At 35.0% G+C, this 57,671-nt stretch carries 57 protein-coding genes, 2 tRNA genes and 1 other RNA gene (2 of these 60 cut by a window edge); 31 read left to right on the forward strand and 29 right to left on the reverse strand.

Features of this window, described 5'->3' with window-relative positions; translation table 11 throughout:
- Nucleotides 1-1,497: the end of an efflux RND transporter permease subunit gene (locus GJV85_RS02785; RefSeq protein ID WP_207562357.1), read on the forward strand. Its footprint begins 1,608 nt before the window's first position; the window shows 1,497 of its 3,105 coding nt (coding positions 1,609-3,105); the start codon falls outside the window, past its left edge; its stop codon occupies nt 1,495-1,497.
- 36 nt (nt 1,498-1,533) lie between these two features.
- Here the strand turns inward: GJV85_RS02785 and GJV85_RS02790 are convergent, their stop codons facing one another.
- Entirely contained in the window at nt 1,534-1,881 is a 348-nt protein-coding gene (locus GJV85_RS02790) for a winged helix-turn-helix transcriptional regulator (protein WP_207562358.1), read from the reverse strand.
- A gap of 100 nt (nt 1,882-1,981) precedes the next feature.
- On the opposite strand from GJV85_RS02790, the gene GJV85_RS02795 reads away from it, so the two are divergent.
- From GJV85_RS02795 to GJV85_RS02805, 3 genes are read left to right on the forward strand one after another with little or no spacing between them, the layout of a single operon-like run.
- The gene (locus GJV85_RS02795) at nt 1,982-2,644 is read left to right on the forward strand and encodes an NAD(P)H-dependent oxidoreductase (RefSeq protein WP_207562359.1); all 663 of its coding nucleotides are present in this window, start codon (nt 1,982-1,984) and stop codon (nt 2,642-2,644) included.
- A 30-nt stretch (nt 2,645-2,674) separates the two neighbouring features.
- Nucleotides 2,675-3,223 (forward strand): thioredoxin family protein, encoded by a 549-nt coding sequence (locus GJV85_RS02800; protein WP_207562360.1) that lies wholly within the window; start codon nt 2,675-2,677, stop codon nt 3,221-3,223.
- Nucleotides 3,224-3,229: 6 nt separating this feature from the next.
- On the forward strand, nt 3,230-4,150 hold the full coding sequence (locus tag GJV85_RS02805; RefSeq protein WP_207562361.1) for an LLM class flavin-dependent oxidoreductase: 921 nt from the start codon (nt 3,230-3,232) through the stop codon (nt 4,148-4,150).
- A 41-nt stretch (nt 4,151-4,191) separates the two neighbouring features.
- Here GJV85_RS02805 and GJV85_RS02810 read toward each other — a convergent pair whose 3' ends face one another.
- Complete coding sequence (locus GJV85_RS02810) at nt 4,192-4,452, reverse strand: hypothetical protein (RefSeq protein ID WP_207562362.1); 261 nt, start codon at nt 4,450-4,452, stop codon at nt 4,192-4,194.
- A 20-nt stretch (nt 4,453-4,472) separates the two neighbouring features.
- Entirely contained in the window at nt 4,473-4,841 is a 369-nt protein-coding gene (locus GJV85_RS02815; protein ID WP_207562363.1) for a hypothetical protein, read from the reverse strand.
- A gap of 249 nt (nt 4,842-5,090) precedes the next feature.
- On the opposite strand from GJV85_RS02815, the gene GJV85_RS02820 reads away from it, so the two are divergent.
- Nucleotides 5,091-5,267: a hypothetical protein gene (locus tag GJV85_RS02820; RefSeq protein WP_207562364.1), complete on the forward strand. Its 177-nt coding sequence runs from the start codon at nt 5,091-5,093 to the stop codon at nt 5,265-5,267.
- Nucleotides 5,268-5,811: 544 nt separating this feature from the next.
- Nucleotides 5,812-8,100: a bifunctional diguanylate cyclase/phosphodiesterase gene (locus tag GJV85_RS02825; RefSeq protein WP_207562365.1), complete on the forward strand. Its 2,289-nt coding sequence runs from the start codon at nt 5,812-5,814 to the stop codon at nt 8,098-8,100.
- Between the two features lie 44 nt (nt 8,101-8,144).
- On the opposite strand, the gene GJV85_RS02830 is transcribed toward GJV85_RS02825, so the two are convergent.
- The 8 genes from GJV85_RS02830 to GJV85_RS02865 all read right to left on the reverse strand — a co-directional run bounded on the left by GJV85_RS02830 (nt 8,145) and on the right by GJV85_RS02865 (nt 16,942).
- On the reverse strand, nt 8,145-9,347 hold the full coding sequence (locus GJV85_RS02830) for an IS256 family transposase (RefSeq protein WP_207561025.1): 1,203 nt from the start codon (nt 9,345-9,347) through the stop codon (nt 8,145-8,147).
- 242 nt (nt 9,348-9,589) lie between these two features.
- Nucleotides 9,590-9,808: a hypothetical protein gene (locus tag GJV85_RS02835; protein ID WP_207562366.1), complete on the reverse strand. Its 219-nt coding sequence runs from the start codon at nt 9,806-9,808 to the stop codon at nt 9,590-9,592.
- Nucleotides 9,809-9,879: 71 nt separating this feature from the next.
- Nucleotides 9,880-10,242 (reverse strand): thioredoxin, encoded by a 363-nt coding sequence (gene trxA / locus GJV85_RS02840; protein WP_207562367.1) that lies wholly within the window; start codon nt 10,240-10,242, stop codon nt 9,880-9,882.
- Between the two features lie 51 nt (nt 10,243-10,293).
- Complete coding sequence (locus tag GJV85_RS02845; RefSeq protein WP_207562368.1) at nt 10,294-11,868, reverse strand: VWA-like domain-containing protein; 1,575 nt, start codon at nt 11,866-11,868, stop codon at nt 10,294-10,296.
- Entirely contained in the window at nt 11,858-13,324 is a 1,467-nt protein-coding gene (locus tag GJV85_RS02850) for an ankyrin repeat domain-containing protein (protein WP_207562369.1), read from the reverse strand. The genes GJV85_RS02845 and GJV85_RS02850 overlap by 11 nt, the downstream gene beginning before the upstream one ends.
- A 1-nt stretch (nt 13,325) precedes the next feature.
- Nucleotides 13,326-14,558: an AAA family ATPase gene (locus tag GJV85_RS02855; RefSeq protein ID WP_207562370.1), complete on the reverse strand. Its 1,233-nt coding sequence runs from the start codon at nt 14,556-14,558 to the stop codon at nt 13,326-13,328.
- Between the two features lie 198 nt (nt 14,559-14,756).
- A complete protein-coding gene (serS, locus tag GJV85_RS02860; RefSeq protein ID WP_207562371.1) occupies nt 14,757-16,007 on the reverse strand; it encodes a serine--tRNA ligase in 1,251 nt (416 codons plus the stop codon).
- Nucleotides 16,008-16,030: 23 nt separating this feature from the next.
- Nucleotides 16,031-16,942 (reverse strand): methylenetetrahydrofolate reductase, encoded by a 912-nt coding sequence (locus tag GJV85_RS02865; protein WP_207562372.1) that lies wholly within the window; start codon nt 16,940-16,942, stop codon nt 16,031-16,033.
- A 56-nt stretch (nt 16,943-16,998) separates the two neighbouring features.
- Here GJV85_RS02865 and serB point away from each other — a divergent pair, with 56 nt between their 5' ends.
- From serB to GJV85_RS02880, 3 genes are all read left to right on the forward strand, one after another.
- Complete coding sequence (serB, locus tag GJV85_RS02870; RefSeq protein ID WP_207562373.1) at nt 16,999-17,622, forward strand: phosphoserine phosphatase SerB; 624 nt, start codon at nt 16,999-17,001, stop codon at nt 17,620-17,622.
- Between the two features lies 1 nt (nt 17,623).
- A complete protein-coding gene (locus GJV85_RS02875) occupies nt 17,624-17,944 on the forward strand; it encodes a hypothetical protein (RefSeq protein WP_207562374.1) in 321 nt (106 codons plus the stop codon).
- 106 nt (nt 17,945-18,050) lie between these two features.
- The gene (locus tag GJV85_RS02880; RefSeq protein WP_207562375.1) at nt 18,051-18,389 is read left to right on the forward strand and encodes a cytochrome C; all 339 of its coding nucleotides are present in this window, start codon (nt 18,051-18,053) and stop codon (nt 18,387-18,389) included.
- Nucleotides 18,390-18,556: 167 nt separating this feature from the next.
- Here GJV85_RS02880 and GJV85_RS02885 read toward each other — a convergent pair whose 3' ends face one another.
- The 8 genes from GJV85_RS02885 to mraY all read right to left on the reverse strand — a co-directional run bounded on the left by GJV85_RS02885 (nt 18,557) and on the right by mraY (nt 22,559).
- On the reverse strand, nt 18,557-18,865 hold the full coding sequence (locus tag GJV85_RS02885; protein ID WP_207562376.1) for a hypothetical protein: 309 nt from the start codon (nt 18,863-18,865) through the stop codon (nt 18,557-18,559).
- Between the two features lie 367 nt (nt 18,866-19,232).
- The gene (locus GJV85_RS02890; protein ID WP_207562377.1) at nt 19,233-19,568 is read right to left on the reverse strand and encodes a group III truncated hemoglobin; all 336 of its coding nucleotides are present in this window, start codon (nt 19,566-19,568) and stop codon (nt 19,233-19,235) included.
- Between the two features lie 149 nt (nt 19,569-19,717).
- The gene (locus GJV85_RS02895) at nt 19,718-20,176 is read right to left on the reverse strand and encodes a hypothetical protein (protein ID WP_207562378.1); all 459 of its coding nucleotides are present in this window, start codon (nt 20,174-20,176) and stop codon (nt 19,718-19,720) included.
- A gap of 62 nt (nt 20,177-20,238) precedes the next feature.
- Nucleotides 20,239-20,613, reverse strand: a transfer-messenger RNA (tmRNA) gene (ssrA, locus tag GJV85_RS02900).
- A gap of 84 nt (nt 20,614-20,697) precedes the next feature.
- Nucleotides 20,698-20,773, reverse strand: a tRNA-Phe gene (locus GJV85_RS02905).
- A gap of 36 nt (nt 20,774-20,809) precedes the next feature.
- Nucleotides 20,810-20,885, reverse strand: a tRNA-Phe gene (locus tag GJV85_RS02910).
- A 46-nt stretch (nt 20,886-20,931) separates the two neighbouring features.
- A complete protein-coding gene (locus GJV85_RS02915; protein WP_207562379.1) occupies nt 20,932-21,498 on the reverse strand; it encodes a formyltransferase family protein in 567 nt (188 codons plus the stop codon).
- Nucleotides 21,498-22,559, reverse strand: a complete 1,062-nt coding sequence (mraY, locus tag GJV85_RS02920) for a phospho-N-acetylmuramoyl-pentapeptide-transferase (protein ID WP_207563118.1) — start codon at nt 22,557-22,559, stop codon at nt 21,498-21,500. The genes GJV85_RS02915 and mraY overlap by 1 nt, the downstream gene beginning before the upstream one ends.
- 87 nt (nt 22,560-22,646) lie before the next feature.
- Here mraY and gpmI point away from each other — a divergent pair, with 87 nt between their 5' ends.
- From gpmI to accA, 5 genes are all read left to right on the forward strand, one after another.
- Entirely contained in the window at nt 22,647-24,122 is a 1,476-nt protein-coding gene (gpmI, locus tag GJV85_RS02925) for a 2,3-bisphosphoglycerate-independent phosphoglycerate mutase (protein ID WP_207562380.1), read from the forward strand.
- Between the two features lie 34 nt (nt 24,123-24,156).
- On the forward strand, nt 24,157-24,903 hold the full coding sequence (fabG, locus tag GJV85_RS02930) for a 3-oxoacyl-ACP reductase FabG (protein WP_207562381.1): 747 nt from the start codon (nt 24,157-24,159) through the stop codon (nt 24,901-24,903).
- A 75-nt stretch (nt 24,904-24,978) separates the two neighbouring features.
- On the forward strand, nt 24,979-25,206 hold the full coding sequence (gene acpP / locus GJV85_RS02935; protein WP_207562382.1) for an acyl carrier protein: 228 nt from the start codon (nt 24,979-24,981) through the stop codon (nt 25,204-25,206).
- 111 nt (nt 25,207-25,317) lie between these two features.
- Nucleotides 25,318-26,535 carry a beta-ketoacyl-ACP synthase II gene (locus GJV85_RS02940; protein WP_207562383.1) on the forward strand — a complete coding sequence of 406 codons (1,218 nt, stop codon included), beginning with the start codon at nt 25,318-25,320 and terminating at the stop codon, nt 26,533-26,535.
- 17 nt (nt 26,536-26,552) lie between these two features.
- Nucleotides 26,553-27,488: an acetyl-CoA carboxylase carboxyl transferase subunit alpha gene (gene accA, locus GJV85_RS02945; protein WP_207562384.1), complete on the forward strand. Its 936-nt coding sequence runs from the start codon at nt 26,553-26,555 to the stop codon at nt 27,486-27,488.
- Here accA and GJV85_RS02950 read toward each other — a convergent pair whose 3' ends face one another.
- The 5 genes from GJV85_RS02950 to GJV85_RS02970 are packed head-to-tail and all read right to left on the reverse strand — an operon-like array spanning nt 27,489 to nt 31,766.
- A complete protein-coding gene (locus tag GJV85_RS02950) occupies nt 27,489-28,304 on the reverse strand; it encodes a 3'-5' exonuclease (RefSeq protein ID WP_207562385.1) in 816 nt (271 codons plus the stop codon). It abuts the gene before it with no gap.
- Entirely contained in the window at nt 28,294-28,878 is a 585-nt protein-coding gene (locus GJV85_RS02955) for a phosphoribosylanthranilate isomerase (RefSeq protein ID WP_207562386.1), read from the reverse strand. Before GJV85_RS02955 ends, GJV85_RS02950 begins: the two co-directional genes overlap by 11 nt.
- A gap of 13 nt (nt 28,879-28,891) precedes the next feature.
- The gene (gene rpe, locus GJV85_RS02960) at nt 28,892-29,533 is read right to left on the reverse strand and encodes a ribulose-phosphate 3-epimerase (RefSeq protein ID WP_207562387.1); all 642 of its coding nucleotides are present in this window, start codon (nt 29,531-29,533) and stop codon (nt 28,892-28,894) included.
- Nucleotides 29,534-29,577: 44 nt separating this feature from the next.
- Nucleotides 29,578-30,972, reverse strand: a complete 1,395-nt coding sequence (locus GJV85_RS02965; protein ID WP_207562388.1) for a chemotaxis protein CheX — start codon at nt 30,970-30,972, stop codon at nt 29,578-29,580.
- The gene (locus GJV85_RS02970) at nt 30,969-31,766 is read right to left on the reverse strand and encodes an HDOD domain-containing protein (protein ID WP_207562389.1); all 798 of its coding nucleotides are present in this window, start codon (nt 31,764-31,766) and stop codon (nt 30,969-30,971) included. The genes GJV85_RS02965 and GJV85_RS02970 overlap by 4 nt, the downstream gene beginning before the upstream one ends.
- A 156-nt stretch (nt 31,767-31,922) precedes the next feature.
- On the opposite strand from GJV85_RS02970, the gene rpmB reads away from it, so the two are divergent.
- From rpmB to argJ, 3 genes are read left to right on the forward strand one after another with little or no spacing between them, the layout of a single operon-like run.
- The gene (rpmB, locus tag GJV85_RS02975; RefSeq protein WP_013326380.1) at nt 31,923-32,111 is read left to right on the forward strand and encodes a 50S ribosomal protein L28; all 189 of its coding nucleotides are present in this window, start codon (nt 31,923-31,925) and stop codon (nt 32,109-32,111) included.
- Nucleotides 32,112-32,126: 15 nt separating this feature from the next.
- Entirely contained in the window at nt 32,127-33,257 is a 1,131-nt protein-coding gene (locus GJV85_RS02980) for a potassium channel family protein (RefSeq protein WP_207562390.1), read from the forward strand.
- The gene (gene argJ / locus GJV85_RS02985; protein ID WP_207562391.1) at nt 33,250-34,428 is read left to right on the forward strand and encodes a bifunctional glutamate N-acetyltransferase/amino-acid acetyltransferase ArgJ; all 1,179 of its coding nucleotides are present in this window, start codon (nt 33,250-33,252) and stop codon (nt 34,426-34,428) included. Before GJV85_RS02980 ends, argJ begins: the two co-directional genes overlap by 8 nt.
- A 14-nt stretch (nt 34,429-34,442) precedes the next feature.
- Here the strand turns inward: argJ and GJV85_RS02990 are convergent, their stop codons facing one another.
- The 4 genes from GJV85_RS02990 to GJV85_RS03005 are packed head-to-tail and all read right to left on the reverse strand — an operon-like array spanning nt 34,443 to nt 39,720.
- Entirely contained in the window at nt 34,443-35,822 is a 1,380-nt protein-coding gene (locus tag GJV85_RS02990) for an NAD(P)/FAD-dependent oxidoreductase (RefSeq protein ID WP_207562392.1), read from the reverse strand.
- A 4-nt stretch (nt 35,823-35,826) separates the two neighbouring features.
- On the reverse strand, nt 35,827-36,354 hold the full coding sequence (locus GJV85_RS02995; RefSeq protein WP_207562393.1) for a gamma carbonic anhydrase family protein: 528 nt from the start codon (nt 36,352-36,354) through the stop codon (nt 35,827-35,829).
- Between the two features lie 9 nt (nt 36,355-36,363).
- Nucleotides 36,364-38,460, reverse strand: coding sequence for an RNA degradosome polyphosphate kinase (locus GJV85_RS03000; RefSeq protein WP_207562394.1), 2,097 nt, complete (start codon nt 38,458-38,460; stop codon nt 36,364-36,366).
- 51 nt (nt 38,461-38,511) lie between these two features.
- The gene (locus GJV85_RS03005; RefSeq protein WP_207562395.1) at nt 38,512-39,720 is read right to left on the reverse strand and encodes an apolipoprotein N-acyltransferase; all 1,209 of its coding nucleotides are present in this window, start codon (nt 39,718-39,720) and stop codon (nt 38,512-38,514) included.
- Between the two features lie 84 nt (nt 39,721-39,804).
- Between GJV85_RS03005 and yajC the strand changes: the two genes are divergently transcribed.
- The 12 genes from yajC to GJV85_RS03065 all read left to right on the forward strand — a co-directional run bounded on the left by yajC (nt 39,805) and on the right by GJV85_RS03065 (nt 53,969).
- Nucleotides 39,805-40,071, forward strand: coding sequence for a preprotein translocase subunit YajC (yajC, locus tag GJV85_RS03010; RefSeq protein ID WP_207562396.1), 267 nt, complete (start codon nt 39,805-39,807; stop codon nt 40,069-40,071).
- The gene (secD, locus tag GJV85_RS03015; RefSeq protein WP_207562397.1) at nt 40,061-41,626 is read left to right on the forward strand and encodes a protein translocase subunit SecD; all 1,566 of its coding nucleotides are present in this window, start codon (nt 40,061-40,063) and stop codon (nt 41,624-41,626) included. Before yajC ends, secD begins: the two co-directional genes overlap by 11 nt.
- 2 nt (nt 41,627-41,628) lie before the next feature.
- Nucleotides 41,629-42,600: a protein translocase subunit SecF gene (secF, locus tag GJV85_RS03020; protein ID WP_207562398.1), complete on the forward strand. Its 972-nt coding sequence runs from the start codon at nt 41,629-41,631 to the stop codon at nt 42,598-42,600.
- A gap of 166 nt (nt 42,601-42,766) precedes the next feature.
- Nucleotides 42,767-43,105: a DUF6394 family protein gene (locus GJV85_RS03025; RefSeq protein WP_207562399.1), complete on the forward strand. Its 339-nt coding sequence runs from the start codon at nt 42,767-42,769 to the stop codon at nt 43,103-43,105.
- A gap of 146 nt (nt 43,106-43,251) precedes the next feature.
- The gene (gene leuS / locus GJV85_RS03030; RefSeq protein WP_207562400.1) at nt 43,252-45,705 is read left to right on the forward strand and encodes a leucine--tRNA ligase; all 2,454 of its coding nucleotides are present in this window, start codon (nt 43,252-43,254) and stop codon (nt 45,703-45,705) included.
- Nucleotide 45,706: 1 nt separating this feature from the next.
- Nucleotides 45,707-46,234, forward strand: coding sequence for an LPS assembly lipoprotein LptE (gene lptE / locus GJV85_RS03035; RefSeq protein ID WP_242689821.1), 528 nt, complete (start codon nt 45,707-45,709; stop codon nt 46,232-46,234).
- 2 nt (nt 46,235-46,236) lie between these two features.
- The gene (locus GJV85_RS03040) at nt 46,237-47,787 is read left to right on the forward strand and encodes a GGDEF domain-containing protein (RefSeq protein WP_207562401.1); all 1,551 of its coding nucleotides are present in this window, start codon (nt 46,237-46,239) and stop codon (nt 47,785-47,787) included.
- On the forward strand, nt 47,787-48,935 hold the full coding sequence (locus GJV85_RS03045; protein ID WP_242689822.1) for a folylpolyglutamate synthase/dihydrofolate synthase family protein: 1,149 nt from the start codon (nt 47,787-47,789) through the stop codon (nt 48,933-48,935). The genes GJV85_RS03040 and GJV85_RS03045 overlap by 1 nt, the downstream gene beginning before the upstream one ends.
- The gene (locus GJV85_RS03050; RefSeq protein ID WP_207562402.1) at nt 48,928-49,884 is read left to right on the forward strand and encodes a M23 family metallopeptidase; all 957 of its coding nucleotides are present in this window, start codon (nt 48,928-48,930) and stop codon (nt 49,882-49,884) included. The genes GJV85_RS03045 and GJV85_RS03050 overlap by 8 nt, the downstream gene beginning before the upstream one ends.
- The gene (locus tag GJV85_RS03055; protein WP_207562403.1) at nt 49,785-50,168 is read left to right on the forward strand and encodes a bactofilin family protein; all 384 of its coding nucleotides are present in this window, start codon (nt 49,785-49,787) and stop codon (nt 50,166-50,168) included. The genes GJV85_RS03050 and GJV85_RS03055 overlap by 100 nt, the downstream gene beginning before the upstream one ends.
- Entirely contained in the window at nt 50,168-53,158 is a 2,991-nt protein-coding gene (gene mfd / locus GJV85_RS03060) for a transcription-repair coupling factor (RefSeq protein WP_207562404.1), read from the forward strand. Before GJV85_RS03055 ends, mfd begins: the two co-directional genes overlap by 1 nt.
- A 1-nt stretch (nt 53,159) precedes the next feature.
- The gene (locus tag GJV85_RS03065; protein WP_207562405.1) at nt 53,160-53,969 is read left to right on the forward strand and encodes a TIGR00282 family metallophosphoesterase; all 810 of its coding nucleotides are present in this window, start codon (nt 53,160-53,162) and stop codon (nt 53,967-53,969) included.
- On the opposite strand, the gene GJV85_RS03070 is transcribed toward GJV85_RS03065, so the two are convergent.
- Nucleotides 53,966-54,427, reverse strand: a complete 462-nt coding sequence (locus tag GJV85_RS03070; RefSeq protein ID WP_207562406.1) for a hypothetical protein — start codon at nt 54,425-54,427, stop codon at nt 53,966-53,968. The two genes, GJV85_RS03065 and GJV85_RS03070, sit on opposite strands and share 4 nt — an antisense overlap.
- Before the next feature lie 213 nt (nt 54,428-54,640).
- Between GJV85_RS03070 and GJV85_RS03075 the strand changes: the two genes are divergently transcribed.
- The gene (locus GJV85_RS03075; RefSeq protein WP_207562407.1) at nt 54,641-56,635 is read left to right on the forward strand and encodes a TolC family outer membrane protein; all 1,995 of its coding nucleotides are present in this window, start codon (nt 54,641-54,643) and stop codon (nt 56,633-56,635) included.
- Nucleotides 56,635-57,671, forward strand: partial view of an OmpA family protein gene (locus GJV85_RS03080; RefSeq protein WP_207562408.1) — the 5' portion only. 160 nt of this gene lie beyond the right edge of the window; 1,037 of the gene's 1,197 nt are visible here — the first part of the coding sequence; its start codon is at nt 56,635-56,637; its stop codon lies beyond the right edge, outside the window. Before GJV85_RS03075 ends, GJV85_RS03080 begins: the two co-directional genes overlap by 1 nt.

The following is a 57,671-nucleotide window of genomic DNA, read 5'->3' on the forward strand; positions in this document are numbered from 1 at the left end:
AGTCTTTTACTCTTTGGTGGACTTATATATATTACTTTTGATTTATTTACAGGTTTACGTACAGGACTTGTTCCAGCTGAAGATAAAGGAACAATATTTGTGTTTAGTTACAATCCTCCCGCTTCTTCTTTAAGTAGAACAGATGAACTTACAAAAGAGATTTATAATATCGTAGGAAGTGATACACAAAATGTTAAAAATGTCGTGCAGTTTGCAGGACGTGACTTTATGACTTCATCACTAAGAACGCATGCTGCGGCAACTATTGTAAAGTTAACTCATTGGGACCAACGAACGAGACCAGAACAACATGCAGTGAGAATAGCGGCAGATTTAAACAAAAAACTTTTTGCAACAAGTGATGGCTTCTCTTTTGGAGTTGTACCTCCTCCTATTCGAGGGATGGGAATCGTTGGTGGTTTTGAATTTTATGTACAAGATAGAACAGGCGGTGATATAAGCACATTGCAAAAGTATGCAAATGAAATCATCAAAAAGTCTAAAGAGCGCCAAGAGCTCAGTGGCGTTAGAACAACTCTAAACGCCAACATACCAAAGTATGAAGTGAGTGTAGATATAGAAAAAGCAAAGTCGAAGGGCGTCGCGATAAATGAGATTTATCAAACACTAAACGCTACTTTTGGTTCGTTTTACGTCAATGACTTTAATCTCTTTGGTAGAACATACACTGTGAGTATGCAAGCTAAAAATGAGTTTAGAAATGAGCCGAGTGATTTAGAAAAAATTTATGTGCGAGGAAAAGCAAATGAGATGTTTCCTCTAAGCTCTTTTGTAACGCTAACCCAAAAAGTAGGGGCAGACTTGATAGAGCGTTTTAACCTTTTTAATGCAGCGAAAATCTCAGGACAGCCTAGTCTCGGTTATAGCTCTGGGGATGCACTAAAAGCTATAGAAGAGGTTGCAAATGAAGTGCTTCCTACTGGTTATACCATTAGTTGGACGGGAAGTGCTTACCAAGAGAAGCAGATCTCAAGTGCAGGAAGCATGGCGTTTATATTTGGGATTGTCTTTTTGTACCTTATCTTAGCTGCACAGTATGAAAGATGGCTGATGCCGGTATCTGTTGTCATGGCTGTCCCCTTTGCAATATTTGGTGCTGTTGTCGCAACACACCTAAGAGGAACACAAAATGACATATATTTTCAGATAGGCTTGTTAGTTTTAGCTGGGCTTGCTGCTAAAAATGCAATTTTGATTGTGGAGTTCGCGATGCAAAGACAAGCACAAGGAGTAAAACTTATAGATGCGGCACTTGAAGCGGCGAAGATTCGTTTACGTCCTATTCTTATGACTTCATTAGCGTTTACTTTAGGGGTTGTTCCTCTGGTTATAAGTAGTGGAGCAGGGGCGGCAAGTCGTCACTCAATCGGTACGGGAGTTATGGGAGGGATGATAGCTGCAACTTTCTTGGCTATTGTCTTTATTCCACTTTTTTATATTCTTGTCTCTAAGCTCAAAGGTGAAAAGAAAGAGTAACTTTATAGAGCGGGCTGAATTTGTATTAAGTTTTATTTATTGAAACTCTGCACCTTCAAGAGTAGCGACATCACTTCCCCACTCTATCAACTGCTCAAATATTGGTATTAGCTTTAATCCTCTATCGGTAATGGTATATTCAACTTTTGGTGGTACCACAGGGTATACTTTTCGGGTTATAAGTTGGTCTTCTTCAAGAGTTCTCAGTGTTTGGGTTAACATCTTTTGCGTGATGTTTCCAAGTACTTTTTTTATCTCTCCATAGCGAAGTGTTTTATCTTGCAAATGCCATAAAACCAAACCTTTCCATTTCCCACTGATTAGCTCTAAAGTATATTCAAACGCGCAGTTATACTCTTTGCCTTTACAAGTAATTTTCGACACATAGTATCCTTTTAGTATGTATATATCTTTTTAGATAGTTATTGACATTATAGCATATATAGTATAAACTAGCATCAATAATAAAAACAAAGGCGATATAATGGAAAATAAATTTTTAGATGCAATGACATTTAGACATGCTTGTAAAGAGTTTGACTCTACGAAAAAAATTAGTGATGATGATTTTAATGCTATTTTGGAGATTGGAAGAATAAGTCCAAGTTCGTTTGGATTTGAACCTTGGAAATTTGTCATAGTTCAAAATGAAGTCTTAAGAGAGAAACTCAAAGAGTTTTCATGGGGAGCACAAGGGCAGTTGCCAACGGCGAGTCATTTTATGATTATTCTTTCAAGAAAGAAAAACAGTATGATGTATGATAGTGAATACATTGAACATATCTTAAAAGACGTAAAACAACTGCCTCAAGACGTTGTAGAAATGTATGGTCAATTTTATGAAAAGTTCATTAAAGAGGATTTTAAACTATTAGAGAGTGAGAGAACACTATTTGACTGGGCTACAAAGCAAACTTACATCCCACTTGCTAACATGATGACAGGTGCAGCTTATATGGGTATAGACTCTTGTCCTATTGAAGGATTTGATGCACAAAAAACAGAGGATTTTTTACGAGATGAACTGAAAATTGATACTGAAGAATTTGGTGCTGCAGTTATGCTTGCGTTTGGTTATAGAAAAGATGAACCAAGCAGAGAAAAAGCAAGACAAGAGATGGACTCTATCACTCAGTGGTATAATTAATAAAGAATTTATGATAAAAGGGAGACTAATATGTTACTAGATACGCCTATATGTGATTTTGGATGGAAAGCACCTGATTTCATGCTAAAAGACGCTAATGATAAAAGTTATTCTCTACATGATAATTTAGGTGAAAAAGGTTTACTAATCGCCTTTATCTGTAACCATTGTCCCTATGTTCAACAAGTTGCCAAACGATTAGCTGAGGATACGAAACAGCTTATGGATGAAGGTGTTAACGTTCTTGCAATCATGTCAAACGATTATGAGTATGTAGAAGAAGATTCTCCTCAAAACATGAAAAAGTTTGCAAAATTACATGATTTCGCTTTTCCTTATTTAGTAGATGAAAATCAGTCAGTTGGTAAAGAGTATGGTGCTGTATGTACTCCAGATTTTTTTGGTTTCAGCGCCAAAGGAGAGCTTCAGTATCGTGGAAGACTTGACGATGCAGGTATGGGTGACGCTTCATCTCGAACTCCAGAATTACTAAACGCCATGCGTCTTATTGCAAAAACGGGAAATGGCCCAAAAGAGCAATACCCTAGTATGGGCTGTTCTATCAAATGGAGAGAGTAAACTAGTATGTCCATAGATAAATTATCCCCAGAGGGCTTTTCCATTGGAGTGGAGTTACCACTTGACAATGACTGGTCTTCTAAGGGAATACTCAAAAGAGAGGAAAGTGACAGGCCTGCAGGTGTGCCAGATATGCAAGAGCATATAAGACTTATAAAACTTGTCGATGAGTTGGGTTACCGGGCTGCATGGCTTAGGGATGTGCCTCTTTATGATCCAAAGTTTGGGGATGCCGCTCAGGTTTATGAAATCTTTACTTATTTAGGTTTTTTAGCCGCTCATACAAAAAATATTTTACTTGGGAGTGCGGCTATCGTACTTCCACTAAGGGAACCTTGGCTTGTCAGGAAAGCGTATAATACTTTGCAAGTTCTAAGCGAAAATAGATTTTTACTTGGAGTAGCAAGTGGAGATAGACCTGTTGAGTACCCTCTGTTTGAAAAAGATTTTGAGAGTAGAGGTGCAGCATTTAGAAAATCACTTGAGATTATCACGGGTAAAAAAGATTTATCTATGCTTCGAGCAAATAATCTACAACTCTTACCACATGCTCCAGCTCCTAAGGTTCTTGTTGCTGGACTTGCTCAACAAAGTCCAGCATATATCGGCGAGCATTGTAACGGCTGGCTTGCTTATCCAAGAACGCCACAAGAACATGATAAACAAGTCAAACTTTGGAGAGAAGTCGCAAGCGATGACAAACCATATGTAAGTTTTATTCATCTCGATTTTAAAATTGATGAAGATGATGCGCCTATTAAGAGGCATTGGTTTGGGATTAGCACTGGAAAAAATGGTTTGATTGAAGAGTTAAACGCCATGAAAGCAGCAGGTGTTAATCATATAGGATTACAGTTTAGAAAAAACGAAGATGATTTGGAAGATAGTATAAGAAAGATTGCCCAAGAGGTACTTATTTTATTTTAAAAGAGCAAAACTTTCTGTGGTAATTATACTATTAATTGCCATTACTCTGTAATTTCAACACCTTTGCTTTTAGCAATCTCATTTAATAAAGCACCCATCTTTTTAGCTGCTGAAATCATTTCGTCATCTGAATGTTCTTCTAAAATCATTCTCGAAATATCAGGTAAAACTTTTGTGTATAGTTCTCTGGCGTCTTCGTAAGACATTTTTTGATTTTCTATATTTCCCGCTGTTGAGTGCAGTACCATCGCTAAACCAAGAAATAGTTCTTTCGCGTTAAGTTCCACGTCATTATTATTCATGTAAATCCTTTGTATTGTTTTTAAGCAACTGCTGTTTGCATTTTTTTTAAGTATGTTACCATATCTTCAAAATCATTACCCAGTTCAGTCCGGATAACGTCTATATGATTATCGATAAACACAGACGTAAACTCAACTTGAGATAAAGGTACCAGAGTATTAAACGATAATCCTAACTGATCAAAACAGTAATCAAAATCTGTTATCTCATCTTCTTGAGAAATATCAATGGCATGGGTCATTGCCTGCATATTGACTCTCATTATAAAAAGCTGTACGTCTTCTTCTGATAGTGAACTAAGCGAATCACTTAGTCCATTGATTATATAATCGTAAATTATTCTAGAGAGTACGATCTGCTTTTTTGTTTTTAAAGATAGTATTTCCATAACATCACCTTATTATTAGTATTTTGATTATAGCATACTATGATAATCCTCTTAAATAAAGTAGTGAACATTGTGGAATTATTACTAACTAGTAGTATTGTGTGTATCAAGGAATAGAAAATAAAAAGAGGTAAAGATGGAGTTTGAAACAAGTTCTATGCTTATTAAAGACTCTTATTGACTGTAGTGATAAAATTAAGATTTCTATTAAGTTGAAAGAAATTTTAGTTAAATAATTAGGAAGTTATTATGACAAGAAAAGTTTTTTTAAAGTTATTAGCATTAATCTTAGGAGATTTTACAATGCCACTCTTGGCAAAAAAGACCAAAAAAGCTCCTGCTTTTTTCATAGGACATGGAAGTCCAATGAATGCTATCGAAGAAAATACTTATACAAAATTCCTTCATTTAATGTGCTATCCATGAAAGAGTTTAATATATTATCATTAAATTACACCCCTGTGCATGAATCTGCACTTTTCTGATAACCTGGCATGCCTATCACCACTTATTTTAGGTCTCCAACCCAATATAAGTCTCAAAATTTACCCTTGGGGATATAATAAAACGTATCCCAATTATTTTACTGACTCTACAGCGTTTTACACTATTTAAATTTTATTTTGAAAGTAAATTTGTAACTATAGATTAGGCCGGGAGACATGCTAATATTTCTGAAAATTGAAGGAAAGAATATGAGTGGATTAATAATAGGTAAGGTATTAAATATAAAATTTTTATTAGTATTTTTGTCAGTGATAACTTTGCTTGATATCTATTTTATTATTGGAATCTAGGGGGTCAGGCGATAAAATATACTTTAGGGGTCTGACCCCATAGTTCATTTTTCAGAAGTATATCTAAGATTTTTTCTAAGGATATTAAAGGAACTATACTAAGTTCAAAGAAGAGTTTATTATTAATATACTAAAAATATACACATAGTAATTTTTTTTGCTACAATGTTCTCATGATAAGATTTAATAATATTTGGAAAGTATTTTGGATACTAAGCCTGGGGGCAGTATTTTTATTTATTTTACTTCTGTACTTAAACTATAAAAATATTGAAAATAAATATCATCTAGAAATAGAACACTATGCTGATATTATCTCAAAATCAGTTCAAGCTAACTTTTTACAAAAAGAAACAGTTTTAAGTGTTCTTGGTGATAAGCTTATGGCTAATGACACCTACAAGAATGAAAAACTTAGTGCAAAAATATTAAACACTCTAATACAAGAAAATCCTTCCATAGTCGATTTTAATTTAGCAGATACTAAGGGTAATATCCTTCTTAAAACCTCAAGTATTAATCTTAAAAATCGATTTAATATATTAAAAAACGAACTTACATCGGTAAACTTTCAAGAGGCACTTAAGTCTAAACAAATGATTGTTTCAAGAGGCTACTTATCTTCAGAACTAAAACAATGGGTGATTCCTTTACGAAAGGCTATAAGGGATTCTTCTGGAAAGACTTTAGCAGTTGCAACAGCCATTGTATTAAATTCTAAAAACGGTGGTTATTTTGACTACTTAAGACTCTCTAGTGCTAAAGCACTTCTTATTGTAAAAGACTACGATTCTCAACATAAAATATATGTCTCGTATCATAGTGAAACAAGCGACAACTCAAGTCAAAGTATTTATGCTAATCCTCTTCCTGCTGAGATGCTAGCTAACATCAAAAATAAGTTAATCAGAAAAAATAGTAAAAAATTTAATACTATCGAAGAAACAGAAGAAGTTATTAGCATAGAACATGCCGATGCTTTTGGTATTGATAAGATTGCAGGTATAACATACAATAAAAGATATCATCTTTGGATATCTTTGGAGATTGAGAAAGAAAACGTATGGAATGAATTTACTAATATATTTTTTATAAACTTGGCTATATTTATCATTGGTTATAGTATCCTTATTTTTTTATTTAGAAATATAAATACATCTGAAGAAAGAAAAAACAGAGAACTTACTCATCAAGCACAACATGATATATTAACAAGTTTACCAAATCGAACTTATATGTATGCAGAAATAGAAGAATGGAAAAAGAAGCATCCCCATAAGTACTATGTAATGTATCTAGACTTGGATAACTTTAAAAACATTAATGATAAATTTGGACATACTATAGGAGATGAGATTTTAGTTGAAGTTTCTCAAAGGTTAAAATCGTTTTTTACTAGTGAAGATATGCTTGTTAGACAAGGTGGAGATGAGTTTATAGTTTTTAAAGAGGGCATTGATGAAAAGGAACTTGAACAACAAGTTGCAGAATTAATTGTTTTAATATCTAAAATATACCATATAGACAATAAAGAGTTTAGAATAGGAATGAGTGTAGGAATAGCACAGTATCCTGTAGATGCTAGAAGTGTTGAGGAGCTTTTAAGTCTTTCAGATACAGCTATGTATGAAGCCAAAAAACGTAAAAATTCATACTGTCTTTTTTCAGAAAAAATGAGATACACAAATATGATAAATGCTGATATTGAAAGTGAGTTACGTGGAGCTATAGAAAATGATGAACTCTGGATGGTTTACCAGCCCCAAATTAACTCAGATGAAACACTCTATGGGGTTGAAGCTTTAATCAGATGGGAAAACAAGAAGCTCGGGTTTGTAGGACCAGATAAGTTTATAATCATTGCTGAAGAAACTGGTCTTATACGTGAACTGGGTAATTTTATTATGTTGCACTCCTTGAGAGAAATTAAAAGTATTCAAGAAGAGTTAGGTGTTTATTTTGAACTATCTATAAATATTTCTGTTATTCAACTAATGGAAGATGACTTTTTATCAAATTTATTAAAATACATAGAGCAGACTGGTTTTGAGAAGGGCTTGTTGACACTAGAAATAACAGAAAGCTTATCTATCAAAAATCTAGATTATGTACTACCTCTTTTAAGTGAAATCCGTGATAGCGGTATACAGATATCTTTAGATGATTTTGGTACAGGTTACTCTTCATTAAGCATTTTAAGAGACTTGCCTATTACTGAGTTGAAGATAGATAAGAGTTTTGTAGATAAGATACTCTATGATGAAAGTGAAAAAATATTAGTTGAAAGTATAATAAATATTGGCAAAAACTTTAACATGAAAATAGTTGCTGAAGGTGTTGAGAGTCAAGATCAAATTAAAGTTTTAAAGAATGCAAACTGTGATATATTTCAAGGCTATTATTATTCTAAACCACTCACTAAGCATAATTTAATAGAATATTTAACAAAAATAGGTGGGTAGTGTTCAATAATCTGTGTCAGTATCGAGTAATTCCTAAAATTGTATCATAAATTAAGAGCTTTATCTAATCTCCCCTCAAAGTGAATTGAGAGTTGAGAGATAGTTAAGCTCCAGTTTCTAACTGGCATAGTCCATTTTTTTGAGGCATTCTGGATGCCCATATAGAGTAATTTTAATAAGCTATTATCATTAGGGAAAGCACCTTTAGTCTTAGTCAGTGTTCTGAACTGTCGATGCACAGACTCAATGATATTGGTGGTATAGATTACTTTTCTAATATCAGCTGGATATTTAAAATATACAGACAGATTATCCCATTTATTTCTCCAAGAAGTAAAAACGATTGGATATTTTTTACCCCATTTTTCTTCAAGCTTATCGAGTTCAATTTCAGCTTCTTCTTTCGTAAAGGCTTGATAGACTTTCTTCAACTCTTTTGCGAACTGCTTTTGATTAGCGGAACCTACATATTTAAGTGAATTTCGGATTTGATGAACAATACAGAGTTGTACTTCTGTGTCAGGATAGACTGAGTTTATGGCTTCAGGAAAGCCTTTTAAACCATCAACGGAAGCGATGAGTATATCTTTAACACCACGATGAGATAAATCAGTAAGTACCTGTAGCCAGAACTTAGCACCTTCACTCTCATTGAGATAGAGACCAAGTATCTCTTTCTTCCCATCAATGCCGACACCGAGAACGGTATAAAATGCTTTTGAGATATATCTTCCATCCTCTTTTACTTTATAGTGAATCGCATCTAAAAATATAAAAGGATATACTTCTTCAAGAGGACGAACTTTCCACTCTTGAAGCATAGGTATTATTTTATCTGTTACTGTACTGATTGCACCCTTAGAAAAGCCTACACCGTAAATATCTTCGATAAGCTTTGCTATTTGAGAGTAGCTGTTACCATGAGAGTAAAGAGCAAGTATTTTATCTTCTATCTCACCTGACATAGTTCGTTGATTTTTCTTTACAATCTCAGGCTCAAAACTACCACTACGGTCTCTTGGAACATCAAGTTCAAATTCACCATGTTCACTTTTCATAGTTTTAGTGGCATAGCCATTTTTACGGTTCTTTGAGATATCTTGTGTTAAATGGGAATCTATTTCTGCGGAGAGAGCAGCTTCTGTAAGTTGCTTTATTAAAGAGCTTAATGCTCCATCTTTACCACTGATACTCTTACCAGCCTTTATATCACGAGCAAATTGCTCTGCATCTATTTCTATCTTCATCTGTGTGTCCTTGAGTAATTGTTATTTTACCCGATTGACACAGATTTTTAAACGGTCCCAATAGGTGTCAGTTAATCACTATTACTTTTTAACTTTAGGGGTCTGACCCCATTTGGTTACGTTTCTTACAAGGTGATAACAAAACATCTCTTTCTTACTATCTAAGTTACTAGAAATACACTCCAGGAAATAAAGGGATGGGTGTTTGTGTATCGGCGGTCCCCTTTTCTTCGAAATAGTATTTACACAGAAAACTTAATAACATGCATGTGCTGTTTTGAGTATTTACTTACATCAAACAATAATCTGCCTTTTTCCTCAATAAGCCAAATTACCTGTACTTTATTTGGGATTTTAACATGTTCAAAACTTTTTTCTATATCTCCATCTGTAGCACATATTATCATATCAGGTATATCACGACTTGATTGTTCTAATAAGGCCATAAAGCCTGGTTTCATTATGGTTCCACCACTACCTTGTCTCTTTATGAACTTGTCTCGATATCCAAACTTTTCTAAATTTATTTCTCTCACTCTTCATTGTTATCTAAATCTTCGCGAACCTTATCCATATCAAGGCACCTGACATGCGTAATAAGTTCATAAATCGCGGCCTCTGTCAAAGTTCCTTCATGATTAATAACAATAATACCATCTCTCATAATCATTACAGTAGGAACTGAGATAACCCCATAATGTTGGGCGATAACAGACTGATCCTCTGTGTCAATTTTAGCAAAAACTACGTCCGAGTGATGCTCCGATGACTCTTCAAATATCGGGGCAAACTTTTGACAAGGTCCACACCACTCTGCCCAAAAGTCAATTATCACGATTTCGTTATTATCCAGAACTTCATTAAAATTTTTAGTTGTTAAATCTATATAAGCCATAGTCTATCCTTTATTCTTAATTAGCGTATGATTTGACGCATTGTTTTTGTCTTACACAGAAAACATAATAACATGCATCTGCTGTTTTGAGTATTTACTTACATCAAACAATAATCTGCCTTTTTCCTCAATAAGCCAAATTACCTGTACTTTATTTGGGATTTTAACATGTTCAAAACTTTTTTCTATATCTCCATCTGTAGCACATATTATCATATCAGGTATATCACGACTTGATTGTTCTAATAAGGCCTTAAAACCTGGTTCCATTATGGTTCCACCACTACCTTGTCTCTTTATGAACTTGTCTCGAAATCCAAACTTTTCTATGTTTTTTACCTCGGTGTCAACTTGCACCAGGGTAACACTCTTAATAGAATATCTTCTCTGGATGGCTTGGACTTCAGACATCAAAGAAGCAAGAAGTTTGTCATCAACAGAACCTGACACATCAAGTACAACGGCTAGTTTAGGTTGCTTTGTGTAGCTATATCCATATAAGTCTAAATCATCTTGGAAAATGGGATGTTGTCTCGACTTATTTGGTTCTCTGTAGCGTGTAGAATTATTTAAGGAGTTTCGCATCTTTTTGTTAAGTATCTTTTTCCAATCTTTGTGTGAGTTCTTTTTTTTAATGTTACTTAACGCCCCAGTTGCAACACCAGGTGTAAAACCTCTTGCAAAGTCTGTTGAATCATGTATCATCTCATTTAATGTGCTATCCATAAAAGAGTTTAATACATTATCATTAAGTTCAACAGCTTCTTGAAGCTGTTGACCATACTCATGGTTATCCATCTTACACTCACCATTTTTCAAGGCTTCTAAGGTTTTATGAGATAAAGATTTTGACTCTGTACTTATCTCATCTTTTTTTTGGGATGATTCACTCTTTTCATCTGTGTCTTGTGCATCATCTTCTTGGCCATTGCTTAAGGGGTTACTGTTGTCATCTTTGTCTGAGGAAGTATCTGATGGTATATCTATCTCATCATGAGAGCTATTATCTAAGTCATTGTTAGATGATTCATTATTGTCTTGCGCTTCTTTAGAAGAACCTTCTTTTATAGCTTCTTGTATCAGCTCTACATAATATTCAAACTCTCTACCAACCTCATAAGTTTCGATTTGGTACTTTTGAAAAAGAGACTGATAAAAAAGTGTTGCAATAGGCGAATCTTTATAGCTACCAGTACGAGGTAGGTCTTTAATATAAGGAACCTCTCTACATCCATTAATTACTATATCTTTTGCTGTTTCAATCGCTTCTTTATTTATGCTGTTGTCGTAGTTTCCTCGAGCAAAGTGATGGTTAATTATATGTCCCGCACTATGTTTAAGTATGGCAATGATTTGGTCTTTATGAATGACTCCAAGTATCACTGGATTTACGACAATAACAAAATTTTTCCCATTAAAATAAACAGATGAAACAAATGATTCATCAAAGTGAAATTCATATTCACACCTGCTTAGAAAATTTGCATACCAAAGCAACTCATTTGTATTAGAAGCTATCATAGAAATAATCATCTCTTTAAATAGTGTTTTCCAACTACTATCAGGATTAGCAATGATAGACTCAATGGTTTTCATAGAGTAGAGGTAGTCTTGATTACTGTTCAAGTGATGCAGCCTCAGACATTTTTATAACATAAGGCAGTGTTGAAAACTCTGCAATTTTTTCTAGGACATCTTCTTTTTTTTTGCCTTCTCGCCTTGGGTAAACTTCTGTTACTAAATAAATAGTGTAATTAAAGATATTTCGAATTTTTTTTTCCCACATATCAGAAAAGGAGGGGTATTTTACCCTGTACTCTAGTGATAAGTTTCTTATACTGGTTATATCAAGACCTAATTCTATGAGGTAGCTTATGCTTTCATAGGCATGGTGAGCATTCATTGCCTTATTTAGGTGCTCATTATACGACCCGTTAAACTCTATACCTGAGGCATGAAGATATTTTAGTATTTCTACATGATTTTCATTTATGATTTCGACAATAACATCAGTGCCCAATAGGTCTAGATTTGCACCATTATTAACGGCCTGTCGTAAGTCTTTAAGATTTCCTTTAGTGGCAGAAACTTTCATCTTAGCAAAGTGTTGTGCTTGTTTAGAAACACCTTTGTCAATAAAATACTTTTGCAAGGAGTCATTTTCATAGCTATAGGCTATTTCATAGGCATATTCTAAATCATCCATATGGCTGAGAACACTCAAAATTTTAGTATAGTTAAAACATACTGCGTTTGCAATGATTATCTTATTAAATATGATATTTGAGTTTAAAATATATTCGATTATCTCGTCGTTAACGTTTACATCTTTATTGTCTTGTGTTTTTGAGTAGTATTGACTAAGTACAGAATTAAGCGATTCATTTTTGTTTACCCCTATTAAAACCGAAAACTTCATCATGTTCAAATTATTAGTGTCTAATCCCATTCTAAACAAACGTGATTTGTCTGATTCATTCCAAGATTTAAACCCTTCTATAAAGTTAGGTCTTTCTAGATAATACTCAATGATAAATTGTAATAGATCATGCCTTTTATTCTTTGTCTCTCCATGCCAGTTTATTGGAGAGGAACCCATCCATTTGGTTAAAATTTTGTTTGTATCGGCATGTATATTAAAACCATTTTCAATTAACAATTGTAATATTTCTACACTAGCAATCGTTAAAATAGAATATAAAAACAATGAAGCTGGTTTTACACCTTGCTCAATTGCTTGCTTTGCGAGGTCTAAATCACCTATGTTAATGGCGGCGAGAAGCATTCCCCTAAGAAGTTTCTCATCCTTACACGCTTCCACGTTTGGAATTAAAAGATGCAAATATTTTTTGTCTTTTTCTATTGATTTTTGAAGCACATACTCTTTTACTGTAGCGCCAGACTCTAAGAGTAGATTAATAATTTGGTCATTGCCTGTTTGTACAGCTGTATCTAAGGCATTCTTCGGAAGGTGTATATTTAAGTTTACATCAGCACCAAGAGCTAGCCACCGTTTGACCTCGTCTATATTGGCATTTTCACACGCTTGCATGAGATTTTCATGAAGGTAAGATGGTGTCATATTATTGTCCTCGAAGGAGTTCTGCTACATAGGGATTGGTTTTATATATATGTTTCACCAAACCATTAGATACTCTCTCATTAACCCCTAAGTTATATTTTTCATCTACCTTATCTATATAAGTTTGAGCCTCATCGATACCAACTTTTATTGACATAATGTGTTCCTCAGAACTTATATTAAGCATAATTGCAAATATATCATCGCTTACACTCTTAGCTTCTAGGGCGAAGAAGCAAGAGCTAAGAATATTCATCTGAGTTACGGGTTGAGCACGATTCAATTGGGATTGTATTGACTCTATAAGTTCATCATAATGAGAAGTATCATTCTTTTCATTTACTAAATATGCATTGAAGTCTTTTTCTTTATGTAAGTGTAAAAATTCTGTAAGTTGCTCTTGAATTTTGCTAAATACCAAAACTTTAGAGCTCTTAAGATAGTTAACAAGTTTAGGTGTAACATCTTTACTAGATACGGTAGATAAAAGGCTTAGTAAGTTATTATCACTTGTACTGTTTTTCTCATAAGAGTATAGTAGTCTAGAAATCATATCCCATCTTCTTGGATCCATTCCTGGATCACTCATATCATCCTCATTGCTTTGAAGTAAAAAGTCAGAACGATTATTATCAAGGTAGCTAATGATTAAGGGGTGAACCCTTTGTCTATTGTTTTTCTTATCATACAAAAGAGCATAACTCTTTTTCCATGCCTCAAGCGTAGCTTTAACCTTTACGATGGCCATTCGACTTAGCATAGCCTTGTCAAGTGACTCAACAAGGTAATTACCGTCATCTACGGGATTACCAGCACAGACAATAAACAAAGACTCTGGTAATTTAATGCTATCAGATCCAAACTCTCTTTTAAGTATTAGGTTCATTAAACTTTGAAGATTTTGTGGCTCCGCACGGTTGAGCTCATCTATAAAAAGAAGTGTTTCTTTATTGTTTTTATCATTGTGAAGTATTGTTGATACCCAGTTAGGTATAGACTTCTTAAATACAGTAAATTTTTGATCATTAAAGCCTGCTACAATATCTGTTGAAACTGTCCTACCGTAAAACTCTATATGATCTAAAGAAGCCACTCCCATAATGATACAATCCATCTCTTTTGACGCAGCATACTGCTCTATAATCGATGTCTTACCTATCCCAGACTCACCCTCTAAATAGGGGACAATTTGGGATTCTTTGTATATATCTAAATGTGAAAAACTAATGTTCATCTATGTTCCTCTATCTTTTATGCTATTTTATTAAAGTGCACCTTTAAAAGCCCTATACTAGCTCAGCGATAAATATTAGTGGAAATTAAATGAAGAATGAAGTAAATAAAAATCTATGTATTTTGAAGATTTAAAGTAGTAATATAAGTGGCAGTAAATAGGCAGTTTAATCTGCCTGTTTACTAGAAAAAGAGAAGATTACATCCCTAAATAAGGTTTTAAAACTTCAGGAATATCTATACTTCCATCTTCGTTTTGATTGTTTTCCATGATAGCTACAAGCGTACGACCGACAGCAAGAGAACTACCGTTTAGCGTATTTACAAAGCTGTTTTTCTTTCCATCTTTGTATCTTATTTTTGCGCGACGAGCTTGGAAATCTCTTGTGTTAGAGATTGAGGAGATTTCTCTGTATGTTGCTTGTCCTGGTAGCCAAACTTCGATGTCTGTAGTATATGCAGCACCAAATCCTAGATCACCAGTACAAAGGTTTACAAGGCGATGAGGTAACTCTAACGCAGTTAAGATGTCTGACGCACATGTTACCATCTCCTCAAATATTTTCTCACTCTCTTCTGGTTTAACTATAGCCACAAGCTCAACTTTGTGAAACTGGTGTTGTCTTATCATGCCACGGGTGTCACGTCCTGCCGCGCCTGCTTCTTTTCTAAAACATGACGTATAAGCAGTCATTTTTTTAGGAAGTTCATCTTCTGCTAAAATCTCATCTTGGTAAAGATTTGTTACTGGAACTTCAGCAGTTGGGATGAGAAAAAGCTCTTGCCCGTCCATCTTATATAAGTCGTCTTCAAACTTTGGAAGTTGACCAGTACCTTCTAGTGCAGTGCGATTAACAAGTGCTGGAACACTTACTTCATCAAAACCACGACTACGATTAAAGTCAAGCATGAAGTTTATGAGCGCACGTTCAAGTCTCGCCCCCATACCAAATGAAACGCTAAAACGCGAAGTAGCTAACTTAACGCCACGTTCAAAATCTATCCATCCATTTTGCTCTGCTAACTCCCAGTGCTCTTTTGGAGGGAAGCTAAACTCTTTTGGCGTTAAAACTTTCTTTAACTCTATATTATCCTCTTCATCTTTGCCATCTGGAACAGAATCATCTGGCATATTTGGTACTGCCATAGCAAGACTCTCTAGTGCTTCAGTAGCAGTTCGTTGCACTTCTATAGCTTCTGCAACTTTTACTTTGTTCTCATCTACTCGAGCCTTAAGTTCTGCTATGTCTTTACCCTCGCGTTTATAAACGCCAAACTCTTTACTCATAGCATTTTGTGCAGCTTGAAGAGTCTCGTAAGCTACTTTAGCTACTTTTAGCTCTTCATTTTTTGCTTTAAGCTCTTCAAGAAGCTCTGTGCTCACACCTTTTCTTATAAGTTTCGCACTAACGCTTTGAAAATCTTTTTGGAGTAGTTTTAAATCAATCATTTTTTCCCTTACTTATTATCTAGTTATTTTAGTATATCTTTTGCTACTTGAAACTGGTTCGCTGTCATGAGGTGTATCTTTGGATGAAGAACTTTTAACTCATCAAAAAGAGTTTTACTAAGATCAAATCCAACTTTGTACTCTTCCTCAGGTCCCTTAGTATTTGCTACGCGAAGTTTTTCTAGCCATATATCTGGAACATTTATACCCGGCACATGAGCGGATAGAAACTGAGCAGTACGGAGTTTTGTGATAGGAAAGACACCGAAGATCAGCTCTCCTTTTTTCTTGTCAGGACAACACTCTCTGTTTGCGTTTTCTTTAAGCTCTAAAAGAAGTTTTGCACTCTCTATGTCGTAAACAGGTTGCGTTATGATTCCCTGTGCACCATGTTTTATCTTTTTTTGTATCTTCTTCTGTAATGTTTTTGGGTTTTTTGCATAAGCATTTACAACCGCAAACGGAATTATTTTTTGTGGCTCAGGCGATAACGGCTTACCTGCATGGTCCATTCCTGCGTTAAACGCAGAGATGATGTCAAGGAGTAAAGAACTGTCACCCTCAAAAACGCCTTTTGTATGAGGTTGGTCACTCATAGTGGCAGGATCGCCAGTAAGCGCTAGTATGGCTCTGATATCTACTTCATTAGCGCCAAGCAAGTCTGATTGCAGAGCGATTTTATTTCTATCTCTCATCGCCATTGTTGCAATAACTGGTTTGTCAAATCTTTCTTGAAGCATCTTAGCGGCAAAAAGAGCGTTGTACTTTAGTTTTGCTAGTGGATTGTCCGTTGTTGAAAAAGCGTCTACGTATTTGTCAAGTTCTAAAGCCGCTATTTTTTCTATGGTTGGTTTAAAAACAGGTGAGTGACCGGGAGTCGTCTCTAGAGTGATATACGTACCACTATTTAGTTTTTCTATAAGAGTGTCAAACAAATATAAAGTCCTCTTTGGATATAATTGCGACATTATAACAAAGAGAGAAAAAATATATGTTGAAATTAGCAGTTTTTGATTTTGATTCTACGTTGATGGATGGCGAGACTATCGACTTTTTCGCTGAGGAACTTGGAATAGGTGAAGAAGTAGCTCGTATTACTGAAGAAGCGATGAGTGGAAGACTAGACTTTTTTGAGTCGCTTCAGCAAAGAGTAGGGCTTTTAAAAGGTCTAGACTTTTCAGTTGTGCAGAAGATAAGTCAAAACCTCCCTTATATGCCAGGCGCCATAGAGACTATTGCCGCACTTAAAGCTAAGGGCGTAAAAGTAGTATGTTTTAGCGGTGGTTTTAGAACTGCGACTGGATATGCAAAAGATATACTCGGATACGATGCGGATTTTTCAAATGTTTTACATGAAAAAGATGGAAAACTTACTGGTCTTGTTGGTGGAGATATGATGTTCTCTCACTCTAAGGGCGACATGTTACAGCGTTTACAGAAGATCCTTGGCGTTAGTGAAGAAGAGACGTTAGTATGTGGTGATGGCGCAAATGATTTAAGTATGTTTGCGCATGCCGGAACAAGAGTGGCGTTTTGCGCTAGAGAGATTTTAGAAAAAGAGGCAAACATAGTTATAAAAACTAAAGATTTGACTCAAATACTGGAGAAAATATAATATGTTAGATAGTACAGTTTGGAGACAACACCACAAAGACAATAGTTTTAGAAGATATATATCTGAATTTTGTATTATTGATGAGATTGATTTACTAGTTGAAGATAAAGAGTTATATAGCGTTTTAAAAGCTAAGCTTACAAAAAAAGAACTCAAACTTTTCGCTATGGACTGTGCAAACGTTGGTGATGACACTTTGAAAAAAGAGTTTTCTTACGATGATGCAGCCTTAGAAAAAGCGAAGTTTAAACTTTATAAAAAACTAAAACAAGACAAAACAAGACTAGACTTTAAAGAATCGTCTAGAACAAGAGAGGGGTAATTTAGAAACTTTAAACTAAAGTTTCTAAATCATGCATTACGATTAATCAATTATTTATATAATAGATTGTAGGATATCAATAGTATATTATTAAAAGGAAATCTAAATGAAAAAAACAACTTCGTTATTACTAGCTGCAATGGTAGCAGGATCAGTTTTCACTACAAGTGCAATGGCTGACGCTAAAAAAGGTCAAAAATACTACCTTAAAAAGTTAAAAGTTTGTAAAAAAGATGGTCTTAAAAACGGTGCTGTTTTCGCAACTAAGCATGATCGTAAGTCTTGGGAAGATTTAAAAGCTTCTGGAAAACTTATGGATGAGTGGAAGACAATCTGTCCAAGCGGTGCTAAAAAGTTCAAAAAAATGAAAGAAAAAGATATTACAAATGTATATGACTTCGTTTGGAAATATGCTTCTGATGGTGAAGTTCCATCTTGTGGTTAATCTAAAACAACTTTTTTAAGAGCTTTATGCTCTTAAAAGATCTACTCTACTTACTTCCTTAGATATCTAAAAATCAAAACAAAATCTTTTAAATTAAAAAGCAATTTAGTGTTAGTATAACTTTTACACCATAAAGCTTTAGTTACCTAAAACTTTATAGTAAATATTTATTGTGCCCCGTAAAAAGTAGAATCAATCTCTTCTGTAAACTGAGCAATTGAAAATGTGATTAAATTTGCTAAATCTTGAGGTTCTTTTTCAAGATTTGGTCCTTTTAGTGGCATGTATTGTACTTGTGGTCGTTGTCCATTTGCTTCATATGTAAACTGAATATATGGGTCATCAGATACATTACGATTTTCTACTGTCATTAAAACTTCAGGAATATAATAATCAATTTGTACATCAGGATTTACGCCAACATTATCTATAATTCCAACAACCGCCTCTAGTGTTTCTTTATGTGCATCTAACATAGTATTTCTCCGATATGAGTGTTTATTTATAAATAAACATAGAGGAGTGAAACTCCCCATATCTGCAGAGTCTATCTTTTCTAAACTATTGGATAGAAGGTGCAACTAACTTTCCTATAACTTTTGATTTATTTGTTGAGTTCTTTTTCCATAGTTCTCCAAAATCACCTTGAGCATAGTCTTAAAAGTTTTATGCTCTAAATAGTACTAAATTAAGCTTTTATCTAAAAGATTAAGCTCAATCTCCGCTTGCTATTTAATTGTAACTCAATATGTTAAAGTAATAATATAAAATTTGATATCAATGTAAATAATTAAGAAGAAAAAAATGTTTGAAGAAAGATAGTTAAGAGATATGATGACTTTTTTAAATTCCTAAGTCATCCATAAAACGATTTGCAAAGATAACACCCTCTTCTTTAAAGCGGGTAGAAATTTCTGGAGTGTAGATTTCATCAGCAGTAGCAGAAAAGAGTTCTATCCAACGCATAAAACTCTCTCTTGTTAAATGGGCTATGCCAAAGTGAGCACCAGATGGATTACCCCAATAAGGGCCTTCATCTAACAAAGAAGCCATCCAAAAATCTACTAGCAATCCTATATGGTATTCCCAGTCTTCATTTGTAATATCTGGACCAAGTTCATGAATAAAAAAAGGGCCTATCATATCATCTGCAATAGTTTTTTTATAAAACAGAGTCATTAGAACTCTTAAGTTTTCTCGGTTAATACTCTTTTGAAGTTCTATATTTTATCCTTTAGTCACAAATCATCTATAAATACATTAGTATAAAAAAGGTAGAGATAATTTTTTGAAATTATAGCAAAAATTAAATAGGGATTGGAGTGAGTCTATTTCTTGGTTGTAAATTCAAGCTGACCGCTACTGTATGTCATTCCAAAACTATCTGCTAGATTATATACCTGTTTTAAAGCACTTTTAAAATCTTCTGTAGTAAGGGTTGAAAGAGGATGAATAAAAGCAGCATAAAGGACATTTTCAGAAACTGCATAACGAGCATCTAGAGCTAAGTGAAAGTTTGAATTCATCAGAGAGTCTTTAATCTTTGGAGCTAAAGGAGAGTAGGCTGTAATAGGAGAAATGATTCTCATTCTATTGTGCTCCTCATCTGAGAGAAGTACCATCTTTGTGCCTCGGTATTTGAAAAATAGATAACCTATATCTTCTTCTAATATTTCTGTATCAGCTGAGCTCTTTGCGATGTGGTGAAGAATCTCTTGAGTCATCGGAGATTCGATTTTTATAATAGGGTGTTCTTGAGTTAAACTTTTTAATGTATGCTTTTTCATTGTTTTTTTATGATTATACCCTATAAATAGGAAAGAGGATGATTATTATCGAAGTTTATTTGTGGTGGAGACGTGCGGGATCGAACCGCAGTCCTAAAACTAATTTTCTATGACGTCTACATGCTTAGAGAAGTTGTTAAAGTTTAATTCTGCTTCACACACCTTGCAAAGCTACACAGAACGAGTCTCGGAATTCGTATAAAGCTGAGACAGACTTTATATATATCTACATAAGGGTTATACTTCGAGTCCTATTTATCTAGAGTCCATAGGTGAAGCAGCCCGTCCTCTAAGAGGGGGTAAAACTTAAGCTACTGCTAAAGCTGGGCGGTAATTTGTATTGTTTGCGTTTAAGCAATTTTGAGCCGTGTAACGGAAGTGCTCAGTCCGACATGCAATCATAGACTACTAGCTCCAGTCGAAGCCATGTCGTCCCCAAAATATCTCAATACAAAGATATATAAAAGTATATCAAATATTTAGTTATTAAAAAAATTAAAAGGAATTTGATATTTAAAAGGTGGTGGCCAATCTCGGAATCGAACCAAGGACACACTGATTTTCAGTCAGTTGCTCTACCGACTGAGCTAATTGGCCACGGTAAATGTTTTGTAATAAAAAGTCTTTAAAAGGTGGTGGCCAATCTCGGAATCGAACCAAGGACACACTGATTTTCAGTCAGTTGCTCTACCGACTGAGCTAATTGGCCATCTTTTAAAGAGCGACATTATATCCCGTTGGTACTGAAAGTAAGCTTATGAGGAAGTGAGTAGCTTAAGCCCTTTTACAACGACTTTTTTTTCAAGTTCTTTTATTTTTATTTCAAGGCCTTCTGCTGTTTCACCTTCTTGTATGATTAACTCTTCTTGAAGGATTATTTTTCCCTCATCATACTCTTCATTTACTTCATGAAGTGTCACGCCACTTTTTGGCTCTGCGTTTTTTATCACCGCTTGATGAACTAGACTGCCATACATACCTTTACCACCGTACTGAGGAAGAAGGGAAGGGTGCGAGTTAAGAACTGTGAAGTTCTGAGTTATGGAGGGATTTATCTTTTTCATGTAGCCCGCTAAGAACACATATTTACAATTGTACTTTTTTAAAAGCTGGGATATCTCTTTATCAACATCCTCAACATTTTTGCTGTTTATGACAAAAGCGTCTACATTTCGCTCTCTTGCTTTATTTAGTACATTCGCATTTGTATTATTCGTGATTATTAGAGGGATGTTTAAATCTAGTTGTTTAGCTTGAACTGCATCATAGATAGAATCAAATGAACTTCCATTATAGGAAGCTAAAATAGCAATATTTTCCATTATCTGATTTTTAAACTTATTAGAGCTAAGAGATTTGAGAGTACTGCGATAATCCAAAATCTTACTATTATTTTATTTTCAGCCCAGTTTTTCATCTCAAAATGGTGATGGATAGGGGCCATTAAAAAAACTCTTTTTTTACGTAGCTTGTAGCTTCCCACTTGTAAAATTACAGAGAGTGTTTCAATCACAAAAATTGAACCAATAAGAAGTAAAAGAATTTCACTCTTTGTAATGATGGAAAGGTAACCTAAAAAAGCACCAATTGTTAAGGATCCACTATCTCCCATAAAAACTTCAGCAGGGTGACAGTTGTACCATAAAAAGCCACTAAGAGCTCCCATTAAGGCACTTGCGATGATAGCAACTTCACCTACATTAAAGTTTGGCATAAGTAGGTAAGCACTTATTTTTGCATGACCAGTTATATATATAATGATGCTAAATGTTGTCAAAGCGACTATTGAGGGAACAGTGGCAAGTCCATCTAGTCCATCTGTTAAGTTTACAGCGTTTGATGTTGAAACAATGACTAAAACCCATAAAATTAATGCGAACATTCCCATCTCTAAAACAGGTGATTTAAGAAATGGCACATAAAGTTCAGTGTTAAAGTTTGCATAAAAGAGGATAAATGAAGCAACGATTAGTGATGAAATTATTTGTAGTAGTAGTTTTGTTCTAGCTTTAAGACCTGCTAGGTTTTCACTCTTTTTGATTTTTGCATAATCATCTTGGAAGCCTATAAGAGAAAATAGCACTATGGTCATTAAGCCAGCAATTGCATAGGGATTATCTAGCTTTACCGTGAATAAAGATGCGATAAGCGTAGAGCCTATAAAGACTATGCCTCCCATAGTAGGTGTTGAGACTTTTTCTTTGTGTCTATCTGGTGCCCACTCGTTTATGGGTTGAACTCGAGACGTTCTTTGTGCCCATTTTATAAAAAGTGGCATAAGAAAGAGTGTTAAAAAAAGAGCTATGAAAAATGAAAATCCAGCTCGGATAGTGATGTAACCTAAAATATTTATGTCTAAAAAATCATGTAACCAGTAAAGCAATAGTTGTCCTGTTAGGAAGGGATTATAGTAAATTAAAAGTGACATTATAGTATAATCCTCAAATAAATTTATATGATAGGAATAAAATTGAGTAAAAAAGCAATACTGATTATTACAGATGGCATAGGCTATTGTGAAAAAATAGAGCATAATGCATTTTATAATGCTCAAAAACCAACATATGATAAGTTATTTAAAGAGACTCCGCATTCATTAGTAGATACTTTTGGCCTTAGTGTAGGACTTCCTGAAGGTCAGATGGGAAACTCAGAAGTAGGTCATATGAGCATAGGTAGTGGTAGAGTTTTGTACCAAGACCTTGTAAAAATTTCTCTTGCATTGAGTGAAAACAGACTGGAAAAAAATGAGGTGCTTCAATCACTTTTTAAATCATCAGATAGACTTCATCTTATTGGTTTGATGAGTGATGGAGGTGTTCATTCTCATATAGATCACTTTATGGGCATAGCGGACATAGCTGCTAAAAATGGAAAGAAAGTTTTTCTTCATCTTATCACAGATGGGAGAGACGTCTCTCCAACTTCTGCTCAGAAATACATTAAAAAAGTACAAGAACATCTGTCTGAAAATGTCACTATCGCTACGGTTTCTGGCCGTTTTTACTCTATGGATAGGGATAATAGATGGGAAAGAATAGAACGCGGTTACGATGCAATAGTAAACGCGACACCAAAGAGTGATTTTGATGCTCCGGGATATATTGGACACTCGTACGCTTTAGGTGAAACAGATGAGTTTGTAGAACCTGCCGCATTTGATGGCTATGATGGAATGAAAGATGGGGACAGCGTTCTTGCTATCAACTTTAGAAGTGATAGAATGAGAGAAATGGTTACAGCATTGGGAGATAGAAATTTCAAAAACTTTGAAAAAGCGGATTTAAAAATAAACCTAGCGACTATTACAGAGTATGATAAAAGTTTCACATATCCAGTAATGTTTAAAAAAGACGTTCCAAAAAATACGCTTGCGGAAGTTATATCAAACGCAGGACTTCGTCAACTCCATACCGCAGAAACAGAAAAGTATGCTCATGTGACATTTTTTTTAAATGGGGGAATAGACGAACCTTATAAGAATGAGACAAGAGTTTTAATACCCTCCCCAGATGTTAAAACATACGACATGCAACCAGAGATGAACGCAGCAAGCGTTGGCAAAGCTGTTTTAAACGCCATTGATGAACAATATGATTTTATAGTGGTAAATTTTGCTAATGGCGATATGGTCGGACATACTGGAAATTTTGAAGCAGCTAAGCTGGCTGTGAGTGCGGTGGATGAGCAGTTAGGGTTGATACTTGAGTCTGCTAAAGTAAATGATTATTCAGTTGTACTTACGTCAGATCATGGAAACTGTGAAGAGATGAAAGATGAAGATGGAAATACGCTCACTAACCACACGGTAGGAAAAGTTTGGTGCTTTGTGCAAGCAGATGGTGTATCAAAAGTAGAATCAGGTAGCTTGAATAATATCGCGCCAACAGTCTTAAAGTTGATGGAGATAGAGATTCCACAAGAGATGGATCATAGTCTTATATAAACTAATTAAAATTTAAAATGGAGATAAATTAAATATGAAATTTAGCGGTAAAAATGTATTGGTAACTGGATCAAGTCGTGGGATAGGCGCAGAAATAGCGAAAACTTTAGCAGGATTTGGTTTAAAAGTGTGGATAAACTATAGAAGTGGTGCAAAAGAAGCTGATGCAATTAAAGAAGAGATTGAAGCTGCTGGTGGCAATGCGGCAATAATTGGTTTTGATGTAAGTGATGAAGCTGCATTTATCGACGCTATTAAAACTATAGTAGATAGTGATGGAGAGTTCTCATACCTTGTAAATAACGCTGGAATTACAAATGATAAACTAGCTCTTCGTATGAAAACTGATGATTTTATGTCCGTTATAAATGCAAACTTAACTTCTTGTTTTATAGGTTGCCGTGAGTCAATGAAAACAATGAGAAAGAAAAAGTTTGGCGCTGTAGTAAATATCGCTTCTATAGTTGGAGAAACTGGAAACGCAGGTCAGACTAATTACTCAGCAAGTAAAGGTGGAGTAATTGCGATGACAAAAAGTTTTGCAATTGAGGCGGCGACAAGTGGAATCCGTTACAATACTGTTACTCCTGGTTTTATAGCAACTGAAATGACAGATGTTTTAAGTGATGAAGTCAAAGAAAGCTTTACTTCAAAAATTCCAATGAGTCGCTTTGGAAACCCTAGCGAAGTTGCTGAAGCGACAGCATTTTTACTTTCAGATCACTCTAGTTATATCACTGGTGAGACACTAAAAGTAAACGGCGGACTGAATATGGCATAGATTTCTTAGTTTTTAAATTAATTAAGATACTTATGCTATAATTACACGATTTTAACTTAAATGACAGGAGCTATAATGGCACTTTTAGAAGATATTAAAGAAGTAGTAGTAGAACAATTAAGCGTTAGCGCTGATGAAGTAAAAGAAGATGCGAAATTCGTAGAAGATTTAGGTGCAGATAGCTTAGATGTTGTAGAATTAGTTATGGCTCTTGAAGAGAAATTTGATATAGAAATTCCTGATGATGAAGCTGAGAAGATCCAAACTGTTAAAGATGTAGTGGATTACATAGAAAGTAAATAATTTACTTTTTTGCTAAAGAGTTTTACTCTTTAGTTGAAATATTTTTAGTAGTTAATCATCTCTGATGGATTAATTTTTAAAAGTATTTTATTTTTTTATGGAGAATATTAAATGAGAAGAGTAGTAATAACTGGACTAGGAATGATAAATTCTGTTGGGCATGATAAAGAGAGTTCTTTCAAGGCTATTTGCGATGGTGAATGTGGAATTGATAGAATTACTATTTTTGATCCAGAAGGTTATGGCGCTCAAATTGCAGGTGAAGTGAAAGATTTTGATCCAGCAACGGTAATGGCTCCTAAAGAGGTTAAAAAAGCTGATAGATTTATTCACCTTGGTTTAAAAGCTGCTCAAGAAGCTATGCTGGATGCAGCACTACCAGAAGATACAGATATGAGTAGATTTGGTGTTAGTGCTGGTTCTGGAATAGGTGGTCTTCCATCTATTGAGAAAAACTCTGTTATTTTAGAGACTCGTGGTCCAAGAAGAATTTCCCCATTTTTTATTCCAGGTACTCTTGTGAATATGCTTGGTGGTTTTGTTTCAATTGAACATGGAACTCAAGGTCCAAACCTCTCAAGTGTAACTGCTTGTGCAGCAGGAACACATGCAATAAGTGAAGCAGCTAAAACAATCATCTGTAATGGTGCTGAGAAGATGCTTGTTGTATCTGCAGAATCTGCTATAACAGGTGTAGGTATCGGTGGATTTGCTGCTATGAAGGCACTCTCTACTAGAAATGACTCTCCAAAAACAGCATCACGTCCTTTTGATGCAGACCGTGATGGTTTTGTAATGGGCGAAGGTGCAGCGGCTTTAGTACTTGAAGAGTATGAGTCAGCAGTGGCACGTGGAGCAAATATATATGGTGAACTTATTGGTTTTGGTGAAAGTGGTGATGCAAATCATATTACTACTCCATCACTTGATGGTCCTGCACGTGCGATGAGAGCTGCATATAAAATGGCTGGTGAGCCTAAAATTGACTATGTAAACGCTCATGGTACTTCTACTCCTATCAACGATAAAAATGAGACAGCTGCTGTTAAAGACCTCTTAGGTGGAAAAGAGAATTGTCCTCCAATGAGTTCAATTAAAGGTCAAATAGGTCACTGTCTTGGTGCTGCTGGTGGCATAGAAGCTGTAACATGTTTAATGGCTATGAGAGATGGGATTATTCCTCCAACTATCAACAATATAACACCTGATGAAAATTGTGACTTAGACTATGTTACATCAGGTGCAAGAAAAGCAGAACTAAATGTTACTATGAGTAATTCATTTGGTTTTGGTGGAACAAATGGCGTTCTTATTTTTAAAAAAATCTAATTGAATAAGGATTTAATTTGGCTACATACTTAGACTTTGAACATAAAATTAAATTTATTCAAGAAGATATCATTTCTGCACAGGTACGTCATAACTATGCAGAAGTAGAAGAGTTAACAAAAACTCTTGATAAAGAAGTTGAAAAAATATACAAAAATCTTTCTGACTTTCAAAAGCTTCAACTTGCACGTCATTTAGATCGTCCTTATGCTCTTGATTATATTAATATTATAATGAGAGATAAGTATGAAATTCATGGAGATAGACACTTCCGTGATGATGCTGCAATAATCTGTTACATGGGTTATATAGGCGATGAGAAAGTAATGGTTATAGGTGAGCAAAAAGGTCGTGGAACCAAAAATAAACTCAAACGCAACTTTGGTATGCCTCATCCTGAGGGTTATAGAAAAGCTCTTCGTGCGGCTAAACTAGCTGAAAAATTTGGTATACCAATATTAATGTTAGTTGACACACCGGGTGCATATCCAGGACTTGGAGCTGAAGAGAGAAATCAGAGTGAAGCGATTGCTAGAAACCTTTTAGAACTAGCAGAGATTAAAACGCCAACAGTATCTATTGTTATAGGTGAGGGTGGATCTGGTGGAGCACTTGCTATTGGTGTTGCCGATAGATTTGCTATGATGCGTTATTCTGTATTTAGCGTTATATCACCAGAGGGATGTTCGGCGATTCTCTGGAATGATCCAAAAAAAGCTGAAGCTGCTACAAACGCTATGAAAATAACAAGTGCAGACCTCAAAGAGCTTGATCTGATAGATGATATTATTAATGAGCCATTAATTGGTGCACATCGTGAAAAAGATGCAGCCGCACAAGCAATATCTGAGTACTTCTTAGAGCAACTTAAAGAGTTACGTTCTATGAGTGAAGATGAGCGAATGGAAGCTAGATATCTTAAGCTAACTAAACCAGGGGCTTTTGCAGAATAACTATAACTCTTGAGTCTCTATTTCTTCCTCTTTGAGAAGAAATGGATCAAACTTAGGCCTTTTAAGTCTAGGTGCTTCTTTTGAAAACTTTATCAAGTCCTCTACATTATTTAAACTTTCAGTACAATTTTCTAAAGATAATAAAAATAGGCCATATGTTGTCATAACATCACTCATAGCTCTGTGGTGTGTAGCATTTGTATTTAAATCAAATGTATCATTGAGATAAGAGAGTCCATATCTATAGGATACTATTGTTCTCTCAGCAAGCGCTAGAGAACATAGTGCTCTATTAAAGATGTCTTCAAGTCCAATCTTACGAAGAGTTTTCGATACAAATGTAAAATCAAATTTCACATCATGAGCAATAAAAATTGCGTCACCCAAAAAAAGTTTGAATTCAAGCATAACGGTTTTTAAATCAGGCGCGTCAACTGTGTCTCCTGCGGAAATACCAGTTATTTCCGTAATGTGAGGATTAATCTCTTTAGTATAGACTAAAGATTCAAACCTATCGACGATGACTCCATTTTTTACTTTAACTGCGGCAATCTCAATGATTTGATGTTTTTCAATTTTAGAGCCATTTGTCTCAATATCTACTATGCAAAACTCAGCATCTTCTATTGAGATATATTTAGTGTCAAAGTAAAAGTAACCCTGTTTTTTGATGATATTTAAACCTTTTGCACGGCTAAGTTCCATGAAAAAATCTATACTATCATCTATTTGTGATTTTAAAACTTCTAAGGGAAGACCACGAGAAGCTAAACGCGAAACACTTTTTTTATCTAGGGGGAACTCTTTATTGTGCATTGAGGATAAATTCTTTTACTTTTTCTTCATCTTTGATACCGTGACTAAGCTCAACGCCACTACTTACGTCAAGAGCGTAAAATCCATACTCTTTAAGTGCTGAGATATTCTGAGGATTTAATCCTCCAGCTAAGATTATTTTAGAGCAATCAATGCCATCAAACCATTCAATGTTAATTCGTTTACCAGCTCCACCATATACTTCACAGTATGCATCAACTAGTCTATACTCATCAGCAAACTTGAAAATATCATCTTTTTTTTGTGCTCTTATAACTTTAAGATGTGGTATTTTAAGAGAACTGCATAATTCATCTGAAGCTTCAAAGTGAAGTTGTGCAAGTGTTGCACCAATTGATTGAGATATGGAGTTAATAGTGTCAGCTTCTTCTTCAACAAAAAGAGCAACCTTCTCCACAAATGGGGGAAGTTTCTCAATTATAGATTTTGCATTATTTGGAGTTATATAACGCGGAGACTTTTCATAAAAAACAAAGCCAAGAGCATCTGCTCCTGCATCTATTGCAATCATTGCATCCTTAAATGATGTTATCCCGCATATCTTAGTTCTCATGAATTTTTCTTCACTAAATTTGAAGGCTATTTATCGCTGTTTTACGGTTTTCGTGTTTAAATACATAGCTTCCAGCAACGACAACATCAACACCGACATCTTTGAGGGATTGGATATTTTTATCACTTACTCCACCATCAACTTCTATGAGACAATTTGGGTTAATTCTATTTCTCATTTCATTAAGACGAGCAGCTTTAGTCAGTACAGAATCAATAAAACTCTGTCCACCAAAACCTGGATTTACACTCATTAGAAGTACCATATCTAAGTCTTTAAGTAAAAATTCAACAGATTCAGGTGGAGTGTGAGGATTAAGTACTATAGCTGGCTTGATACCAAGTGAACGAATCTTTTGAATAAGTCTATGAGGGTGCTTCTCCTCTTCTATATGAAAAGAGATATATTCAGGCTTTAGTGGTGCAAAAAGTTCAACAAAAAAAGTATTGTTTTGAACCATTAAATGTATATCTAATGGCTTTGTTGCACATTTAGCAATGGCAGAAACTACGACTGGGCCAATAGTCAAGTTTGGTACAAAGTGCCCATCCATAACATCTACATGAACAAAATCACATCCAGCATCACATATCTCTTCTACATCTCTTTGTAAATTACCAAAATCTGCCGAGAGTACACTTGGAGCTACTTTCATTATTTCCCTTTGTTTTTAAACTAATTATATAATTTAGATGCTTTTTATCTAGTTAAAAAAAACAAAAATTTATCATTGTCAAAAGAGAGGTCTACTTGAACACCCTTTTTACCTTGGACAATTTCAAGAAGACTTCCAACATTTGGGTAGGTTCTTGGAAGTGTAATATCTACACTTATATTATTATCCATGAGAAGTGTTTTTAGTTTACCTCCTACTATATTTACAAGTTCTGCCAAGGTGTCTAAAATCATCTCTGTATCATCAGTAGCTTCTCCTATGAGAAGTTCACAAGCTTTCTTCGCTATTTCATGAGGGAATACTAAAATAATCATACCGTCCATATCTCCATAAAAACCGATAGAACTAGCAATTTTCCCCTCTTTATTACCAACTTGGATCTGATCAACTTGAGCAGCTTCTTTTACTGCTTTTGAGTTTGTCATCATCTCGATCGTAGCAACAGTAGCATCAATAAAGCTAGGGAGTTTTGTAACAATAGTTTTATTGATGGCACGTTTATTTTTGATATTAGCAGCACTACTAGCTCCTAGTTCTTCAAGAAGTTTTTTATCCTGCAGTATGTCATCCATCTGATTAAAAAACATTATTCCAGAGTCTTCAAGAGTGTCTTTAAAGTTCTTTGGTGTTTTATCAAAGGTCATTCCTACAAAACATATCGTTGCATTGTATTCAGCGGCAGAACTTGATAGTTTAGAGAAAAAATTTAATGCATGAATATTCATACTTATAACTTTATATGTGTCAAAAATAAAGAGTCTAAAGCCTACATTTAAAGAGTTGTTATGATAAACAATATTAAAAGTGCTGCCTATCTCTGCATCTAAAAATGATGAAAGGGTATAGATAATTGCATTTCCAGTTACTCTAGTTGCAACCTTTTGGCCCATTTGACCTAAATATGTATCTGTAATAATAATATCATAGGCTTTATCTGTTCTAGATTTTTCTTCAAACTCCTCTTCAGTTTGTGCGATAATTGGGTTATGTCCATTATCGTGAAGTTCTATTGCCATAGCAGCACGTTGAGATTTATCATCACTAAAGAGAAGTACACTTTTAGAGTCTTTTTTGAAACTTGAAGAGAAAAGCATTGCTACCTCTTGTGTTTTAAAAAGAGAAAACATCAAGTCATCTTTATAAAAACGTGATATTGCATCAAATTTTTTAGTGTCATAATCACAAAAACCTACTGTTGCTTGATTCTCTAAACGTACTTTTTTAAACATTTTAACAAAAGCATCTAAGCCATTTCGGTTAAAAAATATCACCTTTTTAAGTGAGACAAGAATCATTTCTGCATTAGCATTAAGTGTAGATTGGATGTCCTCCATGCTCAAAATTGATGTGCCTGCTGCACCATCAAGAAATCCTTGGGGATGAAAAACACCTATATTGTTTTTAATGACTGCTTTCATGAAATCTCCATTAGTTTTGAAAAATCTTCATATATATCCTCTACATACTCTATTTGAAAGTCTATAAAGTTATTAAGGTCTGCTTCGATATATGTTGGCTGAGATAGGGTGTAAAAAAGTAAAAGGTGCATCCACTTTCCAAGATTGTTAATCTTCTCATCAGTAGATGGTTTAACTCCCGAAGCAGATTGAATAATCTCAGCTATCTCTTTATTCATTTCCCATTTTTGAGCTATTCTTTGACATATATCAAAAAGGTCAGTATGACAAAGTCGTTTTAAAATAGTGTTTAAATCTATTGGATTTACACTCCTAAGAAGATTTACATCATCTATTTTCTCACAAAACAAAGCTTCTGCTACAATGATACTTGCAGGGAGTAAAGATATAGAGCTTTGAATATCTTTATCTACTATCTCTAGATGAGAGAGTATTTTTTGCCAGTTTACAGAGAGGTCTGCTTGCAAATTGGTAAAAGATGTTTTATTAAGCTTAAAAAATATCCATTTTGATGGCGAAAGCAGTGTCATCATATAGTTGTAGACGGCTTGTTGTGTTTTAGAAACACCAAGAATTCCAAATATTTGAGGGATTTCACTTACTTCATTTCTAAAGCCAAATATTGGTTTGTTAACCATGTCTTTGAGGTAAGCACTCAGTGCTCTATCCTCTTTAGCTGCTAAGGCTGCTTTTGTTATATCACCTAGGTTTAGATGAGCAAGCGTAAGTTTTAAAGCTTCGGGTGCAGGAGGTATTCTGTTTATGTAACTATCTATTTTATCTATTGTAATCAATTTATGCTCTTTTTTAAATGTAATATATTCTAACTTTATATATATAAGAGTAATATAAAAGAGTTTATCTACTAAGAGATATAATTGGCTTAAGTTGAAGTTTTGCTTTAGTTTGATACAATTCGCAACTTTAAAATATCAGTCAAGGATACAAACATGGCAAGAAGATGTGCTATTAGTGGCAAAGGCCCTATGAGTGGGAACAATGTTTCTCATGCAAAAAACAGAACAAAGCGTCGTTTTTTATTAAACCTAAGAACAGTGCGTATCACTTTAGAAGATGGTACAACGAAAAAAATTAAGATCTCTGCAAGAGAATTACGCACACTTAAGAAAAACTCTTAAGCAAGGCATAAACATATGAATCTTTTGCAAAGGATTCGTAAGTTCTTAAATTGGGAGATAGCTCCCAAACCTGATCCAAAACTTCTTCCTGAAGTTTACTCACACCTAAAACACTTTCGCTTACCTCTTATTTTAACTGTAATTGTAATGCTCATTGGAACTATTGGCTACGTTCTTATTGATGATTTTCCAATATTTGACGCGATTTATCAAACAGCTATAACATTTACAACAGTTGGTTTTGGCGAGATTAGACCTATCTCTGATGTAGGTAGAATATTCACAATAAATTTGATTATTGCAGGGTTTGCAGTCTTTTCAAGTGCAATAGGTATTTTAGTTTCTGAGTTAAATAAAGGGCATATTATTGCCATATTAAAGGAGAGAAAAATGTTATATAAGATTGTACGACTTAAGCAACATTTCGTAGTTTGTTATCATAATGACTATACTATCGAAGTTACAAAGCAGCTCCGAAAAAATCATATTCCTTTTGTTGTTATTGATCCAAGACCTGACATACATAAGTGGGCGGAAGAAAATAAATATCCACACTATCTTCAAGCTGAGCCTCATGCAGAGCTCTCTATGCTTAAAGCTCACCTTTCATCAGCGAAAGGCCTGATTTCTCTCTCTAGTTCAATAGCAGATAATATTGCCCTTATAGCTTCTGTGAGACTTTTTGAAAAAGAGCATGATCTACCTCGTCCATATTATATTATCTCTTCAGCAGAGACTATTAGTGATGTAGAGAAACTTAAAAAACTAGGTGCTAATACAGTTGTTTCACCAACAGAGTTAACCGCACAAAGAGTAAGTGCTATGGCTGCTCGTCCAGATATGGAAAACTTACTTGAACAGTTTCTATACAAAAGTGATAACCCGATAGATATGCAAGAGATAGTTGTTCCAAAGTATAGCTGGTCAGTGTTAAAAAAACTAAAAGAGACTCACCTTCGTCAAATGACAAATACATCTGTTATAGGTATAACAAAAAAAGATGGAAAATTTACAAGTATGCCAAAGGGTGATGAACTAGTAACTAGTGAGTGTAAACTCTTAGTAATTGGGACACAAGAGGGTATTAGAGCAGCTAAAGGGCTTATTAGAAAAAGAGAAAAACCAAAGGAATTGAAGTTTGTATAAGTTAACACAGATAGATGGCGGTGTTTGTGCAAGTAGTGGGTTCTATGCAGATGGTATTAGTGCAGGATTAAAATCAAATAATGCAAAAGATATGGCATTTATATACTCTAATGAGTTATGTGACATCGCTTCTGTTTTTACAACAAATAAAATGGTAGCAGCACCAATAAAACATTTTTTGGCTAAAGGTGAATTTAAAACAAACTTTATCCTTATAAACTCTAAAAATGCCAACGCCATGACTGGAGATGCTGGAGTAGAAGATATAGATGAGATACTCTCTCATTTGCCAAGTGAAGTGAAAAATCCTCTTATGAGTTCAACTGGCGTTATCGGTGCTAGACTCCCTAAGGAGAAGATAATAGCTGGAACAAAGCTCTTTAATCTAACTTCTAGAGATGCAGATGCAGCGGCAAGAGCAATTATGACAACAGACAGCTTTTCAAAACAGATAGCGTTTAACGTAGAACTTGAAGATGGAAGTAGTTTTAAGATAGGTGCAATGGCTAAGGGTGCTGGGATGATTAACCCTGCAATGGCTACTATGCTCTGCTTTATAACTACAGATGCAAAAGTAAATAAGTCTGAGATGCAAACTATTTTAGATGAAGTGACAGTGACAACCTTTAATGCAGCAAGTGTTGATGGTGATACTTCTACAAACGACACCGTGATGCTTCTCTCAAACGCGACTTCAAATAGCTATGATAAAGATGCATTTAAAGAAGCTCTTCATAAAATTATGCTTTTTTTAGCACAAGAGATGGTAAGAGATGGAGAGGGTGCTACTAAGCTCGTGACATATAAAGTTACAGGTGCTAAAGATGATGAAGAAGCGCAGAGAGTTGCTAAAGCACTTTCGGATTCTCTACTTGTTAAAACCGCCTTGTATGGTGAAGATCCAAACTGGGGAAGAATCGCTTCAACGGTTGGCGCTGCTGGAGTTGAAGCTAATGAAGAGAGTCTTACTATAAGCTTCAATGAACTCTGTGTTTATGAAAAGGGCGTCATACACTTTGATGCTGCGATGGAAGAGAAAGCTTCTGCAGTTATGAAGCTCGATAGATTTAGTATATCTTGTGACCTAGGAATAGCTAGCGGGAGTTTTACTGCTTATGGCTGTGATCTTGGTTATGAGTATGTTAAGATTAACGCAGACTATAGAACATAACTCTATAGCTAGCGCTAAACTTCTCCTCGGAGTGTTTTGCTCCAGTACTCTGGTTTGGTGACATAGAGGTCGCTTAACCAGTCTTTCTTTTTAGAATTTTTGAATCCTTGATCTTTTTTAACAACGCCATTATAATCAAAGGCGGCTAAGACAAGTTCCCCATAAGCAGTTTTAATAGGGCAGACTGAGTAGCCATCAAAACTACTAGCTAGCTCTTTTTTAGTGATAAGTGCGATAAGGTTATTTTTTACTACTTTAGCTTGACGCTCTATAGTTGGGACTGTTTTACCTAGTGGCGTTCCACAGATATCTCCTAGTCCAAATACATTTTTGTATTTTGTGTGCCCTAGAGAGTTCATATCTACATCTAACCACCCTTTAAAGTGGCCACTATCTTTTGCTAGTTTAGATTTTGCTACGCTTGAAGTCGCAACCATAGGCGGAACGATATGTATGAAGTCATAATTGATTTTTACAATTTCACTTTTTTTCTCTATACTCTCCCATTCTTGGAACTCCTCATCCCAGCCTTTTTTTAGCTCATACTCATGCTTATATATCGCAATTTTTGTCTTTATATCTATCTCTATAAGTTCATGATGAAACCTGTTTGTGATAGAGTCATATCTTTTTTGAGACTCATGAAGTTTCTCATCTATGGCTTTTAGACCAAAGAGTCTTGCTCCGCTTGGTGTGTATATAAATTCTGCATTTATATTTTCTTTTTTGAGATAATCAGCACTTAAATACATTATCATCTGTGCCACTCCTCCACACTTAACCGAAGTATGAGGCATAGTGTAGAGTAGTTTTAATTTTTTCTTTTTTGCTGCTTCTTTTATATCTTGAAACCACTGCCAAGTAAGTAAACCACCAGTCGCTTCTCCCGTATCGGTGTTGTTTAGATAAACGCTAGATATACCACGTGTACCGATATCCTCTTTTTTTAAGCCCTTTATATCTTCATATCGATACTCTAAGCCAGTGGCAACTATGAGATAGTCGTAAGAGACTTTTTTACCAGTGGATGTTAGTAGAGAGTTTTCATCTGGAAGAAAACTCTCAACCTTCTCTTTGATCCACTCTACGCCATCAGGTATATACTCTTTAGTCTCTTTTAAAATATCTTGCGTTTGGTAAAGGCCAGCTGCTACATATACTTGACCTGGTTGGTATATGTGTATTTCATTAGGAGCTATGATGGTGATGTTATGATTTTTAATAGACTTAGTTAAATGAGAGAGTATAGTTATGCCAGCAGTTCCTCCACCAACTATTACTATCTTCGCATTTGAATCTATTTGGGCTATTTTATTAGATGAACTATCTGCTAAAAGCTTAGCACTCAAAGTTGAGAGTGCGATAGTTTTTATCGCTTCTCTTCGTGGGAGCATTTTTTTAGTCTTGGTAATCATTTTTAAAGTTCACATAGCGCAAAGCACCTGCATAAAGTTCTGCTACTTCGGTGTCAGTCAACTCTCTTACAACTTTTGCAGGACTTCCCATTATAAGTGAACGTGGAGGGAAAACTTTCCCTTTTGTAACAAGTGAACCTGCTCCAACTATGCTCTCTTTACCTATAACAGCATTATCCAAGATAGTAGCACTCATACCTATAAGGCAAGCGTCTTCTATGGTACAGCCATGTAACATAACGCGATGACCAATAGTAACATCACTACCAATTATAGTAGGGCTTCCATCGCTTCTATCCGCTTTTTTATGGTGTGTGATGTGTACCATACTCAAATCTTGAATACTGGTTCTGTCACCAATAGTAATGTAGTGTACGTCACCACGAATTACAGTTCCAAACCATATAGATGAATCTTCACCAATCTTTACATCGCCAATAACGTCGGCAGAAGATGCGATCCAAGTGTTTTTTCCTATGATTGGGAGCGTTCCTTTAAATTTATGTAACATTAAATATCCTTAATTTAGGGGGTATATAGAGTCAATAATCTCTGCAGTATGAGATGCGGACTCTTTTTTACTTGATTTTGCAACGCGGTTTACATAATCCTCTAAATGCTTATGATTGTTTATAGTTTTTGTATCATCATCTTTGACCTTGAAATATGAACCATCGCTTTTAAGTTCGTGAGAGAGTACGTTGTCATTACACTGTAACTTGAGTATCTGGATAATTTTTTCTTTTGAAACTTTATCTTTTATGGCAGTAAGAAGCTCTATTCGACGAACAAGGTTTCTTGGCATCCAATCAGCACTAGAGATATAAACTTGGGAAGCGTCATTTTTAAAATAGAATGAACGAGGGTGTTCTAGGTATTTTCCAAGTATGGAAATAACGCGAATGTTATCACTTACGTCTTCTAAGCCTGGTTTTAAACAGCAAATACCACGCACAATAAGACTAATCTTAACACCCGCTTGACTAGCCTTATAAAGAGCCCTGATGATATCATCATCAACAAGTGAGTTTACCTTTGCAATAATCTCTCCATTTTCTCCCTGTCGTGTTTCATTATGAATTAGGGAGAGTATCTTAGGTTTAATCTGTGATGGAGCCATATAGAGTTCGTTTAGTTTACCTTTTTTACTAAAGCCTGTAAGAAAGTGAAAAAATCTAGTAAGGTCGTTTGTTATCTCATCCTTACTTGTCATATAACTCATATCAGTATATATTTTTGCCGTAGCGGGGTTATAGTTTCCAGTTGCTAAATGCGCATACTGTTTTAGCTTTCCATTTTTTCGTCGCGTTATAAGTGTAGCTTTTGCATGTACTTTGAAGCCTCTAATCCCATAGATAACGTGTGCTCCAGATTTTTCTAGCGCTTTTGCCCAGATAAGGTTGTTTTCTTCATCAAACCTAGCTTTTAGCTCAACCATTACGGTTACTTGTTTGCCTGACTCACTCGCATTTATAAGCGCTTGAACAATTGGAGAGTTAGTACCTGAGCGGTAGAGCGTCATTTTTATTGAAACTACATCAGGATCTTTACTAGCACTCTGTATAAACTTTACAACGGGCTCAAAACTCTCGTATGGATGATACATAAGAATATCTTGTTTTTCTAATGTTGTAAATATATCTTCAGTGTTATCCAATGGTGGAAGATTTTTGGGTTTAAATGGTGGTGCTAAGAGATGAGCAAAATCTTTATTGCCCACTATCTGCCATAGACTAGCAAGATTTAAGAGCGTATTGAATTTATAGATATCGTCTTTATAAACATTGGTGTGACGATTAAAAAAGTTGATGATTTCATCATCGGCGTTTGTACCAACTTCAAGTCTAACCATTTCGCCTTTACGACGAAGCTTAAGGCCCTCTTCAAGAATCTCCATAAAGTCGTCAGCCTCTTCTTCTTCTATGGCGATATCCGCATTTCTCGTTACTCTAAACACCGCATACTTTAGAAGTGTATAACCCGGAAAGAGCTCTTCAACGTGACGAGCTACTAAACTCTCTACGGGTATGTAAACGCCACTGCTAAGCTCTACAAATCTACTTAAAACGCGAGGAACGCGAATAAGACCAAAGCGCTCTATGTTTTCATTGTCGGAGTCTCGTAGTTTTACGATAAGGCCAAAACTAAGGTTGTTTAGATGAGGAAATGGATGTGTAGCATCAATAGCTATGGGAATAATGACGGGGTATACATTTTCACTAAAGTATCTATTGAGATAGTTTTTATCAGCCTGATTTACTTCATCGTAAGTCTTAACAAAGATACCCTCTGTAGTTAATTTTTTGAGTATCTCACTTCTACAAAATTCTACAACTTGTTGCTCTTGGTGAAGATAGGTGCGAATCTCCCGTAATTGCTCTAGTGGCGTGAGTTTATCAGCTCCTGAGACTATAATTCCCGCAGCAAAAAGTTTTTTAAGACCTGCAACACGAATCATATAAAATTCATCAAGGTTAGTACCATAAATCGCTAAAAATTTTAGACGTTCAAGTAGTGGAAGGGACTCATCTTGAGCCTGTTTTAGAACTCTTGTATTAAACTGTAACCATGAAAGTTCACGGTTTAGATAAAGGTTTGGATTTTTTAAATTTAACATAACGGATATAACCTAGTTTATAGTTTTTATTATTATATCAAATTGTTCTTATTATTTGATTATACCACTTCCTTTGTAGTTTGCTGAGTGATAAATTGTAACACCATTCTTTCGAGCATAGTATCTCATAAGTAGCCTCTGCAAGGTAGGTTCAATAGATGGAGTAAACCAAGCATTATTACTTGTTGCTATAATAAAGTCTACCTCGCCCTCATAGATTTCAGAACAAGTCGCCTCGTAACAGATTGCGTTTCTAAACTTGACGCCTTTAATAAGAAAGTCCGTAGGCTCGCTTGCCGTTACAAAATCACTTGTTCCACTAAAAAATTTCTCATTTATAAAATCTTGCGCGAATTTTGGAAGGGGGATATACTCTCCAAAAGGGACTAGGACAAGTTTTTTAGCTATTGCGTACTCTCCATCTTCAAACTTATACGTAACATTGTAATGTGCCGAATTTTCAGTGATTAAGGTACCTGCTACTATAACGATATTTTTTGAAGCATTTTTGAGAATATCTAAAACTTGTGGATTATGATTCATATAAATCGGAAAGACGGACTCAGGTAAAACTACTACATGATACTTCTCATCTATTGCTTTTTGAATCTCTGTAAATATCATCTGTATAGTTGGATTAAGGCTCTCTCTTTTCCACTTTTTCTCTTGTTTAACATCCGTCTGAATGAGTTTTATCTTTAGGGGCGCGTCTTTTTGAGATGGATAACCATAGTTAAATGCAAAGATTATAATAAGCAGAGGCAAAAATCTGTATTTTTTATTTTGTATAAGCACTGGAATCGATAAAGCAGCGAGGATAAGTGCAAGTTGGTACTTGTAAACGCCAAGATAACTCTCTACAAAAAGAAGTTCAACCTGTAACCAGTTCCAATCAAAAGGCTCTACAAAACTGAGCCCAAAGAGTATAAATGCTCTTATGTAGGGCTTGTCTGTAAAATAAAGAGGCATAAAAAAGAGCAGGTAAATAATTCCAAAAGAGAGAGTGATAACTGGGGTGAGATACCCAACCCCTTGGTACTCAAAACTATAACCAATCCAGTAAAACCAAAAAAGACCTATGAAAAAGCCAGCAACTAAAACACTGCGTTTAGGTATATATAAAAAAAGTCCTAATGCTAAAAGAGCTGTAATGGTGTTCACCAACTTGTTTGTTAAGTCATACTCTTCAAAATAGATAAAAGAGCTAAATAAAAGAGCCGTTAAAATTCCAAAAGAAATAGTTTTTATTGATTTATTCATGGTGAAATTGTACACAATTTAGTAGAGTATTAGTATATCTTTTGTATAATCGCTCCAATTTTATAAAACAAGGAAGTCGTAGACATGGAAATGATCTCTCAACTATTACCGTTCGTATTTTTAATTGCAATTATGTATTTTGTGATTATCCGCCCACAACAAAAAGAGGCAAAAGCTAAAAAAGAGATGATTGAATCTCTTAAAAAAGGTGACAAAGTAATTACAAATGGTGGTTTTATTGTAGTTATTAGCAAAGTTGAAGAGGAATTTTTAAGTGTTAAACTAAATGATGATGTAATAAGTAAAATCACAAAAGATTCAATTGCAAAGAAGTATGAGGATGAAGCTTAATTATCGCATAGTCATTTTCGCTTTAGCGATAATTTTTGGTCTTTTTTTCTCGGCTCCTTCTCTTCTTCAAACTGAGGCAGGTAAAAAAGTTACTCTAGGTCTTGATCTTCAAGGTGGGCTTCATATGCTCCTTGGCGTTAAAACTGAGGAGGCTACAAAATCTCGCATAAAGTCGATAGCGGCTAGCATTAAACATTTTTCAGAACGCAATGACATCTTAATAGACTCTCTTACTTTCACAGAAGACTCTGTTAAATTTGAAGTTTTAGATAGTGATGACAACAACGCTATTAATGAATTTTTAAAAGATATAGAGGGTTCAAGCATATCTCAAGAGGGCCAAATTGTCTCTCTTTCTCTCACAGATAAAGAGATAATAAGAACTAAAGCAGCAGCAGTAGATCAAGCTATAGAGACTATCCGTAATAGACTTGATCAGTTTGGATTGTCAGAGCCTGTTGTTGCACGCCAAGGTGAAGAGAAGATCCTTGTTCAGTTAGCAGGTATCAAAACGCAAGAGGAAGAGCAACGTGCACGTGAACTTATCTCACGTGCTGCAAAGCTTGAACTTATGGCTGTAGATGAAGATAGAAATGCTCGTGTTTATAACATGAGTAGTTCTGATGCAGCAGCTTATGGTGATGTGATTTTACCAGATGTTAAAAATGAGCAAGAGAAATATCTTGTTCGTGAGATTCCAATCCTTGATGGCGGTATGCTTACTGATGCTTCTATGGGCTTTGATGAAAATAATCGTCCACTAATTAACTTTAAGTTAAATGCAGAGGGTGCAGAGATATTCGGTGACTTTACAGGTAAAAGTGTAGGAAAGCGTTTAGCTGTTGTTCTAGATGGTAAAGTTTACTCTGCTCCAAATATTAATGAGCGTATTGGTGGTGGTGCAGGGCAGATCTCTGGTAACTATACAGTGATGGAAGCAAAAGATTTAGCCATTGCTCTGCGTTCTGGTGCACTTTTAGCTCCGATTTATTTAATGGAGAAACGCTCAGTTGGGCCAAGCTTGGGAGCTGATAGTATTAAAGCATCACTGGTTGCACTTATAGGTGGTTTTGTTTTAGTTATCTGTTTTATGGTTTTTTATTACCGCTTAGCAGGTGTTATTGCAAATATTGCTCTTGTTGCTAACCTCTTTATTCTTTTAGCGGTTATGAGTCTTTTTGGTGCAACGCTAACTCTCCCTGGTATGGCAGGTATCGTTCTTACCGTTGGTATGGCGGTTGATGCAAATGTTATCATTTCAGAGCGTATTCGCGAGCTTATATATGAGGGCAAATCTATGCATAAAGCCATAGAAGAGGGATATGCAAACGCGATGCGCGCAATCTTAGACGCAAACATTACGACGCTTATCGCTTCTGTAGTTCTTTATGCTTATGGAACAGGTGCCATTAAAGGCTTTGCCATTACTATGAGCATAGGTATTTTAGCTTCAATGCTAACGGCAATTTTAGGTACTCATGGAATTTATGAGATGCTTGAGAGTAAAATTCAAAAATCTAAAAATAACCGTTTGTGGTTTGGAATTAAAGGGTAATTATGGAATTTTTTAAATATACAAGAACCTTTAATTTTATGGGGAAATCTAAAGCAGCTATGGTTTTCTCAATTCTTATAGTTTTAGCTTCTTATGCACTTCTACTAACAAAGGGTCTTAACTATGGTGTTGATTTCGCTGGAGGAACAGTTGTTCAGGTGAAATATGACACTACTGCTCCAATTGATGAAATGCGTGATAGTTTAAAAACAAATGAAATTTTTAGTGGTGCGAGTATTAGTGAGTTTGGCTCTCCTGATGAAGTTGTTATCCGTATGAAAACAAGTACAGGAAATGTGACAACAGATATAGGTGACTTAACAAGAGAAGCACTTAAGGGAACAGGAAACTATGAGATACGTCGCGTTGACATAGTTGGTCCAACAGTTGGAGCTGAACTTAAAGAAAAAGGAATTATGTCTCTTGTCTTAGCTGTCATAGGTATTTTGATCTATGTGGCGTTTAGATTTGAGTGGCGTTTTGCTGTTGCTTCTATCGTCGCGCTTGTACATGACGTCTCCATAGCTCTTGGAGCGATAACTCTTGTTGGTCTTGATGTGAACCTTGACGTGCTTGCAGCGCTTCTTACAATACTCGGATATTCACTCAACGATACTATTATCGTATTTGACCGTATTCGTGAGGGTATTACGAAAAATAGAGGCATTGATCTTGGAGAGACTATTAACGAGTCTGTTACAAGAACACTAGCTCGTACAACACTCACTTCACTTACTACTTTCTTTGTTGTGTTTACTCTGTTTATGTTTGGTGGAGAGATTATTCATGCTTTCGCGTTTACTCTTTTAGTTGGCGTTGTAGTTGGTACGTACTCATCAGTTTTCGTAGCCTCTCCAATCCTTCTTTGGTTTGGATTTGATGTGAAAAACTATCATGTAAAACTTGCTGCAAAAGCTCAGAAAAATATAGAAAAACAGAGAATTCGTGAGCAGTTTGAATCAGGGGTTATGTAAAATTTATAAAAGTTACATATTTAAATAGTATTAAGAGGCACTTGTACCGTGAGCTTTCCGCTAAGGAAAACCAAGTGTTAATGTAGACAAGGGAATTACTTCCCTTGTCTACATTATTAAATGAAGGGTTTCCTTCATTTTATAATGTAAAATTAAGGGAGTTAGTATGGATTGGGGTAAAGTAATATACGTGTTTTTCTCATTAATGAGTTTAACATCAATAGCAGGTTTTTTATATGAGAATACAGCTGTTTCACTTTTTATCGCTGCGAGTGTAAACTTGATTTCTACACTTTTAAAAATAGGGGTTAGAAATTTGCTCTCAGCAGAGCTTTTGGCTTCATCATTAGTAGCAGATTTACACCTTATTCCAGCATTTATATTTTTAGTTATTGTTGGGGATGATTCTTGGGCTATAGCACTTGCTATTGGTGCATTAATCGCAAATGTTTTTTCTATGGGTCTTGTTTACATCGAGAGTGGAAAAACAAAAGAAGAGTATTAACACAAGATAGAGAAAGAGTTTATTCTTTCTCTACGGTGACTAAAATTTGATTCCTTTTGGAATCAGAATCTGATGTATAAAGCATTGATATAGGTTCTCCTATATGACTCTTTTATATTAAAGAATTTTGTAGCAGGAAAGTTAATTTGGAATATAGTTCATCAGTTATAGAAAAAAAATGGCAAGAGTATTGGAAGCAAAATGAAAGTTTTGAGCCAAGTGAAGACTTCTCTAAAGAGAAAAAGTACATACTCTCAATGTTCCCATTTCCAAGTGGGCGTTTACATATGGGGCATGTTAGAAACTACTCGATTTCAGATGCATTCGCTCGCTTTCATAGACAGCAAGGTAAAAACGTACTTCATCCTATAGGTTTTGACAGCTTTGGAATGCCTGCTGAGAACGCCGCTATTAAAAATGGGAGTCATCCAAAAGGTTGGACATACGATAACATCGACTATATGAAAAATGAGTTTTACTCTTTAGGCTTCTCTTTTTCTCGTAAACGTGAGATGGCAACATCTGATGAACTATATACGAAGTTTGAACAGGCCTTTATGATAGACATGTATAACAAAGGTCTACTTTATCGTGAAAAAGGAATGCTTAACTGGTGTCCACATGATGAGACAGTTCTTGCAAATGAGCAAGTAGTTGATGGATGTTGTTGGCGTTGTGATACTCCTATCGTTAAAAAAGATATGAATCAGTACTATTTTAAAATTACTGATTACTCTGATGAGTTACTTGATGATCTAAAAAAACTTGAAGAGGGATGGCCTAAACAAGTTCTTACTATGCAAGAGAACTGGATAGGAAAATCAAATGGATTGGTATTTGATCTTTTCTTTGACGATGATTCACTGTCTATCTTGAACAATGAGTTTAAATCTTTTGATGTTTTTACAACTCGTCCTGATACTATCTATGGCGTCTCATACACAGCGCTTGCGCCTGAACATAAAATTGTTGATTACATGATTGAAAATAAGCTTTTAGACGAAGCTACGATTGAGCAAATTAAAAAGATGAAAAACACTTCATCCATAGATAGACAAAAAGAGAAAGCTGGACTTCCTCTTGGTTTAAATGTGCTCCATCCTCTAAGTGGAAAAATTGTTCCCGTTTGGATAGCTAACTTTGTTCTTATGGACTATGGATCTGGTGCTGTTATGGCTGTTCCTGCTCATGATGATAGAGATTATGATTTTGCTAAAAAGTATGACCTTCCTATAAATGCCGTTATTAAACCAAAAGATGCTGAAGTTGACGTAAGTAGTGCTGCTTATACAGAAGTTGGAGAGCTATTTAACTCTGGTGAATTTGATGGAATGAACTCAAAAAAATCTCAATATAACATAATTAAAATGTTTGAAGAGAAAAATATAGGCAAAAAAACTACTAACTATAAACTTAAAGATTGGGGAGTCTCTCGTCAGCGTTACTGGGGAGCTCCTATTCCTTTCGTTCATTGTGACTCTTGTGGAATTGTAATGGAGAAAAAAGAGAATCTTCCAATCGCTCTTCCTGATGACGTTGAAATTAACGGAGAGGGAAGTCCTTTAGAAAACCATCCTACTTGGAAACATTGCGCTTGCCCTTCATGTGGTAAAGATGCAGTGCGTGAGACAGATACTATGGATACTTTTGTGCAATCGTCTTGGTATTTTTTACGTTTTTGCGCATCTCCAGCAACTTTGGAAAAAGCGGCGTTTACTCCAGAGGAAATAAAGTACTGGATGGGTGTTGACCACTACATCGGTGGGATTGAACATGCCATACTTCATCTTTTATATGCGAGATTTTTTACAAAAGTTTTTCGTGATTTAGGTTATGTTGATTTTGATGAGCCTTTTGAGAAGCTCCTAACGCAGGGTATGGTACTTAAAGATGGTGCTAAAATGTCAAAATCTAAGGGCAATACGGTTGACCCTGACGCCATTATAGAAAAGTATGGTGCAGATACGGCGAGACTTTTTATCCTCTTTGCCGCTCCTCCAACACAAGAGCTAGAGTGGAATGATAGTGCTGTTGAAGGCGCTCATAAGTTTATTAAAAGGTTTTTTGATAGAAGCTCAAATATAGTAGCTTGTAAATCAAAACCGGTAATAAATCATGCAAGTTTAAGTAAAGAAGAAAAACTTGCTCGTAAGAAAGTTTATGAAGCACTTGTGCGCGCAAATGATGTTTACAATGAGCGTTATACATTTAACACTCTTATAGCTGGTGTTATGGAAGCTATTAACGCACTTAATACTCAGAGTAATAGCGACGTATGGAGTGAAGGTTACTGGATACTTAGTTCAATAATGGAGCCGGTAATCCCACATACTTGTTGGGAGATAAGTCAAAAGTACTTCGGACTTAAAAATCTTGAAGCACAGGAGATAGTTGAAGAAGTATTTGTTGAAGATAGCATACTATTGGGTGTTTCCATAAATGGAAAGAACCGTGGAGAGATTGAAGTTGCTAAAGACGCAAGTAAAGATGAGATACTGGCTCTTGCAAAAGAAAAAGTTGCTAAATGGCTCGAGGATAAAGAGCTTGTTAAAGAGATAGTTGTTCCAAATAAGCTTGTAAACCTTGTAGTAAAGGGATAGTGTGAAATTGCTGTATTTCGTTTTAAGACTCTCTTTAGGAGTTATTTTACTTTTACAGCTTAGTTCATGTGGTTATAAACCAAGTGCAAAATATGCACGAGAGATAATTGGTACTAAAATTAGTACAAGTGTAGTTATCTCTTCACAAGATCCAGAAAATACAGTACTTATTAAAGATGCTGTAGATAGTGCGATTATCGGAATTTTTCATGCTTCTTTAAGTAGTAGAGACCGCTCTGACACTCATCTAAATTTTAGTATCTCTAAACCTACCTATACACCACTACAGTATAATGATAATGGTTTTGTTATCTCATATCGTGCTACAATAATGCTCAAGATACAAAGACAAACAAAAGATATGATTAAAAATTATAGTGAGCTAGGGACATATGACTTCGCAGTTGTTCCTAATGCAGTACTAACAGATCAAGAGAGATTTGACGCCATTAGATATAGTGCCACAAAAGCTATTTCAGCTTTTATAGCAAGAGTCTCTGCTGAAGGTTCACAACAAATAGGAAGATAAATATGACTATACAAGCGATTATAAATAATGCTGTAAAAAGATTAAGGCTAGAGGGAAAGCTCCTGACACCTGATGCCTATGCTGAAGCTTTTTGTAAAGAAGCTAAAAAAGCGAAGATGAATATAGAAGATTGTAATCATATAGATAAATTTACTTCAACTTTAAATGCAGAGTTTCAAAAAGACATAAAAAATTATCGAATATCTACTATGAATGAGTTTGTTCGCTTTATTGTCGCTAAGCTTAACCGAACAAATCCTACACAATGCTCAAACACGCTAGAATCCCAAATTTTATTAACAAAAAGAATACTGCAAGTTGTAGAAGTTCTTCATAACAAAGAAGCAAGTGAACTCGCTAAGAGTACTATAGAGATTATAGAATCGGGCGCTCAACCTGACCAACTTGATAGTTTTAGACAGCGTTGGGTTAACTTCTTAACACTCTATGATGATACTTTTTTACAGTCGCTAAAAGCTCTTGGAAAAATAGATACCAATAATCTGCAAAAGAGTATAGAAGGCTTAAATATTGTTGCCGAGACTACATCTGTAACATCCACTACAGATCTAGAAAAGATATCTCGAATGCTTATCTCCTCTTTTGTTCCGTCTATAGCATCAAGTGTTAATGAGAGCATTGCAAATATTAGTGATAAAATTAGAAATAATCCATCTCTACTTGAGAGCGACAGCATAGAAAAAGAGATAAGGTCTGCTATATCGCTTAGAATTGCACTAGATAAAGAGAGTGTTAAAGAGATGATAGAGTCTATTGACGGCGTATTAGATAAACTCTCTCTGCGTTTGATAGATATGATAGAAAAGTCAGATAGCTCAAATATTGAAATTCAAGGCATAAAAAAAGAGCTTGAATCATACTCAGTAGAGTCTACTTCAAATTTTAACATAGCACATAAAAAACTCTACACAATCGCTCTTGCATTAGAAGAAAATACCCAGCTTTTAACACAAGATTTAAAAGATCATAGTGGTGAGGTTTCAGCCCTCTCAGCTAAGGTTAGAAAATTGGAAAAAGAGCTTGAGAGTGTTAAAAAAGAGTCAAAAGAGGACTTTTTAACAAAACTTTATAACAAGCGTGCTCTTGATGAGTTTATGGAGATGAAAGAGGCAGAGTTTAAACGCTATGACCATAACTACTCTATTGTAATGTTTGATATAGATCATTTTAAAGCGGTAAATGATACTCATGGCCATGATGCAGGCGATGCCGTACTTTCCGCTTTTGCAAAAATTCTCAAAAAAGATTGTAGAGAAGTGGACATAGTAGGGCGTTTTGGTGGAGAAGAGTTTATGGCAATACTAAGTGAAACGGATGCAGAGGGTGGTTTTATTTTCGCTGAAAAAGTAAGAAATCATGTTCAAAAGGCCCGTTTTATGTATAAGGGCAAACGTATTGAAGTGACTGTAAGTGGGGGGATTAGTGATAGAAAGAAACATATATCTTTGAGTGCTACTGTTAAATCTGCTGATGAGTATCTTTATTCTGCTAAAGAGAATGGTAGAAATAGGATGGAGTACAAGAAAAAATAGTGTTAGAAGATTATTTAAATGCTAAACCACTTTATTATGATGAGATAGACTACACTCGTATGCCAAGAGTTTATGAGTCCATAAAAAACAAACTCCATATCCCTAAAATAATCCACCTTATTGGAACAAATGGAAAAGGCACAACTGGACGATTTTTAGCCTCTGCTCTTTACACGCTTGGATTTAAAGTTGGTCACTACACATCTCCTCATATATTAGAGTTTAATGAGCGCATCTGGCTAAATGGTAAAGTAGTCAGTAATGAGAGTTTAGAAGAAACACATATAAAACTACTCAATATTTTGTCAAAAGAGAGTGCAGATTCACTTAGTTATTTTGAGTATACAACACTCTTAGCTATATTGATATATGCAGATGTGGATTATATAATCCTTGAGGCTGGTTTAGGTGGAGAACATGACGCAACTTCAGTATTTCCTAATATTTTAACTCTTGTTACTCCAATAGATAGAGATCATGAGGCATTTTTAGGTGAGACTATTCAAGAGATAGCAACTACAAAATTAAATGCTATACAAAAAAGGGTTATTTTAGGAAATCAAACTCATAATGAAGTGTATGAGATTGTTGACAAAATTTCAAAGTCCAAGGGAATAACAGCAGAAAAGTTCTCGATTCTTTTAGAAGCAATAGATTATGAAAAGATAGAAAATATTGCTAAAGAAAATGATTTGCCTCAGTACCTAAGAGAGAACCTAATGCTTAGTATCTCCGCACTAAAGGCTTTAGGCATAGAGTATAAAACAGATAGTTTTACAAATAGTAGACTCTTTGGACGTTTAACGAAGCTGAGTGAAAATGTCATTATTGATGTTGGACATAATTCCCTCGCAGCAAACTCTATAGTAAAGAGTTTAAGCCCTCATAAGTACACCCTCATTTATAATAGCTATAAAGATAAAAACTATAAAGAGATACTTAGAACTTTAAAACCTATAATAAAAGATGTAGAAATTATAGAGATAGAAGATGACTCAAGAGTTGAAGAACTTCTAATTATGAAAGAAACAGTAGAGGAACTTGGGTTTAAGTATAAGCTATTTAAAGAGATAGTTCCTGAGAATAACTATCTTGTTTTTGGTTCTTTTAGTGTAGCAGAAGCATTTTTAAAGGTATACAATGGATAATCATTTTACAGTTACCATCCATGATGATAATGGAGTCAAACAGTTTAATATTCACCATATTGTTAAAAAAGCCTTACTCTATCTATTTGGATTTGTGCTTATCGCTGTTTTTATAGGTGTGGGAACAATACTTTATTTAAATGCGAGTATAAAAGAGATACAAAAAAAACGCAACGGTGTTGAGTTAGCATATAAAGAGATTAAAGAGAGTAACTTAAAGCTTCAAGAGCACATGGAGAGGACTAACTCTTCGCTTATTGAAAAAAAAGAAGAGCTTGACGAACTCTCTGATTCACTCTCAGAGATTGAGATGCTTATAGGTTTAAAACCCTCAGAAGAGACCTCCATACATGAAAGAGTAAGTGATATGAAGCTTGACTCTGAACATCGCGTTACATTACTTCAGCTTATTCCAAATGGCTCACCTGTAGAGTATAGAGGTATCACAAGTAAATATGGTTATAGAACTCATCCAACGCTAAATAAACGCGAGTTCCATCGTGGAACTGATATGAAAGCCGCTATGAATACTCCAGTTTATGCTCCTGCCGATGCTATAGTAGAGTATGCTGGAATGCATAAAAAAAGTGGATTTGGAAGATTGGTTATTTTAGAACATGCTTTAGGATTTAAAACATACTTCGGACATTTAAAGAAAGTTGTGATAAAATCAGGCGAATTTGTAAAAAAAGGCACCTTAATAGCTTATACAGGAAGTTCAGGTATGAGTAATGGACCGCATCTGCATTACGAAATTCGATTTATACATAAAGTATTAAACCCATTTTACTTTATAAAGTGGACACAACAAAATTATGACGAAATATTTCAAAAGGAGAAAAAAGTACCATGGCAATCTTTAATAACAGCGACAACACATCTGAGGGTGCTCCAGCCAACTCAAACACAACCATTATCACAGCTGGCTCAAAAATCAAAGGTGAATTAGATCTCTCTTGTAATCTCTATATAGATGGAGAACTCGATGGTATGATTAAATCTACTAAAGAGATAAATGTTGGCAAAAATGGTCGTCTTAAGGGTAATATTAAAACAGAGAAGCTTATTGTTCAAGGTTTTGTTGAAGGAACAGTGGAAGCAACTCGAGTAGAGATAAAAGCGGCAGGACATGTGAGTGGAGAGATAACTTCTACTGAATTGATTATAGAATCAAAAGGTGTTTTTGAAGGAAACTCAATAGTTAAAAGTACACAACCTGCAATAACAGTTTAATGCCACAAACAGCACTATTTAATCATTTCCAATCAAAAAGTTCAGATAAGTTAGATCTACTTATCTGCCAAGATGCCAAAGAGTCATATGAGTTAGAAGCAGTTGCTAAGTACTTTAAAAAAGACGTCATACTTTTTCCAGACTTTCGTCCAACCTTTGGGGATGACCTGCGCTCTTATAAAGAGGAGATGCATGATCTTCTTTTTGCCTTAAGAGTTTACCACCAAGCCAAAAACAAACCACTTGTTATCGCACCCCTTAAAACACTTCTTTTTCCACTTCCTAAAAAAGAACTCCTAGATTCCACTAGGTTAGAGTTCGCCCAAGTAGTAGATTTAAAGTCATTTAAAGAGAAGATGCTTTTTTGGGGATACACATTTGTGGATATGGTTCAGGTTGAGGGAGAGATCTCTCATCGTGGAGATATTTTAGATATATTTATTCCCTCAGCTAATAATCCAACCCGTATCTCTTTTTTTGACAATGAGATAGAGCAGATAAAAGAGTTTGAGCTTGAATCTCAAAGAACTCTTGGAGATGAGTTAGACTTTGTAGAGGTTAGAAGCGCTTTTTACTCATTTGATGAGATGGCGTTTAATACTTTAGATGAGAAGGTTCAATCAAGTCAGTTTGATGCTCTTGTTAAAGATGTCGCCTCTCTTGGATTTTGGTATCTTGATGAAAATGCACAGAGTTTTTTAGAAAATAAAAATGCAAAGTTTTCTAAAAACTTAACCGAACTACTTAAAGATGCTTATGGTATAAATAATCCAGTTATTCCAAGAGATAAGTTCGATCTTGAAGTGTTGGAACAAAATGAGGATGTAAAAGAGCTAGTTGTAGCAAACGTAGAACAACTGCTTAAAGTGCATAAAGATAAAAAAATTACCATCATTGCCGCAAATGCTGCAACAATAAAACAAGCTGGAATCTATGATACGTCAAATATCACTAAGGTTACAGCACCCTATATCTTAAACATAATAACTCCAGATGAGTTGGTGATTTCTCTTAACAAACCAGATAAGAAACGCCGCCGTAGAAAAAGCTCTATACTGCTTGATGATTTAAAAGCAGGGGATTATGTTGTTCATGAAGATTATGGTGTTGGTATATTTGAAAGTATTGAGCAGACAGAGATACTCGGCGGGGTTAAAGACTTTATAGTTATCAAGTATGTAGGTGATGATAAGATACTCTTGCCGGTTGAAAATTTAGATTACATAGACAGATATATAGCCGGTGGAGGTTCGACTCCCGTTCTTGATAGACTAGGCAAAGGCAACTTTGGAAAGTTAAAAGCTAAAGTAAGAAAACGCCTTCTTGAAATAGCTGGTCAGATTGTCAATACTGCAGCAGCTCGCGCGCTTATAAAAGCTCCTAAAATTACTTTAGCAAAACAAGAGCTAAAAGATTTCCAAGCTATGAGTGGGTTTATCTATACTGATGATCAGACGCAGTCAGTAGATGAGATATTGTCTCAAATGTCTACCGGGAATATTATGGATAGACTGCTAAGTGGTGACGTTGGCTTTGGTAAGACAGAAGTTGCACTCAATACCATATATGCAGCATATAAATCGGGTTATCAGTCTGCGTTTATAGTGCCCACTACGCTTCTATCGGCTCAGCATTGGCGTTCATTGGATGATCGCTTTAAAGAGTTGAACATCAGATATGCAAAGTTAGATAGATTTGTCAGTACAAAAGATAAGAGCGCGATTATAAAAGGTCTTGCATCTGGTGAGATAGATACAGTAGTAGGAACGCATGCTCTATTTGGACTTGAGTTTAAAAAACTTGGTGTGGTCATCATAGATGAAGAACATAAGTTTGGTGTAAAACAAAAAGAGAAGATAAAAGAGCTCTATCATAATGTTCACTTGCTCTCAATGTCTGCAACACCAATCCCGCGTTCACTCAACCAAGCACTGAGTTCTATTAAAACAATGTCACAACTTCTTACTGCCCCAAGTGAACGTCAAGGCGTGAGAACCTTTGTAAAAGAGTATGATGAGAAACATATAAAAGAGGTGATTCTACGTGAGCTTCGTCGTGGCGGACAGGTTTTTTACGTACATAACTCTATTGACCATATGCCTATTAAGTATGGAGAGTTGAAAGCTCTGCTTCCTGAATTACGAATCGTAATGCTCCACTCAAAAATATCAGCTGTAGAGACGGAAAAAGAGTTACTGAAATTTGAAGCAGGTAAGTATGATCTTATGATAGCGACTTCCATTATAGAGTCGGGTATTCATATGCCTAAGGTAAATACTATTTTAGTAGATGGTGCAGATAGATTTGGTATAGCGGATTTACATCAACTTCGTGGTCGTGTTGGTCGTGGTCATGTAGAAGGCTTTGCTTACTTTATAGTTCAAAATAAAGAAGTTCTGACTGATGAAGCAAAAAAACGTCTTCTCGCATTAGAGTCTAACTCATTTTTAGGTTCAGGCTCAGTACTCGCTCATCATGATTTAGAGATTCGTGGTGGAGGTAATTTAGTAGGTGACGCACAGAGTGGTCACATCAAAAATATCGGCTACTCTCTTTATCTTCGAATGCTTGAAGACGCTATAAAAGAGTTAAGCAACACTAAAGAGAGTGAAAGAGTAAAAGTAGATATAAAACTTACCATATCCGCTTTTATCTCCGATGAGGTGGTTAAAGAAGATAGACTGCGTTTAGATATATATAGACGACTCTCTCAGTGCGAAAGTGCAGTTGAGATATATGAGATAGAAGAAGAGATAATAGATAGGTTTGGTGAATTAGATATGCCTACGAAACAGTTTTTTGAACTGATGGTTATAAAGCTTTTAAGTCTTGAGAAAAAAATTAAGTCTATCACAAACTATGGACAAAGTGTAACTTTTACATATTTTAATGAATCAAAAGAGACAATTAAGTCGGATTCCAGAGATGATGACGACATCATCAAATGTACTCTCTTTTATCTTAGAAATAATAAGCCAAAGGTATTATAAAGTGAAAATAGCATTTATAGGTGATGTGGTTGGAAAACCTGGTCGCGATATGCTCAAAGAGCATCTAAAAAAGATAAGAGAAGAGCACTCTTTAGATTTTGTTATTATCAATTATGAAAATGCATCACATGGTTTTGGTCTGACTTCCAAAAATGCAAATGAACTTTTCTCTTATGGCATTGATGTAATGAGTGGGGGGAATCACTCTTGGGATAAAAAAGATATAATCCCTCTTTTTGAAACTCATGAGATTCTCCGGCCTCATAACTATCCTGATGAGGTTCCTGGAACTGGTTGCAAAGTCTATGATGTGGCAGGGGAGAAGTTAGCAGTTTTAAATCTTATGGGACACTTCTCAATGCCATATAGTGATAATGCATTTAGATGTGCTCAAAAGAGTGTTAATGAGTTACATGAAGATGGAGTCAAAAATATTTTTATAGATTTTCACGCTGAGGCTACAAGTGAAAAGCGTGCAATGATGATGCTTTTACAAGGTCAAGTAAGTGGGATTATAGGAACACACACTCATGTTGGAACAGATGACTTCCAAATAGCAGATGGAACGGCTTACTTAACTGATATTGGTTTGAGTGGTTGTAGAGATAATGTCATAGGTATGGATGCAAAAGTTCCTCTCAAACAGTTCTTAACTGGGATGAAAGGACATTTTGACATACCTAAAAAGTGTAAAAAAATTTTACAAGTAGCTGTTATGGAATTAAATAGTGGAAAGTGTAGTTCTGCATATAAATTAAAATATTTTTGCGATGGAAGAGTACTCAAGACAGATGCTTGGAGTGAAGATTAGGCAGTTATTTTATAATAATTGTCATTCTCTATATAGGTATTTACCATAGAGTTTCTAACTATACTCTCTTGTCCTTTTTTAGCTTCTTGAGGAAGTTTTGAGTCAAGTTTTGGCGTTTGATTTAGAGTAATTTTCGGTTTTTGCAAAAGTGAAAACATTTTAGAGTTTTCTGCATATGCAACTTGTGCTCCACTCATAGAGTTAAGCTTAGAAAATTGAGCTTTTGAGCTGTCTATGTTGAGACTTTGTTGCTCAAACTGCTGACGGTTATGAAGTGATTTATAGTTAGATATATAGTTAACTGGAAGTTTCTTGCTAGGAAGTACAAGGTCTGGAGTCGTGTTTTTTAAAAGTTTTGATTCAAAAGATGAAGAGAGTTTTAATGGCTCACTTTTCTCTTTTTGAGCTTTTGTTGATGAACTTGTATCGATATATGTACTATATGATGACACAAACATAATTAACCTTTTTTAAAACTATCTTTATACATTATAAAATAAATTGACTTAAAAAATATTAAATATAATGATTTAAATGTCGATAGTAGCTATGAAGAGGGTATAAAGAAAGATTGAAATTTTGGTATGGCTTATGCTTTATACTCACTAAATACTTACTTTTATGCGATATAATAAAATAATTAAATATAATAGAGTAAACAAGGTATGTCAATGATAAAAAAAATAGTAATTACAAATTTATTTATGTTACTCATAGCTACATCATTATTTGGGTTAACACTTAAAGAGAGCATTATTGAAGCGATAGATACAAATCCAGTTGTGCAAGAGAGACTTAAAAACTATAGAGCTACACAACAAGATTTAAATATAGCAGAGTCAGAGTACTATCCACAACTTGATTTGAGTGCTAGTTATAACTACAATAGAGCTGGTGAAATTAACAATGCAGTTGTAAAACAAGACTATACAAACTATGAAACAACTCTGAAGTTTACACAAAATCTCTTTGATGGTTTTTCTACAGTTCACAAGATTGATTATCAAGAAGCAAGAATTTTAGCTGCTGCTTACAACTATGTAGAAAAGTCCAATGATATAGCGTTTAAAATGACAAATGCTTATATTAGTGTAATGAGAGCACATGACCTTCTCCAAACAGCTCGTGAAAACGTTCAAATAAATAGAGATATATATACAAAAGTAAAAGATCTATTTGATTTTGGTTTAACAACAGACTCTGAAGTTAAAAAGATAGAGTCATCCCTCTCACTTGCTCGATCAAACCTTACTGTGAAAAAAAATAATGCACTTGACACTGAGTATAATTTTAGAAGAGTTTTAGGAAGAATGCCTCAAGTTCAAACGATGAGTAAACCAGAGCTAGACGTTCAACTACCAGAGAGTATTCATAAAGCAGCTCAATATGCGGTAAATAATAACCCATCTCTTCTTGTGAGCCGTTATAACATAGAGAGTGCTCACTCACTTAGAAAACAACATCAAAAAGAGTACTATCCACGTATTGACTTTGAGGTATCTCAAACATATAACGACATAGAAGAGGCGAACGCTTTTAATAATGCTGATGATAGATTTAAAGCTAGAGTGGTATTAAACTACAATATTTTCCGTGGTGGAGCAGATGATGCGATTACACAAAAAGATTTAAGCACTATCAATCAAGAAGTCGAAATAAAAAGAGATTTAAAACGCCAAGTAATAGAAGGACTAGATCTATCTTGGAATGCTTACGAGATGATAGGTCTACAACTTGTAGATTTAAGAGAGTATCGTGAGTTTTCTGAAAAAACTTTAGAGCTCTATAAAGAGGAGTATGATTTAGGTAGAAGATCTCTACTAGACCTTCTCTCAGCTCAAAATGATGTAATAAATTCACGTACACAGATTATTCAAGCTGAGTATGATCAGCTCTTTGCAAAATATAGAATTTTGGATGCTATGGGAGTTCTTCCTCTAGCGGTTATAGGCGATACAAAAGAGTTTACATCACGAGTAAACCTTTACAGTGATGGGAACTATACGGAAGTTTTAGATTCAGTTCCTGTAAGCTTAGATGTAGATAATGATAAAATAGTAGATAATCAAGATATATGTGATAACTCTTTACAAGAGAGTAGTGTAATGCCTTATGGATGTGTCCAACCTAACCCAGATAGTGATGGAGATGGTATATTTGATAGTCAAGATGAGTGTCCACTGACTCCTCGAGATATTGCTACTGCACCAAATGGTTGTGCACTTGACACAGATATGGATGGTGTTAGTGACTATCTTGATGAGTGTAAGAAAACACCTATAGGTTATGACGTAGATTTAAAAGGATGTGCTATAGCTATAACAATCACAGTGAATTTTCCAAGAGCAAGTGCTGAAATACCGGCAGATTTAGAAAAAAAGATTAGTGATTTCGCCCTTTTTATGCAAAATAATACGAAGTTCCATGCAAAAATTACAGGCTATACGAGTAGAACAAGTGTAAGTGAAGAGGCATATAACCTAAAACTTTCACTAGATAGAGCAGATAGTTTTAAACAAGAACTTATCAATCATGGTATAAGTGCTCATCGTTTGAGTACAGATGGAAAAGGCTACGAAAAGCCTATCGCTGATAATAATACAGACGAGGGTAGAATACTCAACCGAAGGGTTGAAATTGAGCTTACAACAATGGAAGAGTTTTAATGATGATTAATTCAAGAGTTTTATTTTTTAAGGTAATGTATCTCTTAATTCTATTTATGCCAACACTACTTTTTAGTAGTATCTATAGTGATGGGTATAGTTTAGAGAGTAATGAAACTGTGCAAAATGAGAAAGTGACTGACTTTAACTCTGGTAGTTTTGATGAAATTATTCGTTTTAATATGATAGAAATGAGAGAAGATGAAGATTTAATAGAAGAAGAGACAAAAGAAATTCTTAATAAAATTCATCAGCTTGAAGATAATAATGCAAGCATAAGAGTAACTATTTTAGGTCATACTGACCGAGCGACAGATGATGCAAATGAAATAGTTGTAGAGTCTGATACTTTTGTGAATTATATTTTGAACTTTTTTAGATGCTTTATAAGTAGTGATGATACTCAAAAGATAGCACAGGAGTATGCAGAGGATTTCCAAAATAGACTTGTTAAATCGGGTGTTGATAAAAACATAACATATGTAGAAAGTCGAGGTGGTATTGATGAGTCTTATACTCCATTAGATACAGACTCTAGAGAAGCTTCTAATGGGGTGAGGGTAGCTATATATGTTATATCTAAAAAAGATATTGACAGTGATGGAGATGGTGTCTTTGATAAGAGTGATAAGTGTGTAGATTCTCCTAGAGGTTTTGGTGTTGATAGTTTTGGATGTACATTAGATAGTGATTGGGATGGTGTCCTTGATGATAAGGATGAGTGTCCAAAGACTCCTACTATCACATCTGTAGATTTAAAGGGTTGTCCTCTTGATGAAGATAATGATGGAGTAGCTGATTATAAAGATCAGTGTCTAGATACATTAGTAGGTTTAGCAGTAAATCCTTATGGTTGCCCAATAAATCATACATTAAAACTGAACTTTAAGACTTCTTCAGCTAAAATCTTAAGTGATTCATATTCACAAATAAAAGTTTTTTCAGAGTTTATGAAAAATAATCCTGCTTTTAAAGCTGAAATAATCGGACACACAGACAGTGTAGGTAAGGCAGAAGAAAACATGAAACTATCAGA

Origin of the sequence: Sulfurimonas aquatica, assembly GCF_017357825.1 — a bacterium.
Lineage (GTDB): Bacteria > Campylobacterota > Campylobacteria > Campylobacterales > Sulfurimonadaceae > Sulfurimonas > Sulfurimonas aquatica.

Coding starts and splice junctions, on each gene's coding strand:
- GJV85_RS02795 (WP_207562359.1), top strand. CDS start 1,982: ATGGAAAATAAATTTTTAGATGCAATGACATTTAGACATGCTTGTAAA.
- GJV85_RS02800 (WP_207562360.1), top strand. CDS start 2,675: ATGTTACTAGATACGCCTATATGTGATTTTGGATGGAAAGCACCTGAT.
- GJV85_RS02805 (WP_207562361.1), top strand. CDS start 3,230: ATGTCCATAGATAAATTATCCCCAGAGGGCTTTTCCATTGGAGTGGAG.
- GJV85_RS02810 (WP_207562362.1), bottom strand. CDS start 4,452: ATGAATAATAATGACGTGGAACTTAACGCGAAAGAACTATTTCTTGGT.
- GJV85_RS02815 (WP_207562363.1), bottom strand. CDS start 4,841: ATGGAAATACTATCTTTAAAAACAAAAAAGCAGATCGTACTCTCTAGA.
- GJV85_RS02820 (WP_207562364.1), top strand. CDS start 5,091: ATGACAAGAAAAGTTTTTTTAAAGTTATTAGCATTAATCTTAGGAGAT.
- GJV85_RS02825 (WP_207562365.1), top strand. CDS start 5,812: ATGATAAGATTTAATAATATTTGGAAAGTATTTTGGATACTAAGCCTG.
- GJV85_RS02830 (WP_207561025.1), bottom strand. CDS start 9,347: ATGAAGATAGAAATAGATGCAGAGCAATTTGCTCGTGATATAAAGGCT.
- GJV85_RS02835 (WP_207562366.1), bottom strand. CDS start 9,808: ATGAAACCAGGCTTTATGGCCTTATTAGAACAATCAAGTCGTGATATA.
- trxA (WP_207562367.1), bottom strand. CDS start 10,242: ATGGCTTATATAGATTTAACAACTAAAAATTTTAATGAAGTTCTGGAT.
- GJV85_RS02850 (WP_207562369.1), bottom strand. CDS start 13,324: ATGACACCATCTTACCTTCATGAAAATCTCATGCAAGCGTGTGAAAAT.
- GJV85_RS02855 (WP_207562370.1), bottom strand. CDS start 14,558: ATGAACATTAGTTTTTCACATTTAGATATATACAAAGAATCCCAAATT.
- serS (WP_207562371.1), bottom strand. CDS start 16,007: ATGATTGATTTAAAACTACTCCAAAAAGATTTTCAAAGCGTTAGTGCG.
- serB (WP_207562373.1), top strand. CDS start 16,999: ATGTTGAAATTAGCAGTTTTTGATTTTGATTCTACGTTGATGGATGGC.
- GJV85_RS02875 (WP_207562374.1), top strand. CDS start 17,624: ATGTTAGATAGTACAGTTTGGAGACAACACCACAAAGACAATAGTTTT.
- GJV85_RS02880 (WP_207562375.1), top strand. CDS start 18,051: ATGAAAAAAACAACTTCGTTATTACTAGCTGCAATGGTAGCAGGATCA.
- GJV85_RS02885 (WP_207562376.1), bottom strand. CDS start 18,865: ATGTTAGATGCACATAAAGAAACACTAGAGGCGGTTGTTGGAATTATA.
- GJV85_RS02890 (WP_207562377.1), bottom strand. CDS start 19,568: ATGACTCTGTTTTATAAAAAAACTATTGCAGATGATATGATAGGCCCT.
- GJV85_RS02895 (WP_207562378.1), bottom strand. CDS start 20,176: ATGAAAAAGCATACATTAAAAAGTTTAACTCAAGAACACCCTATTATA.
- GJV85_RS02915 (WP_207562379.1), bottom strand. CDS start 21,498: ATGGAAAATATTGCTATTTTAGCTTCCTATAATGGAAGTTCATTTGAT.
- fabG (WP_207562381.1), top strand. CDS start 24,157: ATGAAATTTAGCGGTAAAAATGTATTGGTAACTGGATCAAGTCGTGGG.
- acpP (WP_207562382.1), top strand. CDS start 24,979: ATGGCACTTTTAGAAGATATTAAAGAAGTAGTAGTAGAACAATTAAGC.
- GJV85_RS02940 (WP_207562383.1), top strand. CDS start 25,318: ATGAGAAGAGTAGTAATAACTGGACTAGGAATGATAAATTCTGTTGGG.
- GJV85_RS02950 (WP_207562385.1), bottom strand. CDS start 28,304: ATGCACAATAAAGAGTTCCCCCTAGATAAAAAAAGTGTTTCGCGTTTA.
- GJV85_RS02955 (WP_207562386.1), bottom strand. CDS start 28,878: ATGAGAACTAAGATATGCGGGATAACATCATTTAAGGATGCAATGATT.
- rpe (WP_207562387.1), bottom strand. CDS start 29,533: ATGAAAGTAGCTCCAAGTGTACTCTCGGCAGATTTTGGTAATTTACAA.
- GJV85_RS02965 (WP_207562388.1), bottom strand. CDS start 30,972: ATGAAAGCAGTCATTAAAAACAATATAGGTGTTTTTCATCCCCAAGGA.
- rpmB (WP_013326380.1), top strand. CDS start 31,923: ATGGCAAGAAGATGTGCTATTAGTGGCAAAGGCCCTATGAGTGGGAAC.
- GJV85_RS02980 (WP_207562390.1), top strand. CDS start 32,127: ATGAATCTTTTGCAAAGGATTCGTAAGTTCTTAAATTGGGAGATAGCT.
- GJV85_RS02990 (WP_207562392.1), bottom strand. CDS start 35,822: ATGCTCCCACGAAGAGAAGCGATAAAAACTATCGCACTCTCAACTTTG.
- GJV85_RS02995 (WP_207562393.1), bottom strand. CDS start 36,354: ATGTTACATAAATTTAAAGGAACGCTCCCAATCATAGGAAAAAACACT.
- GJV85_RS03000 (WP_207562394.1), bottom strand. CDS start 38,460: ATGTTAAATTTAAAAAATCCAAACCTTTATCTAAACCGTGAACTTTCA.
- GJV85_RS03005 (WP_207562395.1), bottom strand. CDS start 39,720: ATGAATAAATCAATAAAAACTATTTCTTTTGGAATTTTAACGGCTCTT.
- yajC (WP_207562396.1), top strand. CDS start 39,805: ATGGAAATGATCTCTCAACTATTACCGTTCGTATTTTTAATTGCAATT.
- secD (WP_207562397.1), top strand. CDS start 40,061: ATGAAGCTTAATTATCGCATAGTCATTTTCGCTTTAGCGATAATTTTT.
- secF (WP_207562398.1), top strand. CDS start 41,629: ATGGAATTTTTTAAATATACAAGAACCTTTAATTTTATGGGGAAATCT.
- GJV85_RS03025 (WP_207562399.1), top strand. CDS start 42,767: ATGGATTGGGGTAAAGTAATATACGTGTTTTTCTCATTAATGAGTTTA.
- GJV85_RS03040 (WP_207562401.1), top strand. CDS start 46,237: ATGACTATACAAGCGATTATAAATAATGCTGTAAAAAGATTAAGGCTA.
- GJV85_RS03050 (WP_207562402.1), top strand. CDS start 48,928: ATGGATAATCATTTTACAGTTACCATCCATGATGATAATGGAGTCAAA.
- GJV85_RS03055 (WP_207562403.1), top strand. CDS start 49,785: ATGGCAATCTTTAATAACAGCGACAACACATCTGAGGGTGCTCCAGCC.
- mfd (WP_207562404.1), top strand. CDS start 50,168: ATGCCACAAACAGCACTATTTAATCATTTCCAATCAAAAAGTTCAGAT.
- GJV85_RS03070 (WP_207562406.1), bottom strand. CDS start 54,427: ATGTTTGTGTCATCATATAGTACATATATCGATACAAGTTCATCAACA.
- GJV85_RS03075 (WP_207562407.1), top strand. CDS start 54,641: ATGATAAAAAAAATAGTAATTACAAATTTATTTATGTTACTCATAGCT.